The sequence below is a fragment of the Streptomyces sp. NPDC004752 genome (genome assembly GCF_053601275.1).
This window is the reverse complement of the sequence record NZ_JBSGBN010000065.1, coordinates 1-52287: the sequence shown is the minus strand read 5'-3', so window position 1 is coordinate 52287 and position 52287 is coordinate 1. Positions and strand designations below refer to the sequence as shown.

Here is a 52287-nt window from a genome sequence, read left to right as displayed (position 1 = left end):
CGAGGACCTGGCCGCCCGGCGGATTGCGGTGGGCCGGGGCGATCCGGCGCACCGGGCGCAGCGCGGCGGCGGGGACGGGCGAGCCGTAGGCCAGCCGGGGCAGGGTCGAACGGTGGGCGCGCAGCAGTTGCGCGGCCTCCAGCAGGTCGCCGCGTGACTGCCGGATCGCGCGCGCCGCGCGTTCCGGAGCCCACAGCCCCGCCTCGCCCATCACCCGGTCCACGGCCAGTCCCAGCCGTCCGGTGATCTGCTCCAGCTCCAGCCACCGGCTGGATCCGCCGAACCGGTCCCGCTGGATGAGGCGTTCGGCGGCGGCGATGGCCTCCTGGCCGCCGCGTACTCCGGCGTACCCCATGTCAGACCTCCTCGGGGTGCCGCACCCGGGTGGTGCGGGGCAGCCCGGCCACGGAGCCGTCGGCGGCGGCGAGGAAGAGGTCGATACCGCGGGGGAAGGCCGCGTTGGCCGCCGCGAGCGCCGTGGCTGCGGCCACTGTGAGCCCGCGCACCGCGAGACGCCGCTCCGTGCCGTCCGCAATGCCCGGCCCGGTCAGGAGGAGTTCCGTGTCGTGCGGGCCCTCGCCGCCGAGCGCGTCCACCTGGGCGAAGACCCGGGCGCCGGTCTCCGGGTCGAGTGGGGTGCCACGGTTCAGGGCGGCGATGTCCTCGGGGGTGAGCGGGCGCAGCGCGATCACGGTACGAGCGTCGGGCAGTTCCGCGCGCGGGGCGCCGGTCGCGGCGTACACTGCCTCCGCCCAGGCCGCCACGTCCGGGTCGGGGCCGGTCAGCACGTGCACCGGGACCTCGACGTCGATCAGTCCGCAGGCGGCGACGGCGGCGGCCGGCGCCGCGTCGGGGACGGTGAGCTGGCGGATACGGCCGGGCCGGGCGAGCACATCGAGCAGCGCGGTGAAGTCGCGCTGGGACTCCTGGGACGTGCGGCGCAGGGCGCGGACGCGCTGCGCGTCCGGGGCGCCGATGGGCGCGCGGTGGGCGGGGGCCGGGGCGGTGCCGGCCGCTCGGTCGGTCACGTCAGCTCCTCGAAGACGACGGTGGTGGTGGTGACGTCGGCCCACTCCGCGGCGTCCTGCGCGGCCCGCCGCTCATCAACGGCGGCGCACAGGGCGTCGATCTCGGCGGTGGCGGGGCCACCGGTCGCGGCGAGGGCGTCGAGGACCGCTCCGGCGAGCGCGGCGATCCGGTCGTCGCCGGGCCGCATGCACCATCCGGGCACCCCGGCGACATCGACCGAGCACTCGGTGACGAGCACTTCACCGAGGTAGAAGCGGGTCTCCTCGATGGGTTCGCGCACCTGGAGGACCGCCATGCCGGTCTCCGGGCCCTTCAGGACGGTGGGTTCGGGAATGCTGCCGTCGGCCAGGAGCCGTTCGGCGAGCGGGACGATCTCCTCGTGCGCGGCGGCTGCGAGCAGTTCGCAGCGCCGTTCACGAGTCGGTGTCGAAGACACGTGTTCTCCTTGATTTCCTTACGGGGTCGCCGTGGGTGTGAGGCGTTGCTCACGTCGCGGCCGTGGCGTGGCGGGATGCGGCCGGGCCGGCGGGCGGGTGGGTCCCCGGCCCGGGCAGGCGGTCAGCCGAGGTCGTCGAGTTCGACGACGATGCGCAGAGCGTCGGGGCGTGACCAGGACTCGCTGCACATCAGGGGCGCTCCGGTGCCGGAGTCCCGGCTCATGCTCTCCAGCAGCCAGACCGGGCCACTGCGCTCGGCCTCCAGTTCCGCTGCCACCTCCGGCGGGGGCAGCACGCTGCTGACCCGGCACCAGGCGCGCACCGGCACAACACCGCACATCTGCCGCAGAATCACATCGAGAGACTCCACAGCGCGCACCGCTGAGCCGAGATCGGGCAGCACGTCCACCGGAATCCACGCCTGGGTCCAACTGCTGACCATGCCGCTGAGGTAGGTCTGCGAGATGAGCAGGTGGGCGGGGCTGCCCTCGCTGCGCTGCAACCGGTCGGCGTGCTCCTCGCTGAGGCCGACCCGGCGTACGTCCCGCACCACGCGGCGATGCACGCCGCCCGCCTCCTCGATGGTTCGGCTTCCCGACGGCGGTTGGCGCCGCGACAGCAAGTAGTCGATGGGACGGTTGACGAATGTGCCGGCGCCGCGGACTCGCCGCACCAACAGTCGCCCCTCCAGTTCCTGGAGCGCGGCGCGGGCCGCCGCACGGCTGACGGCGAAGCGCGCGGCGATCTCGTGCTCGCTGGAGACGCGTGTACCGGCGGGCTGGTCGGCGATCTCGGCCGCGAGTACCGCGGCTATCTCTGCGTACCTGCTCTTCTTGGCCACGTCATCGACTCTGAACCCCGTCGTTGTCCGTACAAGTGTCCCCACACCATCGGTCGCCTGCGCGCAAGTGAACAACGGGAACACTTGTTGCGCCGTTCCGGCCGCGCTCCGACGGCGCTGCGACGGCGCGGCCCGGCGGCGCAGGTGGTGGGAGGCGGAGAACGACGAACGACCCGCTCTGTCCGGGACAGAGCGGGTCGTTCGTCGGCGCGGCCTCCACGGGCCTGCACGGAGGGCGTCAGGCATACACCTTCCGTACCCATACCGCGAGGCCCTCCACCAGGAGTACGACGGCGAGGACCATCAGCACCACGGTGGTCACCACGCCGAACTCCAGGACCCGGGCGGCGTTGAGCAGGTCGTAGCCGATGCCACCGGCGCCCACGATGCCGAGCAGGGTGGCCGAGCGGATGTTGACATCGAGCTGGTACAGGAGGTGGGCGACCAGGGCGGGCCAGGCGCGCGGCAGGATCGCGCCGAAGAAGACCTGGTGCCGCCGGGCGCCGGTGGCCAGCAGGGCCCGGACGGGTCCTGGCTCCACTTCCTCCAGGGAGTCGGCCACCAGCTTGCCGAGCAGCCCGATGGAGCCGATGCCCAGGGCCAGTGCTCCGGCGACCGGGCCGAGGCCGGTGACCACGACGAAGACGATCGCCACGATGAGTTCCGGAATGCCCCGCACGCCCAGGATCACGGCCCTGAAGAACCGTGCCACACGGGGCGAGCCCACCACGTTGCCCGCCGCCAGTACACCCAGCAGCACGGCGGGCACCAGGCCGATCAGCGTGCCGGCGAGCGAGATCTGCAACGTCACCCACAGGTCTTCGAAGAGTGTTCCGCCCATCCCGCCGGTGCCGGGCGGCAGGAAGTCGCCGAGGGTGGGCAGGAAGGAGCCGAGGGCGCTGGTCAGGGACTGCCAGGAGAAGCCGGACCGCACGGCGGAGGCCACGACGAGCGCCACCGTCAGGACCAGCCAGACCGTACGGCGCACGCGTGCGCCGCTCCACGGCGGGCTGGTCCGCGGTCCGGCGGCGGCCTCGCCCGCGTGCGGCGGCGTGGACCGGGGCGCACGGGACACGGCCGGCGAAACCACCGGGACGGTCACGGCCGGCGTCGGCGTCTTCGACCCGCGCCACCGCGGACGGCGGGAGCGGGTGGTCACCTCCGGCAGCAGGGTTCGCCGGATGGCCCCGGAGACCGCCTCGAAGGAGAGGCAGGCCAGCAGCACCACGAGGGCGAGTGCCATGGCGCGCTGGTAGTCGAGCCGGGCGACGGCGTTGGCGAGGCTGTAGCCGATGCCGCCGACGCCGACGAAACCGAGCACCACCGAGACACGCAGGTTGATGTCGAGGCGGTGCAGGGCGGTGGCGACCAGGGAGGGCAGCACCTGGGGAAGTACGGCACCGGTGATCTGCTGGAGCCGGCCGGCACCCACCGCCCTGAGCGCGGTGCGCGGACCCTCGTCGATCTGCTCGATGGCGTCCGCGGTGAGCTTTCCGACCATGCCGACGGAGTGCAGGCCGAGGGCCACCACGCCGGTCATGCCGCCCAGGCCGAACACCCGGAAGGCGGCGATGGCGATGACGACCTCGGGCACGGCGCGGCACAGCACGATGACCGCGCGCGCCAGCGCACGGCAGGGCGCGTTGAGCGTGGTGTTACGGGCGGCCAGGAGGGCCACCGGCACGCTCAGCACGACCGAGAGGACCGTGGCCGAGATGACGACGGCCAGGGTCTGCCAGAGCAGGCCGAACAGCTCCGGCGCGGGCGGGAAGTCCAGCGGGAGCATCCGGCTGGAGAAGTCGACGGCGTTGCCCGCGCTGTCGACGAAGGTGGCGATGTTCAGTCGCAGGCCGATGAAGGCCCAGACGCCGCCGCCCAGGCAGATCAGCAGGGCGAGCCCGGCGGCCAGTCCCGCGCCGCCCGGGCGGGCCAGGGTCCGCCGGGTGGCAGGGCCGCCGGGGGCGGCTGTGGAAGCGAGCGGGGGGCGCTGGTCGATGGCGGACACGCCTCACCTCGTTCCTGTGGAGGGTGCGACCGCGCCGGAGGGGGGTGCCGGATCCGCGCCGACCTCGGTGTACAGCCGCATCACGGCCGCGCGGTCGATATCGCGGGTGGTGACGTCCATCACCACCCGGCCCCGGCGCAGCCCGATGATCCGGTCGGCCCAGGACAGGGCCAGGTCCACCTGGTGCAGGCTGCACAGGACGGTGAGGCGGCCCTGGTCGGCGACGTCCCTGAGCAGCCGCATGATCTGGGCGGCGGACTCGGGGTCGAGCGAGGCCACGGGTTCGTCGGCGAGCAGCAGTTCGGGATGCTGCATCAGGGATCTGGCCACGGCGACGCGCTGCTGCTGACCGCCGGACAGGGTGTCAGCCCGCTGGAAGGCGTGCTCGGCGAGGCCGACCCGCTCCAGCCCGTCCAGCGCGCGCTCGCGGATCGCGCGCGGGTAGGTGAACAGGCCCAGCCGGGGACCGCGCAGCGAACCAAGCGCACCGGTGCAGACGTTCTCCAGGACCGTGAGCCGTCCCACCAGGTGGAACTGCTGGAAGACGAACCCGATACGCCGGCGCAGTTCCCGCAGTCCGGCGTCCCCGCTGCCGGCCAGGTCGGTGCCGAGTACGGTGCCGGTGCCGGAGGTGGGCCGCTGCAGCCCGTTGAGCTGGGCGAGCAGGGTCGACTTCCCGGAGCCGGACAGGCCCAGCAGGGCGACCACCTCGCCGCCCGCGACATCGAAGGAGACCTGGTCGAGGGCGAGTCGGGTCTCAGCGCCGGTACCGAACCGCTTGGTGAGACTGGTGAGCCGGATCACGGGCTGGGCATGACCGTCCCGCGCACCGGTCTCGGTGCCGAGGGCCGTCACGAACCCGCCTTGCACTGGGTGTCCCCGGTCGTGGTGCACACATCGCGCACGCTCTTGTAGTCGGAGTCCTTGACCGGGGCGTAACCCCAGTAGCCGTAGATGCGGCAGTCGTCGCCGTTGCAGTAGCCCTTGGACTTCAGATAGTCGGCGTTGGCCTTCTTGGTGAAGACATCGGTGAGCTGCCGACGGAGCTTGCTGTCGAGGTCGGTGGAGAGCGCGACCGGGGAGCCGGGGATGAGCGGCGACTTCCACACGTGCTTCAGCTCTCCCTTCTTCAGCTTGCCCTGCTTGATCAGCAGCTCCTCGATGGTGCTGTCCGAGAAGCCGACGTCGCAGTTCCCGCGAGCCACCGAGAGCGCGGACGCGTCATGGCCGCCCGCCATCACCTTGGTGTACGAGTCGTCCTTCACCCCCTCCTTGAGCAGCCCCGCGTGCGGGTACAGGTAGCCGGACGTGGAGTTCTCGTCGACGAAGCACACCTTGCGGCCCTTGAAGTCGGACAGACTCTTGACGTCCTTCGTCGTGCTGCGCGTGAAACCGTACGACCAGTAGCCGGGGGCGTCACCCTTGGCGAGGACGCTGGAAGCGACCGGTTCCAGACCCACGCCGCTGTTCTTGGCGATGATGTACGACAGGGGCCCGTAGACCGCGATCTGGGCCTTGTGCGCCCGCTGGGCCTCGATCACAGCGGCGTAGTTCGTCGCCTTCTGCAGCACGACCTTTTTACCGGTCTCGTCTTCGAGCAGCTTGATGAGCGGCTTGTAGTGCTGGGCCGTCGAGGTGGAATCCTCGGAGGGAACGATCGCGAGTGCCAGGGTGCCCGGGTTCCCTTTGTCGGACGACGAGGCGTCCCCTGCGGCGCTGCTGCCGCAGGCGGTCAGCACCAGGGGCAGCAGGGCGGCAGCGGCGAGCGCATGGGGGCGGAGGTGGCGTGACATAGGGGTGTTCCTTACGGGATCTGGGCGGCGGGGCACCGCCGGTCGCACCGCAAGAGTGCGGACCACGGATGAGTCCCCGCACCCCGCGAAGTTACGGGCCGCTGAACAGACCCCTAGGCAATGCGCGACTTGGTTGCACAAGCGGCGTCACACTCCGCATGCCCGCCTCCCTCCGGGGCGCTCCCGTGTGTGTGCGGTTGCGTGTTCTGCGGCTCACGCGGTCCAGTCGAGGATGACCTTGCCGCCCTTGCCGCCGGCCGCGTCCGCGAACGCCGCCTCGAAGTCGCGGTAGTCGTACCGGCCGGTGATCACCGGGGCGAGGTCGAGGCCGCCCTCCAGCAGCACCGACATCAGGTACCAGGTCTCGAACATCTCCCGGCCGTAGATGCCCTTGATCGTGATCATCGAGGTGACGATCCGGGCCCAGTCCACCGGGAACTCCTGGGACGGCAGACCGAGCATCGCGATCCGGCCGCCGTGCGTCAGGTTGGCGATCATGTCCCGCACGGCCTCCGGCTGCCCGGACATCTCCAGGCCGATGTCGAAGCCCTCGCGCAGCCCCAACTCCCGCTGCGCGTCGGCGATCGACGCGTGCGAGACGTTCAACGCGAGGCTCACCCCCAGCTTGCGGGCCAGCTCCAGACGCTCCTCGCTGACATCGGTGATGACGACGTTGCGGGCGCCCGCGTGCCGGGCCACCGCGGCGGCCATCAGACCGATCGGCCCGGCGCCGGTGATCAGCACGTCCTCGCCGACCAGCGGGAAGGACAGCGCGGTGTGCACCGCGTTGCCGAACGGATCGAAGATCGCCGCCACATCGAGATCGACGGGGAACCGGTGCACCCACACATTGGACTCGGGCAGGGCCACGTACTGCGCGAACGCCCCGTCGCGGCCGACGCCCAGGCCGACCGTGGCCCGGCACAACTGGCGGCGCCCGGCCAGGCAGTTGCGGCACCTGCCGCACACCAGGTGGCCCTCGCCGCTGACCCGGTCCCCTATGCGGATGTCGGTGACGTCCCGGCCGGTCGCCACGACCTGGCCGACGAACTCGTGCCCGAGGACGAGCGGCGTACGGATCGCCTGCCGCGCCCAGCCGTCCCAGGACCGGATGTGCAGGTCGGTGCCGCAGATCCCGGTCCGCTGGACCTCGATCAGTAGGTCACCGTGGCCGATCTCCGGCTCCGGAACGTCCCTCAGCCAGAGCCCCGGCTCCGCCCTCTCCTTGACCAACGCCTTCACAAATGCTGCTCCTGTGAGTGAGGTTCCGGCCCGCCGACATACCGCCGGGTTGGTCACCGATGCAGACGGAACGTGGTGTAACTGTCGTCGGTCCGGTAACCGAGCCGCGTGAACAGGCGGGCGGCCGAGGTGTTGCCGGAGGGGTGGATGAGCGTGCACACCCCTGCCTCGTCGATGGCCCGACGACTGAGCCAGGCGGTGACCGCCGCGCCGAGCCCGGTCCCGCGCCGTGGTGTCGCGGTGGCGATGGATCCGAGGTGCGGAAACCCGGTGAATTCGGTGCGCTGATGACTGCCGCAGGCGATCAGGTTTCCGTCGTCGTCCTCGATACCGGCCCAGCGGACGATGCTCGGCGTACCGGGAGCGATCTCGTACGTGGGATGGTGTTCGGTCAGGAATCCGGGCAGCCGGGAGTCGGTGAACCGCAGTTCCAGCACCTGGTCCTCGTCCGCCATGAGAGCGGGTGCGACGCTGAGCCAGCGGTAGGCCCAGTGCCGGGCCGTTTCGGGCCTGAGCGGGGCCGGCAGCAGAAGGTGTGCGTCGCGTGGCAGGGTCACCTCTTCGGGACCGTCGCCGAGTGTCGTCGGCCAGGCGTCCAGAAGACCGAGGAGCAGGTCGACGGCACCTTGGGGGTCTCCGAGGACCAACAGCCGCTCTCCTGTGAACGTGGATGCCGCCGCGTTCGACGTGGCCCACATGTGTCCCCCTTGAGGGGCTTTGACGCCTGGCGGTACCTGGTACCGGACGTACGCGCTGTGCGCGAGCCTGTCCCGCAGTTCGTCGGTTGACTCAAGCGCGGCAATGGGCCCTGGGTTCACCATGATTGTCGTCTTTCGGTCTCTTGCAGCGGAAGCCGGGGTCCGCTGCCGTTCGCTTGTGTCCACTCCGGGTCTTTCCTTGTGTGCAGCCGCCGGAGCGGGACGTGGTCGGCCGGGCACGGGCGGGTCAGAACTGGCTGAGCTGACCGGTCCTTGAGATGTGGCGCTCCGCGCGTGTGAAGGCGAGCACACCGAGGCCGAGCAGCCCCGCCGAGCACACGATCAGCAGGGGGTACTCCCAGCGGATGTCCAGCAGCGGACGGCTGCCGAGCGCGAAGTGCCGTACCAGGTCGATCGCGTACGTGCTGGGCAGGACATCGGAGACCAGCCGCAACGGGACGGGCAGCACGGTGACCGGGAAGATGTTCCCGGACAGCAGTCCCAGGAAGAAACCGAACCCGTCCAGGAGGGCCCGCGCCTGCCGCATGACCAGCAGCACGGCCATCACGAGATAGCAGATGCCGACCATGCCGACGACCCCGATCAGCACGGCGGGCAGTGCGTACACCGCGGTCCAGGCGACACGTACGTCGAACGCGACCACGCCGAGCAGCAGACAGGAGACCGCACCGATCGACGAAATGGCCAACGCGCTGACCGCGACCGGAACGGCGGCGGCGGCCCGGCTGCTCGGCGTAGTCCATGCCTGTTCGAGTGCGCCCGAACCGCGTTCGACACTCAACATGATCGAGGTGCCCGTGATCGCTCCGACCATGAGGATGTTCATGAACGCACCGACGAAGATGAAGCCCTGATACTCCACCGAGCCGGTGATGTCCGCAAGACCGAGGGCCTGCCCGTGGGTGAGGAAGGCACTGGCCAGCAGATAGCTGGGGAGAATGAGCCGGTAGAGCGGATTGAGTGCGGTCATGTTCAGAAATGCCAGCGGGCTGCCCATGACCATGCGGAAGTCCTTGCGGACATTGATGGCGAGGATACGGATCAGCACAGGTCACACTCCACCGAGGGTCCCGGCCCGGCGGCCGCGGTGCTCGCCGACGGCGAAGGCCGCCAGGGACAGCAGGGCCACCCCCAGGAACGTCCCGGACAGCAGCAGCACCAGCCGTGGCCAGTCGGGTTGCGAAGGTACGCCGAACACGGCGTTGCGCAGGGCGTCGACCGTCCACGTCGGCGGCAGCACACGACCGATCCGCTCGGCCCAGCCCGGCAGGATCGCCATGGGCGTGGTGAAACCGCAGAACGCCACCGACACCGCGCGGGCGATGTCCACCAACCCGCCCGAACGACGCATGAACAGCGTGGTGGTGCCCGCCACGGCCGCGATCGCCGCGAGCGCCGGTCCGGCCAGCAGGAGCACCGCGCCGCCCGCGAGCGCGGAGGACAGCGGGACATGCGCACCGAAGCCCCACACCAGGCTGAGCATCACCGCGAGGTACGACAGGAGACCGGTGACGATCAGTACCGGTGCGGGCCCGAACAGGAGGGTCAGCCTGGTGGCGGGAGAGAGCAGGGTGGTCTCCAGGGAGCCCTGCACCCGCTGTCCGGCCAGCGAGGCACTGGACTCGGTGAGCAACAGCCCGAACCAGGCGGCGACCAGCCAGCCGAGATAGAGGAACACGGCCAGCTGAGCGGTGCTCGCGGGCAGCAGCCCGCCCGCCCCGCTCCCGGCCTTGTCGCCGCTGAAGGCACGCGCCTGGAAGACGAAGACGATCGGGGTGACGGCCGGCCAGACGATGGCGCTGATCAGCACGTCCGGGTAGCGTCGTGCGACGCGCCACTCACGCTTGGCGGCGGCCACCAGCGCCCAGGCATGCAGGCCCAGGTCACCGAGCGGTCTCATCGGCCACCCCCGGCGCGTCCGTTGCCGGTGATGGAGAAGAAGACGTCCGTCAGGGAGACACGGGTCGCCTCGGCCCGCACCGGCTTCAGCCCCTCGGCGCGCAGCACCGTGGACACCTCTTCCATGAGGTCGGTCGTGGACTCGCAGTACAGCCGGGCACGCACGGTCCGCTCGTGCTGCTCCACCAGGCCCGCGTCGAAATACTCCGTGAGCCAGTCGGCCACCTTCGCCGCGTCCCGCGTCCCGCAGTCCACCTCCAGCGCCAGCACACTGGAACCGGGAACCAGGGTCAGCGCCTCGGGGACGTCACCCTGGAACGCGATGGTGCCGTGGTCCAGGATGGCGATCCGGTCGCAGAGGTCCTCCGCCTCGGCCAGGTCGTGGGTGGTGATCAGGACGGCCGCGCCGCGCTGGCGCAGGCCCCGTACGATCCGCCGGAACTCGACGGCGGAGACCGGGTCGAGCCCGGAGGTCGGCTCGTCGAGCAGCAGTACCTCGGGCTGGTGGATCAGAGCCCTGGCAAGGCACAGACGCTGCCGCATACCGGTCGAGTAGCGCTCCGCATAGTCGTCCGCGCTGTCGGTGAGCCGTACCTCCTCCAGCGCCTCCTCGACCCGGCGCCGGATCTGGTCCCGGGGCACGAAGTGCAGCGCGGCGAAATACTCCAGGTTCTCCCGGCCCGTCAGTTTCCAGTACACGCCCCGGTCACCGGCCAGCATCACCCCCAGGTGACGCCGGGCCTGCCGGGGCTGCGCCAGGACGTCGACCCCGCACAGGCGGACGGAGCCGCGGGTCGGCGTCAACAGGGTGGCGATGATCCGCACCAGCGTCGACTTGCCCGCCCCGTTCGGGCCGAGGATCCCCAGCACCTCGCCCCGGCCGACCGCCAGGCTGACCCCGTCCACGGCATGGACGGTTGTCCGCTGGTCCGGCGCCCGGCGCAGGCGCTGGGTGAGGGTGCGACGACCGCTGCTGTAGTCCTTGGCCACGTTCTCCACCATGAGCATCACCTCACGCTGGTGCGGCACGTTGTCGTGGCGGTCGACCGTGACGCCGGCCTCACTGAGTTCGGTCATGAGCTGGGAGCCTTCGGACGGGAGTCATGTGCCACGTCACGCACCAGGGTCAGCAACTGTTCCGTGGAGATCTGCGGCGTGGCCACGGCCTGCCGGAGCACTGTGTGGAACGTGGCGTTGAACTTGGCGACGGATTCGGCGTCGAGGATCGCCCTGGGGTACATCCAGGTGAGGTAGTACGTGCCGAACCATTCCTCGACGTGCAGAGTCATGTCGAGCGAGCAGGCGCTCAACCGCGTGGGCGGCGGCAGGCAGTAGTCCTCGTCGTCGACCACCAGGAGGTTGATGAGCGTCTGGAAGACCGGGGAGCGATCCTTCGGAGAGTCGGGTTCCAGCGCGGCGCTCAGGGCGGCTATCGGCATCTCGGAGTTGTCCGACGCGTCGTAGAGCGCACGTTGAGCGAATTCCAGCACATCCGTGAACCGGCTTTCTGCGGTGTCGGTCCAGCGCATGGGCGCGAAATTCCGGAAGAGGCCGATGACCTCGTCACTGCCCGGGGCGGAACGCCCCAACGTGGCGATGCCCGTGACCACATCGCGTTGGCCGCTCCAGCCGGCCAGCACGATCAGGTGGCACGCGACCATGACCGCGCCGGGAGAACGCCGGGATCGGGCCGCGAGCGCATGGACCCGCTTGCTGACCTCCGGATCGACCCGCTCGGTCAGCATGGCCCCGGCCGGAGACCAGGTGGCGGGCCGTGGCCGGTCCAGCGGGAAGGTCGTGACCGGTGGAGCGTCGCGGAGCACCTCTCGCCAGTGCTCCACCTCCCTGTCGTAGCCGCCGGTGGCCAGCATGGCCCGCTGCCGCTCGGCGTGTTCGAGAAACGTGTACCGCAACGGCCCCGAGCTGCCCAGCATGACGGCGTGGCCCACCACGGACATCGAGTAGCCGTCACTGATGAGGTGGTGCAGCGTCACCAGCAGAAAGAACTCGTTGGGATCGACCACGATCATGGCGACCCGGAACAGTGGTCCGTGGCGCAGATCGAAGGGTTCGTCGGCCAGTCGCCGCGCGGTCTCGACGGCCTCGGCCATCCGTGACTCGCTCGCACCGGAGGACGTCGGCAGCTGTACGACCTGGAAGGGCGGGGCCAGATCGGGGAGCACGATCTGCCACAACTCCCCGTCGGTCTCCTCGAAGACCGTACGGAGCGACGGCTGCTGCTCGATCAGCCGGACGATGTTGGCCTCTATCCGGTCCGGCTGCCAACCTGTCCCCACGAAGTGGAGCAACCCGCTCAGATGCAGGGCGAATTCGTCCGGGTTGGTGTGTTCCAGTGTCCAGAACCGACCCTGTGCGATACCGGCCGGCACCCGGATCGCGGTTCCCTCGGCGAGCGGCTGCCGGGAAGGACCCGGTGCGGCGTCGGAACCCGCCGCACCGGATGTCCCCCGGTCCTGGTCGCGCACTTCGGGCCGCTGTCCTGCCGCCGCCGCGTCGGTCGCGGTCCCCCGCTTTCTGGTCCAGTCCATTACATGCTTCCTGAAGAGGGGCGGGTAGGTGTCTCGATTGCGGATCCGGCGTGCGCGGTGCTCATGCCGTGCCGTTGACCGCGGCGTTCGCTGTGGAGTCGGCTCGGCCTTCCCTGTGCTTGAGTTCGCTCTCGACCGCCCCGGCCAGCAGTTCCACCGTCGGGTGGTCGAAGAGGACGACGATGGGCAGGCTGATCTCGAAGTGGGCCCGGATCCGCGCCCCGAGCTGTACCGCGACCAGCGAGTTTCCGCCGGACTCGAAGAAGTCGTCGTCGATACCGAGGGCGTAGTCGCCGAGGGTGTCCCGCCAGAAGTCGAGCAGGGTGGCGACCACGGATCCGCCCTCGTGCCCGTCGGCGTCGGCGTCCGGCTTCGGGGTTTCGGCGGTTCGGTCCTTGCGGGTCCCGTCGGCCCCGGAGGCCAGCGAGGTCTGCGTGCGCGTCAGGATCTCGCCGGTCAGGGCCTTGGTCCGCTCCAGCTTGGCACCCAGGTCCTCATTGAGGACGACGACCTGTGGCCCGAGGCGCTCGGCCAGGATCTGCCGGAGTGCCAGCAGCCCGGCTTCGGTCCGCAGGCCCGCATAGGCGTCGGTGTCGGCACGAGCCGCGGTGGCGGCGGACGCGGGCCCGGACGTGGCCCTCAGTTCCGCCTTCGGCTGGCTGTTTCCCTCGAAGGGCCGGTCGGCGTTGAGCATCCGGACCGCGAATCCGACGATCTCCACCAGCACCCGGCCGTCCGCGTCGACCAGGTCGATGTCGAAGCTCTGCATGGCGCTGCTCGGCTCGCTCTTGTGCCTGACCACGCTGAACACCCGGTCCGTCAGCGGCGCGTGCACGGTGAGCTTTCCGTAGGTGAAGGGAAGGAACGACATGCCCGGGGCCAGCAACTCGCGTAGATCGAGCACCAGGACGGTGGCGCAGTCCAGCAGTGACGGATGCAGGACGTAGGTACCGGTCTCGTCCGCGTGCTCCGCCGCGAGGGACAGTTCGGCCAGGGTGGTGTTCTCGGCGGTGCGCCGTTCCTTGATGACCCCCTCCCAGTGCTTGCCGAACCGTACCCACCAGTTCAGACCGGTCTCGGCCCCCGGCACGTAGTCCATGGTGACCGCGACCGGGTAGCGCTCCGCCGGAGCGCCCTCCGCCCAGCGCCGGCTGATGTCGACGGTACGGGCTTCGGCCTTTCCGAGGCAGATCCGGCCGCGCACATACACGGTCCAGCCCTCGGGCTGTCCCGGGGCGGCGCCGGCCGCCACGGTGAACTCGTATTCCTGGGTCGTCCGGTCGGCCGGGTCGAAGGTCACCTGTAGCTTCCTGGGTGCGGTGATCTCAAGAAGCCCCTGGAAGAGCACGTCGCAGATCTCCACCACACAGTCGTCGGGGACCGTGACGGCTTCCTGGTAGGCGGCCCGCACCAGTTCGAGGTAGGCCACGCCGGGCCAGACCTGGGTCTCTCCGATCAGGTGCTCACTGATCACCCAGTGGGATCCGGGCGCGACATCGGTGACGAAGACGATACGGCCGTCCTCCGCCGGCAGCCGTCGGGACACCAGCGGGTGGTCGATGGCGTGCTCGGCCGCGCCGGCCGCCGTGTCGGCGGGGGTCACGGCGTCGCCCTGGAGCATCCGGAACGCCTGGGGCGCGTTCGCCGCGGTGTCGACCGCCATGCCCACCTCCGACCACGGCCCCCAGTTGACCGAGACCACATGGGTGGAGTCGTCGGCCCGGGACTGGGCGTAGGTGTCGAGCATGGCGTTGGCGGATCCGTAGTCCGACAGACCGAAGTCGGTGGCGACGGAGGAGATCGAGGAGAACAGCACGAGGAAGTCCAGGCGGTCCTCGAAGATCCGGTCGAGCGTGAGGACGCCGCTCACCTTCGGTGCCATGATGCGTTCCGCTTCGGCGCGCGACTTGACCACCATCATGCCGCCGGCCGCCACACCGGCCGAGTGCAGCACTCCGTTGATCGGGCCGAAGACCGCCTCGGCGGACTCGACGGCAGTGCGCATCGCGGCCTCGTCTGCGACGTCGACCTGAAGGACCATCACCTCGCCGCCCAGCGCCTCGATACGGCGAAGTGCCGCGATCCGCTTCGCGAGGGGGTCTTCGGCCGGTGCCTCGGCCGTGATGGTGTCCCACTCCGACCGGTCGGGGAAGCTGCTGCGCGCGGTGAGCACGACGCGTGCCGCCGCGAGGCGGGCCAGGTCCTCGGCCACGGCCAGTCCGATTCCGCCGAGGCCGCCGGTGATCAGGTAGACGCCGCGTTCGCGCAGCAGGGCCGGAACCTCGTCGACCGAGTGCACATCGATGCGCTCGTAGTTCCAGACCCAGCGCTTGTGGCCGCGCAGCGCCACCTTGTCGTCGGTCGGCTCCGCCATGAGCTCATGGAGCAGGGTGTCGTCGCTGATCCGGACCGGATGGCCGGCGCTCGCCCGCAGGTCGATATGGCGGTAGGAGAGCCCGGAGATCTCCTGGGGGATCAGGTTGCCGAGGCCCTGAACGGTGGAGCGCTGCGGCTCCAACTCCTCGTCGCCCGTGACGTCGAAGGCGCCGCTGGAGATCACGTCGATGTGGACGGCCCGGCCCTCGGCGTGCCTGGCGAACGCCTGGGTCAGTCCGAGAAGGCTGTAGAAGCCGCGGTCCTGGGTGGCCGCCACGGCCTGGTCGCCGAGGCCGGTGGGCGAGTCCAGCAGCCAGCAGTGCAGTACCCGGTCCGGCAGCCGGTCCTCGTCGCGCAGTTGCTTGAGCAGCCGGTCGTAGTCGTCGCTCAGGCCCGGGTCCACCAGGAACCGCCCCGGTCCGGCCTCGGTGAACTCACGGCCGGCGGCTACGGTCATCACGGTCTCGCCCGCCCGCCGCAGTCGGCTGACCAGCCGGTCCACCAGTGGTTCACCGGTGACGAACAGCAGCCAGCGACGGCCTGTCCCCACACCTGCGGTGACCTCCGGACGCCGCTTCTCGACCCAGCGGGGCCTGAACAGTTGCAGCGGGTCGGTCGAGTACGCGCGGGAGGGGCCGTCTTCGCCGGCTTCCTTGCCGCCGGACCGCGCCGCCTGGGACTCCGCGTCCGACGGGCGCGGCAGCCAGTGTGTCTCGCGCTCGAAGGGGTAGGTCGGCATGGCGACCTTGCAGCGGATCTCGTGGCCGTAGTAGGCGTCCCAGTCCAGCTCGACGCCGCGGCACCACAGCTCCGCGACCGCGGAGGCGAGCACCCTGCCGTCGGGCACCGGGCGGCGTTCGTGGTGCAGCGACGGCAGCGCGCAGCCGCCGACGGCCGCCACGCGCGGCCGGATGAGCCCCGTGAGCGCCTGGCTGGGGCCGACCTCCAGGAACACGGTGTGCCCGTCCTCGATCAGCCGGGTGATCGATTCGGAGAACCTGACGGGCTTGCGCAGATGCTGCGCCCAGTAGTGGGGGTCGGTGATCTGCTCGTCGGTGAAGTAGTCCCCGCTCACATTGGACACGATGGGTATCGACGGAGCGTTGCGGGTGGTGTCGGCCACCAGCTTGAGGAGCGGGGCCTCCGCCGGCTCCATCATCGCGGAGTGGAAGGCGTGCGAGGTGTGCAGCGCCTGGTGGTTGAGGCCGCGTTCGTCCAGCTGCGCGGCGAAGAGGTCGATCGCCTCCTGCGGCCCGGAGACGACGGTCACCTCGGGCGCGTTGGTGGCCGCCACCGACACACCGTCCGGCATCGGGCCCAGTTGGTCCTCGGCGGCCAGCACGGCCAGCATCCCGCCGGGCTCCATCTCCTGCACCAGTCGACCGCGTTCGGCGACCAGGCGAGCGGCGTCCTCCAGCGAGAACACCCCCGCGAGCGTGGCGGCCACGAACTCGCCGACGCTGTGGCCGATCATCGCGGCCGGTCGGACGCCCCAGGAGAGCCACAGCCGGGCGAGCGCGTACTCGATGGCGAAGAGGAGCGGCTGCGCCACCCGGGTCTGGTCGACGTCGACGGTCGTCTCCGGGTCGCGCACCACGTCCCGCAGGTCGATGCCGATCTGCTCCTGGAGGAGTTCTGCCACCCGGTCGAGTTCCGCGGTGAAGATCGGCTCCGAGCCGTACAGGTCGGCGGCGACGCCCACATGCTGCGAGCCCTGGCCGGGGAAGACGAACACCGGCGCGATCTCGGCCTTGCCAGCCTTGGGGGCCTCGCCGGTGAACACCGTGGCGAGATTCTTGGCGTCACGTCCGGTCAGGACCCTGGCGGCGGCGCCCACATCGGAGGCCACGATCGCCCGGCGGTGCCGCATCTGCTGACGGCCCGTGGCCAGGGTGAAGGCCGCGTTGGCGAGGTCACGGCCGTTCCAACTGCCCACCGCCTGCGTGCAGGTTTCACCCAGATTGGTCGCCGCGGCCTCCAGGGCGCTCTCGGTCCGCGCCGACAGCGCAAGCACCTGCCACGGGCGGGTGCGGCCGCCGGGACGGGACTTCGGTGCCTCCTCCACGATGGCGAAGGCGTTGGTGCCGCCCACGCCGTACGAACTGACCGTCGCCCGGCGCTTGCCGGGGCGCTCCGGCCAGGCGGCGAGCTGGGTGTTGACCTGGAACGGCGTGCTCTCGAACTCGATCTTCGGGTTCGCCTTGGTGAAGTTGACCAGCGGGGGCACCACGCCCTCGCGCACCGCCATCACCGCCTTGATCAGACCGGCGATACCGGCGGCCGGCCCCATGTGGCCGATGTTGCCCTTCACCGAACCGATCAGGCAGCGCTGCTCATGGGTCTCCTCGGAGGCGGAGAACGTCTCGCTGAGCGCGGTGACCTCGATGGGGTCACCGACGAGGGTGCCGGTGCCGTGCGCCTCCACGTACCCGATCGTCGACGGATCGACACCCGCTGCGTCGAACGCCGACCGCATCAGTGCGCGCTGGCCGGTGATGCTGGGCGCCGTGAAACCCGACCGGTCCCCGCCGTCGTTGTTGGTGGACGAGCCCAGAATCACCGCGTAGATGTGGTTGCGGTCGCGTACGGCGTCCTCGTAGCGACGGAGCACCACGGCACCGACGCCCGTACCGAAGACCGTGCCGTCGGCCTCGTGGTCGAACGGCCGGGCGTGGCCCGACTTGGAGTAGATGCCTCCCTCGCTCCACCAGTAGCCCGACACGACCGGCAGCTCCACCTCGACACCGCCCGCCACCGCGGTCTCGCACTCACCGTTCAGCAGGGAACGACAGGCCAGATGGACCGCGACGAGGGAGGAGGAGCAGGCAGTCACCACGTTCACGCTCGGGCCGCCCAGTCCCAGCTTGAACGAGACCGTGGGGGCGAGGTAGTCGACGTCGTTGCCGATGGCGACCGCCATCTGCCCCACCGACTCGATGCGGTCGGGGTGATGGCTGACGTTCTGCGCCTGATAGGCGTTCGGGGCGCTGCCGGCGAACACCCCGACCCGCCCGGGGACGGAGAAGGGGTCGTATCCCGCGTCCTCCAGCGCGCTGTAGGAGACCTCCAGGAACAACCGGTGCTGCGGGTCCCTGATCTCGGCTTCCCGGGGCGTGAACCGGAAGAATCGCGCGTCGAACTTTTCCACGTCGGCGAAGGCCGGCCGCGCCTTCACATAACGTGGGTCATGGACTTTTTTCGGGTCTATGCCCGCGTCGAGCAGCTCCTCCGGCGACCAGGTGGCTATACTCTCCACACCTGCTTTAAGGTTGAACCAGTACTCCCCTACGTCGCGAGCGCCGGGCAGTCGGCAATTGAGTCCGACAACCGCGAACTTCTGGGCGTTGCTCATTTCTCTCCAGGTACCTATCGATTGGTGGGGTGGCGAGGGCCGACTCGCGGCGGAAAGAGTGAGGTCCAAGGAGGCTCGGGCGAGATTATCTACGCTTGCGGGCCATAGATGTTCGATATCGAATGGAGGCCATGACAGCCCCATACCACCAGGTCAGCACGGTGGACGGGGTGCCATGAGTGAACGGTTGCGATGCGCTTCTGCCCGGTCGGCAGCTGACTGTTCTGGGTATTCCGTACTGTCCGGATTCGCCAGGGCTGCCGACCGAATTGTCCAGGCACTCGACGGTACGACCGGAAAAACACGGGGTCGGGCCGATTCATCGCGCGCCATTGAGGAGAGGAGGGGGGGTTAATGTGTGAACCTTGCGGTCGCAACAGTATCCGCCGGGAAGGTGATCACGCCTCGTCCCCGTGAGCCAAACCAGGGCGGGCAACTTGTTTGATTCGACCAGTAGCCGCCTTACCCTTTGGCCGCCACAGCCGTATACGGGTACGGGCGCGCGCATAGCAGCTGGTCAGCGAGGTTAAATGCAGAATTCGGACAAGGCCGTGCCGGATGCGGCCATAGCAGGTTCTTTGCTCAATCATGGAGAACAGGCTGGCCGCGGCCTCCTGGAGCGCGGATCGAGCACGCACGAGCCAGCACGTCGGTACCCGCGGCATGTCCGGTGAGAGCCTTCACGGAGCCAGAGCAGGCACGGTCCCGTCGTGCCTGCATGCTGGCTCCCGGGCCGTCTGCCGCCTATATCGCCGATCGACCGGGACCGCGGCGCGCGGACATACCGCTCCCACCGTCAGCGGTATCGAAGGCCGCGGCGGACAGGTGTGCGTGAACACGCACGGCCAGCAGAAGCATGGCGGCCTGGTCGCCGCTGCTGGCGGTGAGATCGAGGAACGGTCGCAGTTCGCTGACTCGGTACTTGACCGTGTTCTGGTGCACCCCCAGCGCGGACGCGACCTCCTTCAGCCGGCCCCAGCGCGACAGATACGCGTCGATGGTGGGCAGCACCCACTCACGGTCCATCATCGGCGACAGCGGCTTCAGCACAGCGCCGGCAAATCGCTGAGCCCGCTCAGGCGCGGCGAGCATCGCGATGAGCGGAGCCAACTCATGGTAGTCATGCACGAGTTGGGCACCGCCGTGCGGCGCGGCATCCATGCCGGTCCGCAGCGCGTCGACCGCCTCGGCGTAACTCTGCCGCGTCTGGGCAGCGCCTTCCGCCGTGTGCCCCAGCCCAAAGCCCAGCACCTCGCCCGTGGCGAGTTGTCTCAGGCACCGTACGAGATGTGCCCTGCCCGCATGGTCGGGCAGTTCGAGCGCCGCGACCACGCTCCGGTGCCGTACGGTCCAGGACAACGCGCCCGCCTGGCCCACCATCGCCCGGCCGATGGCCTCCAGGTCGGCGAACGTCGCCGGCGCCCGCACCTGGGCGACGGCCACGCAGTGCGGGATGGCGAAGGCATCGGTCCGCCGGTGATGTTCGGCCCAGGTACCGGCGAGCACCGCGTCGAACAGCTGGGAACGGTGCTGCTGTTCCGGGGCGCGGCTCATGCGCGCGACCTCGTCGGAGTATGCCTCGGCGCACGCGGCACTGATCCGATCGGCGAACTCCAGCACCCAGGCCGCCATCGCCCCTATGTCACGTTCCGCGACGGTCCGGCCGACGGCGAGTGTGCCCACGATCTCCTCGCACAGCACCCGTGCCCCGATCCGGTAGGCACGGAGCACTGCCTCACGGTCTATGCCCTGCATGGCGCGACGCCGGGCACCCTCCGTCAGGGGCACCAACTCCTCATCCCGCAGCTGCCCGGTCCGCATCGCCGCGAGGCAGCAGCGCACCGTGTCCGCGGACACCTCGCGTACGTCGCTGAGCAGCGACTCATCGGTGATCTCCCCATAGGGGCTGATCTCCGCCTGGTATGCGCGCACCATGGCCGCCGCCATCAGGTCGATCCGCGCCTCCAGGAGTGCCACGGCATCACTGCGCCGTCGACTCGCCTGACGCATGGCCGCATCGTCGACGCCCGACGTCCGGCGCCTGCCCGTCGGTTCCTGGCCTCTGTCGTCGAGCAGGGAAATCCCGGCGGGCAGGAAGAGTGGTGGCGCCCCGGATGGGACGCGCTCATTGATGGATCTCACCTTGTTCCCCCAGGCGTATATCGGATGTGCTGGTCACAGCCACCCGTTCATGGCCGCTGCGAGGACGGTCACCTCACAGCAGAACAAGCACTTGTCATGCACGTGGCCAGAGTTCGGTGCCTTGAACGTGTACACCGCACTCGACCCCTTGATGAGCCTTGTAGTCTCCTCGGTCGAACTCTGACGGCATACCATCTTTCTAGCCGATCTTCATTCGGTTACGGGAGTGTACGGCTCTGCCTGGTTGGTGCAACGGTCCCTGTCCCGACGCGGGTGGGCGGCGGTTCTTGTGAGGACCGGGATATGACAAAACCGCCGCTTCCTGGGAAGCGGCGGTCACACTCGTGTCATTCCTGCCCGGGGCATGTTCCGTCGGAGGACGGGCCCGCGCCTCGTGGGGCGACCGGACAAAGACGAGCCCCGGTCCGGGGGTCAGGTCCCGGACCGGGGCGGATCGTGGAGACGCCCGGTCAGACGTCGACCGTCACGGTGACCCTGCGGTCCGCGCTCGAGCGGCCGACCTGGACCTCGTACACGCCCTTTACGAAGGACCAGGTGTGGTCCGCTTCGTCCCAGATCTCGAAGGCGCGGCGCGGCAGGTCGACGACCGCCTCCACGGTCTCGCCCGGCCCCGCCTCCACCGCGGCGAAACCGGCCAGCCACCGCGCGGGCCTGTCGGTGTGCTGGTCCGCCGAGGCCAGATAGACCTGTACGATCTCGCGGCCCGCCCGATCGCCGGTGTTGCGGACGCGGACCTTGACGAGGTTGCCGTGCACCTCGGCGTACTCGTATGTCCACTCGGTGTATCCCAGGCCGTGGCCGAACGCGTACGACGGCGTGCGGCCGGCCCTGTCCCAGGCGCGGTGGCCGATGAAGACCCCTTCGGAGTAAGAAAGTTGGCCGTGCTCCGGGACCACCTGGGTGACCGGGGCGTCGGCCAGGGAGCCCCAGGTGGTGGGCAGCCGTCCACCGGGCTCATGGGTTCCGGTGAGGACGTCGGCGAGGGCGGCGCCGCCTTCCTGGCCGGGGAACCAGCTGAGCAGGACCGCGGCGACGTCCTGGCGCCAGGGCAGTTCCACCGGGGAGCCGGAATTGACGATCACCACGGTGTTCGGGTTGGCGGCGGCGACGGCACGCACGAGGTCGTCCTGTCGGCCGGGGAGATCCAGGTCCTTGCGGTCGAACCCCTCCGACTCGACGCGGTCGGTGGTGGCGACCACGACGATCGCGGTGTCGGCGGCGCGGGCGGCCGCCACGGCCTCGGCGATCAGTTCGTCGGGGTCACGCTGCGGGCCTCGGTGGGCCAGGGTGAAGGTGAAGTCGTCCCTGACGGATCCTTCGGGGAACGCGACGAAGTAGGTGAGGGAAACGTCTATGGGTGTTCCCGCGGTGAGTTCGGCCTCCGCGCGGGGAATCGCGGCGCTGAAGATGCCGGCGAAGGGGTCGTCCGTGTCGAGGCCCTGGACGCCGTCGAAGTGGGTCGCTCCGTCGATCGTGAGCCGGTAGCCGCCCTTCCCCTTGATACCGAAGGTGTGCAGGCCGCTCTCGCGCGGGATGAACGTGCCCGTCAGTTCGACACTGTGCAGACGGTCGAGCGAGACACCTTGAGGGAGATCGGAAGGCGCCCAGTGGATCTGCCCGTTGGGGATGGTGCAGCTGCCGAGGACCGTGCCGTCGGCATCGCGGCAGACGGCATCGAGTCGGAAGCCGTGCCCGGCGGGGACGAGTTCGGTGTTGGGGTCGGCGCCGAGCGCGTAGCTGAGCGTCCCCTCGGGGAGCGCGGCGGTGAGGCCGTCGAGCACGGAGACGACATGCGCCGGGAAGACGGTGGCGGAGCCGCCGCCGAGGATGCGGGCCTCGCGGGCGGCGGCACCGATCAGGGCCACCGTGCCGTTCGCCTTCAGGGGCAGAGCGTCGTTCTCGTTGCGGACCAGGACGAAGGAACGCCGGGCGATCTCGCGGGCGATGGCGTCGCCGTCGACCGGGGCGGGCGGTTCGGCGACGACCGGATCGGCGCCTTCGAGGATGCCGACCCGCGCGGCAAGCCGCAGGACCCGGCGGACGGCCTCGTCGACGGTGGCCTCGGCAACCTTTCCGTCCCGGACCGCCTGGGCGAGGGCCTCGCCGTACACGGTCTGCGGGCCGGGCATGGCCACGTCCAGGCCGCCGTTGATCGCCCCCACCGTGTCCCGGGCGGCCGTCCAGTCGGAGACGTTGAAACCGTCGAAGCCCCATTCTCCGCGCAGCACTTCATTGACGAGGTAGTGGTGCTCGCTCATGGTCGTGCCGTTGACCGCGTTGTAGGCGGTCATGATGCCCCAGGGGTGGGCGTTCTCGACGATCGCCTCGAAGGGGGCCAGGTAGAGCTCGCGCAGGGTGCGTTCGGAGACCTGGTTGTCCACCGTGAAACGCTCGGTTTCGGCGTCGTTGGCGACAAAGTGCTTGACGGTGGTGCCCACCCCGCCGGACTGCACCCCGGTCACATAGCCGGAGCCGATCCGGCCGGTGAGCAGAGGGTCCTCGCTGTAGGCCTCGAAGTGACGGCCGCCGAGCGGCGAGCGCTGCAGGTTGACGGTGGGGGCGAGCAGCACATGGACGCCCTTGCGGCGGGCCTCCTGGGCGAGCAGCACGCCCGCGCGGTGGGCCAGTTCGGGGTCCCAGGTGGCGGCGAGCGCGGTCGGGGACGGCAGCGCGACGGAGGTTTCCTCGGCGGTCCAGCGCACACCCCGGACGCCGATCGGGCCGTCCGACATGACCAGGGACCGCAGCCCGATCTCGGGGACGGGTGGCAACGACCACCGGTCCTTCCCGGCCAGTAGCCGGGTCTTCGTGTCCAGGTCGAGCCTGGCGAGGGCCGCCTCGACGGCCGCCTCCCGTGCCTTGTCTGCCTGTGTCACGCGGTGTTCTCCTCGCTGGGCGCCGTTGAACATGTTCATTCCGAAGTCATTCGATGAGTGCGACAGGTTTCCTATGCGGCTGTGCCGGACAGGTTGCCTGTGTGGCTGAGACAGAAACGGATGCGTGCCGTCCGGCGGCTCCGTGGGGTCAAGGGCCGCGGACACCGGACGGCGCCGGCCTCGTGTCCGGTCCGGCCGGTGATCGCGTGAGTGCGGGGCTGCGGCAACAGCCCCTTTGGCCTCTCAGCCCTTCCAGACTCTCAGCCCTTGACCGCTCCGTTCAGCATGCCTCGGATGAACTGTCGCTGGCAGAACACATACAGGACCACCACGGGAACGGAGATCAGCACCGCGGCCGCCGCGAGCAGGTTGACGTGCACCAAGTAGCGGTTGGAGAACGCGCCAAGACCCAGCGTCATCGGCTGGTGGGCCGGATCGGAGACGAGGATCAGGGAGACGAAGTAGTCGTTCCAGGTCCACATGAAGCTGAGCAGCACGAACGTGGAGATCGCGGGCCGGACGAGGGGCATGTAGATGCGCCACAGCGTGGTCCAGGTGCTGGCCCCGTCCATCTGGGCCGACTCTCCGATGCTCAACGGCACGGCGCGGAAAGCCGCCCGCATCCAGAACGCACCGAAGCTCACTCCCATGCCCACGTGGGCGAGGATGACACCCTGGTAGGTGTCGATCAGTCCCCCGGACTGGAAGTCGTAGTAGAGGGGGACGATGATCGCTTCCGTCGGGATCATGATCCCGAGGAGCAGCACCGGGAAGAGCACCTTCTCCCCCACCACCCCCAGCACACCGAAGGCGTAGCCGCTGAGGATCGCCAGCACGGTCGAGATGGTCACCGCTGTACCGGTGATGATCAGGCTCGACTTCAGGAACTGGGTGAAGCCGGCCTGCCGCCATGCCTCGGTGAAGTTGGACCACTGCAGATGGCCGAGGTCCAGCGTGCCGGAGATCTCGGGGCTCACCGCGACACCCAGGATCCAGGCCACCGGGAAGAGCACCGCGGCGGCCAGCAGGGTCAGGAAGGCGTAGTTGAACGCCTTTTCCCACTTGGAGATCATCAGTCGTCACCTTCGGAGATCTTGACCACGACCAGCGACACGATCATCGAGACCACCGCCAGCACCACGCCGATGGCACAGGCCGCGCCGACGTCCGGATTGGTGAAGGCTCGCTGGTAGAGCACCACGGTCGGGGTGATCGTGGATGTTCCCGGGCCACCTTTCGTGGTGAGCCAGACGATGTCGAAGACCCGGATCGCGGCGAGCAGGGTGAGCGTCAGCACCACGGCGAGTTGTCCGCGCAGGCCGGGGAGGGTCACCGTGAAGAACTCCCGGACGGGTCCCGCGCCGTCCATCCGCGCGGCGTCGTAGAGCTCACTCGGGATGTTCTGCGCTCCGGCCGCGAACAGCACCATGCACAGCCCGAACGCCCCCCATGTCCCGGCCAGTCCGAGAGCGGGCAGGGCCCAGGTGAAGTCGCCCAGCCAGCCCCGGGTCAGACCGCCCATGCCGAAGGCGGAGAGCACGGAGTTGAGGGGGCCGTCCGGAGCGTAGAGCCGCTTCCACACCACGGCGGCGACGGCAGGGGTGAGCACCTGGGGAAGGAAGATGATCCAGCGGTAGACACCGGCGCCGCGCACGTCCTTGCGTGCGGTCAGTGCCGCGCTCGTCAACCCCAGCACGATCGGCAGGAAGGAGAAGAAGACGATGAAGTACAGGGTGTGGGTGATGGCCTGCCGCAGCGTCGGGTCGCGGAAGAAGCCGGTGTAGTTCTCGAACCCGGCCCAGGTGGCCCCGGTGACCCCGTTCCAGTGGTAGAAGGACAGTTGCAGTCCCTGCCCGGCGGGTGCCAGCACCACACACGCGTAGATCACCAACGCGGGAGCCAGATAGGCCAGACCGAGCCAGCGTCGCCGGTTCCGGTGCGAGGACGTCCGGGCACCGCGTGCACGCTTCGGTGTACGGGACGCTCTCGCACCGGGGGGTGCGGCGCTTGCGGCGGGGCTTTCGTTGAGCGTGGCCACGGCTACCTCTTCAGTGTCTTCACAAAGCCGGCGTCGTCCTTCTGGGCAGCGGCGACCACCGCGCTCGGCGCGGATTTGCCGGCCAGCATGTTCTGCATGGCCGTGTTGATGGTGTCGTAGAACGTCGGCGTCGCCCAGTCCAGGTAGGGCACCGACGTGTCATGCTCCGAGATCTGCTGGGAGATGGCCACGTCGTCGGAGAACAGCGGATTCCCGGCGGGGGCCTTCACCGAGTGCAGCAGCGGCATCGTTTCTTCCTTGACGGCGAGCTCGGCCGCCTTCTCACTGGCCACGAAGTCGAGGAAGGCCGCGGCGGCGTCGGCGTGCTTGGACTTCGCGGCGATGGAGAAGTTGGCCGCCGCGGAGGCCGTGGCCACCGGATTGCCGCTGTCGGAGCGGGGCAGCACGAACGAGCCGAACGTCTTGGACTGTCCCGGCTTGAGCGGCAGCGAGCCGGAGTAGTTGAAGTGGAAGAGCCCCTTGCCGTTGACGAAGGCCTGGGATGCGTCCGCCGAGGCGACGCCGGCGTAGTCCTTGGTCAGATAGTCCTTGTCGGACCACTCCTTCAGCGTGGAGACCGCTTTGGGGAAGCCGGTCTCGGAGATCTTCGTGTCGCCCTTCGAGTAGATGAAGTCGGAGATCTTGCTCTGCTCACCGAAGGCGTTCATCAGCGAGAACAGCGGTTGGGTGATGCCGTTCCGGTCGGAGTTGCCCAGCGTGACCCCGGTGAGGCCGGCCGACTTGGCCTTGGCGAGCAGGTCCTCGAACTCGGCGAAGGTCTGCGGGACCTTACCCCCGATCTTCTTGAGCAGATCCCGGTTGTAGTAGACCTCGATCACCGAGGCCCGGGCGACCGGGGTGCCGAACAGTGAGCCGGTGCCCATCTGCTTGCCGTCGGTGGTGAACTCGTGCTCGCTCAGGATCGACTGCGGGAAGGACCCCTTCCAGCCATATGCCTTGGCGTAGTTGTCCAGGTTGAGCAGCAGCCCACCCTGGACCAGGGTTCCCATCGACTGCCAGCCGTTGTTGGGCGGAACGATGTCCGGCGGGTTGGCGGACTTCAGCTTGAGCGGCAGGGCGGCCATCACATCGCCCCAGGCCAGCGAGGTCCGCTGGATCGTGATGTTGGGGTACTTCTCCTCGAATGCCTTGACCACGCCCGACATCCAGGCGTTGTCGCTGCCGCCGGAGAAGGAGTCCAGCATGCGCAGCGTGACCTTGCCCATTTTGGCCGGGTCGGTCGCGACCGCGCCCGACCCGGCATCGTTGGCGACGCCGTTTCCGCTGGTGCCGGGCACACAGCCGGCAAGCAGTCCTGCCGCCATGAGAGGGACGCATACGCTGATGATCCGTCGGTTTCTGCTGCGCGAGACCACGGTGTCTCCTGTCCTCGAAGGGGTGCCCTGGAGCTCGGGTACGGTGAGCCTAAATCCAGTCATACCACTTAGTCCAGATGTTGTTAGCTGGTTTGTTTGTTCGTCTCGGCAGACCAGTTTTGGTACTCTGGGCGTTATGACGAGCGTGGAGGACACCAAGACGGGGGCCGCCGTCGAGCAGACGTATCGCCGACTCAGCGACGCGCTGCGTCGCGGGGTCTACCCGGCCGGAAGCCGGTTGCCCGGCGAGCGGGACCTCGCCGTGACACTCGGGGTCAGTCGTTCCACTCTGCGCCTGGCCCTGGGCCAGCTCGCTGAGGAGAACGTACTGGAACGTTCTTCGCAACGCGGATGGTTCGTCCATCGCGATGTCGTCGGTGAACCGCCGAGCACCTTGCAGAGCTTCTCCGAGATGGCCCGCGCCCGCGGGCTGCGACCCCAGTCGAAGGTACTGCACCAGCGCATCCGGTCGGCGGTCTTCGAGGAGGCCGAACAGCTGGCCATCGCGCCCGCCTCCCCTGTTCTGGACCTGCGCCGGGTGCGCAGCCTGGACGGGGTGCCGGTGTGCGTGGACTCCAGCCTCGTGGTGCTGGCGCTCGCGCCCCAGCTGGCCGAGACCGACCTCACCGACCGCTCACTGTACGAGACCCTGGAGCAGGAGTGCGGGGTGCGTATCGCCCGCAGCTCCTACTCGGTCCGGGCGGCGGCCGCCGACCAGGCCATAGCGGATCTGCTCGGCGTCCAGCCCGGCGACCCGGTGCTGATCGGCGAGGAGCTGACCTACGCCGTCGACGGCTCCCCCGTACTGGCCGGCAAGATGGTCTACCGCAGCGACGCCTACCGCTTCCAGGCCGACCTGTTCCGGCCGATCGCGTCCGACTGACGCCGCCCCGGCCCGCAGGACGGGGCGGCCGCGTCTCGGGTGACGCTCAGGTAGTTCTCAGGTAGTAGCTCTCAGGTGGCGAGGAATTCCCGGGGCGGCAGGCTCTTGGTCACGTCCGCCACCACGGCATCGGCCGTCGCCGGGTCCGCCAGTGCCGTCCCCCCATCGGCGAGGGCGTCCAGCAGCGCGCCCGCCACCGGCGGCAACGAGCTGCGGTGCAGCACCGCGCCGGGAAGATGCGCGGGCAGTTCCGCGAGCAGCGCCTCGGCGACCGGGGAGTCCGGTGCCATCAGCACCGAGCCCGACAGTACGACGCTCACCGGCCGGCCGGCCCGCATCAGGCCGGTGCGCCGCGCGGCCACCTCGGCATACTGGGCAAAGTGGCTTCCCTGGGCGTGGACGATGGCCGCGGCCACCGGATCGCCTGCCGTGGCCACCGCGGTGACCACGCGTGCGCAACTGGTCCGCTCCCGGTGACTGGCCGGCTCATGCCGGCGAGTGAGCCAGTGGTTGAGGGCCTCCGCCGTGGGCTTGCCGTAGTGCGCGAGCAGGGCCTCGGTGAGGGCAGTCTGCGGCCCGAGTCCCAGCTCGGCCAGGAAGATCGCCCGGAACGCCTCGTTCGCCAGACCGGTGGCGCCCATCCCGTGCTGACCCCACCAGCCCATGTCCCACAGCTCGCCCTCGGGCCCGCGAGCGGCGATCGCCGCTGCCGTGCCTCCGGTCACCGAGATACCGATGCCACTGGGGTCGCCGCACCGGATGGCGGCGTAGCCGTCGTTGAGGATGCTGCGGCCGGCCAGCGCACCGGGGCACTGGCGCGTCAGAGCCTGGTCCCAGTAGGTCCGGTCCTCGGGCCAGTCGACTCCCGCCAGCCGGAAGGCCGCGCTGGCGACGTCCTGGATGTCCGCCCCGGCCTGGGCCAGAGCCTCCCGTACGGCTGCGAGCACCTCGGCCACGGCGGCCTCGGGGGTCGGCGCCCCGTAGATGTCCCCGCAGCCCGAACGCCCGGCGCCCACCACCTCACCGGAGGCGGTGGACACCAGGGCGGCGGTCTTGCTGTTACCCGCGTCCACTCCCAGGAAGAGAGCGGACGCGGAACCTGCCGTCTGCGCCTGGATCACGGCAGCAGACGCTCCGGCAGCCAGGCGCGCTGGGCGTGGGCCATCTCGGCGTACAGCGCCTCGGCCACGGACAGCGACGGCACGAGCGGGTTGGACATCATGGCGCGGACGGCGTCCGCCACATTGCCTTCCCAGCCGGCCTTGGCGGTGAGGATCTGGTACTCGGCCAGCTGCTGGGTGATGCCGAGCACGGAGTGCGGCAGCGGCTTCTGCTTCTCGGGGTGGAAGCCCTTGCCGTCCACCGTGCCCCACAGCTCGACGACGGTCGACTCCTCGAAGCCGGGCAGCCAGCCCTCGGTGTTGGTGATGTTGAAGGGCTGACGGATCGGGGCGTCGTTGTAGTACGCGCTGATCGCGTCGATGGCCAGCTCCAGCTCGTGGATACCGCCACGAGAACGCTCCTGCTCCAGCTGCGGGGCGTCGGAGTTCGCCTGCTCGCGGTAGTGCTCCCAGTAGCCGGGCAGCGCGTCCATGATGATCTCGGAGCGGGTCTTCTCGGCCAGCTGCCGCTCGCGCAGGATGTCGTCCCGGAAGTAGTAGTAGTTGAAGTAGTCCGAGGGGATGGACTCCATCGCCACCGCCAGGTGCAGCGCCCGCAGACCGTTGATGTCGTCGGTGGGCTTGCCCTTCAGCGCCTCGTAACGCTCGCGCAGGATGGGGAACGCGTCCTGCCCGTCGTAGGTGGCCTCGTTGGACCAGCAGTTGTGGTTGATGCCGACCAGGTTGGCCTTGAGCTTGTCCGGGTCGAGACCGGCGGCCTTGGCGACCACCGGCGGAAAGACGATCGGGCCCTCACAGAAGGAGGCGATCGGGATGTCGGTGTAGTCGGACACCGCCTGGGAGACGATGTTGACCGGGTTGGTGTAGTTGAAGATCCGGGCGCGGGGAGCGACGTCGTTGAGGTCGGCGCAGAGGCTCTTGATGATCTGGATCGAGCGCAGCGCCATCATCATGCCGCCCGGCCCCTGCGTCTCCTGGCCGATGACGCCGTACTTGAGCGGGATCCGCTCGTCCAGCGCGCGGGCCTCGAAGCCGCCCGGACGGAAGCTGCTGAGCACGGCGTCGACATCGCGCAGGGCCTCGCGCTGGTTCGTCGACGTGGTGATGGTGATGTCGAGACCCTGGTTGCGGGCCATGTTCTGGGTGAGCTTCTGGACCACGTCGAGCCGGTCCTGCTCCAGGTCGATCAGCACGAACTCGGAGCCGTTGAACTCCTCGCCATGGTGCATGAAGGAAGCCATGGTCCCTGCCGCGCGCGAGGAACCACCGCCGAGATAGGCGATCTTTACGCGAGCCATCGATCCTCCAGGATCTGTTGGTGATGCACTACTGATTCCGATGGGAAATGCGACGTCAGAGCGAGGCAAGCGCCGCGGACGCGGTGACCGCCGCCTGATCGAGATAGAGCCTCGGCTGCGTGCAGTCGACGAAGATGGTGGCCGGCCAGTCGGCCTCATACCCCTCGGCGTGGGTGAGACGGTGAACGGCCCTGCCCTTGTCGCGACCGTGCGCCACCATCACCACCCTCTTGGACTGTACGCGGATGGTGCCGATGCCGACCGTGACGCCGTACCGGGGAACATCGTCCAGCCCGCCGAAGGTCGGGAAGGTCGCCAGATTGTCGGTTCTGGTCTGTTCGCCCAGCTCGACCAGTCTGGTCGGCGAGTCCACCGCGCTACCCACCGGGTTGAACGCGATGTGCCCGTCCCCGGCTCCCGAGGCCAGCAGGAACAGATCGATCCCGCCGGCCTCCGCGATCTGCCGGTCATAGGCTCCGGGATCGGCCGGGTCGGGCAGCCACAGCCGCTCGGGGGTGATTCCCCGCCCCGCTCCCGCCGCCGCGTTCAACCGCCCGACTATCTCCACCCGCCCGAACCGAAGGCAGCTGTGCGGCAGCTCGGGATCGACCGTCCGGTACTCCCGGCCGTGCGCACCCGACGCCGTGGCCTCGACATACTCGTCCATCATCACGATCACGACATGCCCGAGGTCCAGCCCTCGCGCGGCCACCTCATCCGCGAGAGCGCGGTAGGTACTGGCGGCACTGCGCCCACCCGGACAGCCGAGCAGATACTTCCGCCCTGCTCTCGCGGCCTCCTCGATCTCGACCGCGATCTCCGCTGCAAGCCTGCGGCCCAGCGCCTCTGGGTCCGGGAAGACGATCGGCGACACCCGCACTGAATGAACTCCTTCTCGACCAGCCAACGCTTTGGCGGACCAGTTACTCCACAAACCATACCCTGGTCTGATTGGTCTGGGCAATGGCTCCAGGCGTGGCGTCTCACGGCGTGGTGCAGCGGGAGTCCGGCGGCGGCTTTGGCCCCCTTCTGCCGGGGAAGAGCCATCGCCTCTGCCAGGGAACGGCCATCGCCATCATCGGCGCAGGACAAAACATCGAGACAGACGGTGCGTGTCCCGGACGAGGAGCGGACGAGGAGCGGGCGACGACGCTCTACGGCCCGCCGTCGGCATCTATACGGCCGAGCCGTCCGATGATCCGCAGACCAGGTGAACCAGAGTCCCGTCAACTCGGGTGTGAAGACGGCTGGACGGGTACGTGGCCGAGGCAGGCAGCGCGGCCGCGGAGTGTGAAGCAACCCCCAGAAGGGGTGCGCCGCGAAGTCGGCCCTCGGCGCGGGGCGAGAAGCCGGATCGATCGCCCGTCACCGCGCTGCGAGCAGTCGCTGCCCGGCGGACACACCCGGGGCCAAGGTCGGCAGAGGCCCAGGTCCTCTCGTCAGGACGTGGCGCCTCGCGACCGGGCCAGGGCGCTGATGCGCAGGTCCCTGGTGCGGCTCTGGTGGGCGATCATGCGCTCGCGGGCCGCGGCCGCATCACGGCGACGCACCGCGTCCAGGATCGCGGCGTGCTCTTCGAGGATCAGGCTGAGGTTGTCGGGGAGGTCCGTGGCAGGGGCGGTGCGCGCGTCGTACACCCTCAACTGGGCGTCCAGCCGGTCCATCAGTTCGGCGATCGAGGCGTTGTGCCCGGCCTCGCGCAGCGCCACGTGCCACAGCATGTTGAGTTCCCGCAGTTCGGCGGGGTCCCTGGCCGCCACGGTGCTCTCGTGGACATGGACCAGCCGGGCCAGGTCGAGTTCGGTCCGCCGCAGGGCGGCGGCCTGCGCGGCCGACGACTCCAGGGCGATACGGGCCTCGCAGATCTCCAGGATCTCCTCCGGCGTGCGGGTACGGACCACATAGCCGCGGGTTGCCTGCTCCACCAGGCCGTCCTGTTCGAGCCTGATCAGAGCCTCCCGCACCGGGGTGCGCGAGACGTTGTACTGCGCGCTGAGGGTCGTGGGGATCAGGACGGTGCCGGGCCCTGCCTGCCCGCTGAGGATGCTCTGCCGGATGCGGGTGTAGTGACTGCCCGTACGTCCGTCTTCCTCTGAAGTGGCCACGTCCTCTTCCCCTGCCCTCTCTGTCCTCGCCCCTCGGGGGCTGCACTGAGGACATCTGTATACACTAGCTTGCACTTGAATGCAGGTGTCGTTAGGGTCTGTTCCACGTTCGAAGCAGCTCCGGACGCCGGGCCGATCGGCCGGCGATCACATCCACGGGAGTTCCGGCATGTACCGCGAAACGCAGTCACGGCGGGGTCAGGCCCCCCTGGCCGTCGTCGCGGTCGTACTCCTGCGAGCGGGCGAGCTGACCTGCCGTCGGCACATCGATCTCATGCGGGTCTCCAGCGCCAGCTGTCGCTGATGATCCAGTCTTCGTAGCGGCACACCTCGACTGCGCAGTCCGCACGCGGCTGCCGTCCCGCTTCGCTTGTCATGCCCTGCGGCCCCTGGCCCGGCGATCGAGCCCGCGAGCACCCCTCGCTCCGCACACGCCGGAGTTTCTCCTCCGCCCGACGTAGGTCCCCGCCCGTGCGCGGGCCGTAGCCGTGGGCGGCCGGGGCCCGAACAACCACTCCTGAAAGGGAGACCCATGCCCGAGCAGCCACTGCTCACCAAGGACGGGGATCCGCCCTCCGGGCCGACCGACGCCACCGTCTCCGCCCAGGGTCGTGCCGCCCCGCCACGTCCGACCGGACCCCCCGCCCCACGCCGGAGCGCCCGTCTGCTGCCGCGCACCGGCCGGACGCTCGGCCCCTGGGCCGTTCCGCTGCTGGCCCTGGTGGTGTGGCAGGTGACCGCCCGGACCGGGGTCCTCTCCGCATCGGTCCTGCCCGCTCCGGAGGCGGTCCTACGGGCAGGCACCGACCTTGCCGCCACCGGTGACCTCCAGCGGTACATTCTCACCAGCCTGCGCCGTATCGCGCAGGGCTTCGCCCTCGGCACGGCCACCGGCCTCGTCCTCGGTTTCGCCGTGGGGATGTCGAAACCGGCCGAGGTGCTCCTGGACCGCTCGCTGCAGATGGTCCGCACCATCCCGCACCTGGCCCTGGTCCCCCTCATGATCGCCTGGTTCGGCATCGGCGAGGAGCCCAAGATCCTGCTGGTGGCGCTGGGCACCTTCTTCCCCGTCTATCTGAACACCGTCACCGGCATCCGCGAAGTCGACCCCAAACTGCTCCAACTCGGCCGTTCCTACGGTCTGGGGCGCTGGGCCCTCGTACGTGACATCGCCGTTCCCGGTGCGCTGCCGACCATCCTGGCGGGCATCCGCTACTCCCTCGGCGTCGCCTGGATGACCCTGGTGGTCGCCGAGACCATCTCCGCCAGCGACGGAATCGGCTACCTCGCCCAGGACGCCCGGCAAATGCTGCGCACCGACCAGATCGTGCTCGCCATCGTGCTGTACGCACTGGCCGGTCTGCTCGCCGACTTCCTCACCAAGCTCATCGAAAGAAGGGTCCTGCGGTGGCATCCCCACTACCGTCGTCCGTCCCCGTGACGCCCCCCGAGTCCGGTGCCCGCCTCCTCCTCGGCGGTGTGGGCAAACGGTACGGCGACCGGTGGGTCCTCAAGGGCCTCGACCTGGAGGTCGAACCCGGCTCCTTCGTCTCCTTCCTCGGCCCCAGCGGCGCGGGCAAGAGCACCTTGCTGCAGATCATCGCCGGGCTGGAGGAACCCAGCACGGGAAGCGTCACCTTCCACGGAGCGGGGCCGGAACCGGCCACGGCACGCATGATGTTCCAGGAGGACCGGCTGCTGCCCTGGCGCACCGTCGAGGACAATGTGCTGCTGGGTGTCAAGGGCCGCAGGGACGAGGCCCGTGCCCTGTTGGAGGCCGTGGGACTGGCCGGTCGTGAGGGAGCCTGGCCGGCCGAGCTGTCCGGCGGCCAGAAGCAGCGTGTCGCCCTGGCCCGTGCCCTCCTGCACCGTCCCGAAGTACTGCTGCTTGACGAGCCGTTCGGTGCTCTGGACGCCCTGACCAGGATCGCCATGCAGCAACTCGTGGAACGCCTCTGGCTGGCACAGCCACGCACCGTGCTGCTGGTCACCCATGACGTGGAGGAGGCCCTTGTGCTGTCCGACCGCGTTCTGGTGCTGACCGGCGGCTCGATCGGACGCGATCTGCGGATCGATCTGCCGCGCGGGGACCGGCGCGGCCACCCACGCCTCGTCGCCTGGAAGGAAGAGATCCTCCAGGGGCTGCTCGCAGCCGATGCCATCACCCCGGACGTCGCCTGAACTCGCCCGAACTCGCCCGAAGCCGCCTGAAGTCGCCTGAGCAGGCCGGTCCTCCCGTCGCCTCACCCGACCGCTCCCATCCATGCCTCCCCTCGCTGAACGCGAAGGAATTCACCATGACCAGATACCGCATCACCACCTCCCGTCCCTCCGCCGACGAGCCGGCCGGGCTCTCGCGCCGTCGTCTCCTCACCCTGGGCGGCATCGCCGCGCTCGCGCCCGCCCTTGCCGCCTGCGGCCAGGGCAGCTCCACACCCAAGACCGAAAAACTCGCCGCGGGAGTGCCCGCCAAGCTCCGCTTCGCGGTCATCGGAAACGGCAGGACCGGCATTCCGGCGGCACTGCGCCACAAGTTCGACGGCCTGGACATCGGCAAGGAACTCGGTGGCACGGCGGTCTCCTGGCCGTCGGGTTTCACCGCCTCCCTGCCCGTCATGGAGGCGTTCAAGGCCGGCAGTGTCGACTTCTCGTTCGCCACCGCCACCGCCGTGGCCTACGCGATCGGCGGCGGCGTCCCCATCGTGCCGCTCGCCGCCTACCCCCTGCCCGGCACGGAGGTCGAGATCCTCGTACCGAAGGACTCCGCCATCCGCGGTGCGGCGGATCTCAAGGGCAAACGGATCGCCGACCAGAAGGGCACGACGAGCACCTACAGCCTCATCAAGTACCTGGAGAGCGCCGGGCTGCGGCTGGACGACATCGAGTATGTCGATCTGCCCGCCGCCGACGCGGAGTCGGCCTTCGCCAACGGCAAGGTGGACGCCTGGATCAGCTGGCAGCCCGCCATCGGCCTGGCCAAAGCCCGGCATCGGGCCCGCAGTCTGCCGAACGTCAAGACGTACGACTACAGCTTCTACGTGGCGAGTGAGTCGTTCGCGAAGGAGTTCCCCGAGGCCGTGGCGAAGGTCGTGCGCACCGTCCGCGACGCCCAGCGGAGCATCAACGGCTCACCGGAGAAGAGCGTCGACTTCTTCGACCGCATCGGCGGATTCGGCTCCGCGAAACTGGAGCGCGAGGTCTACCTGGAGCTGACCCGGAAGAAGCTGCTGTCCGACTCCAACGCCGACACTCTCGCGGCGGTGGACACCCGGGCGATCGACAGCACCCAGGACCTCGCCGACAACTTCCACGCTCTGGGTGTCTACCCGTCGAAGATCGATGTGGCCGGGTTTCTGCGGGACTCCCGGTTCGACTCGATCAGGAAGACGGTCGCCACCGAACTCGCGAAGTGAACCGGCGCCGGACACCCGGGCCGCGCGGCGCGCCGGCCCGGCATCCCGGCCGCCGCGATGACCGCACCAGCACCCGGAGAAGCCCCCACGCCCACCCGCCACGGCAGAAAGCCCCTCGATGAGCACCTCCCAGAATCAGATGCACCTCGCCGCCTTCGTCACCGCAGGGCCCGGCCGGCCCGGAGGCTGGCGTTACCCGGGCGCCGAGCCGAACTGGCTGTCCGCCTCCTACTACCAGCACATCGGACGGATCCTCGAACAGGGCAGATTCGACCTGATGTTCTTCGCCGACATCCTGTCCGTACCCGACCGGTTCGACAACAGTACGGACAGCCAACTGCGCTACGGCGCGCTCGGCTCCCTGCGACTCGACCCGACACCCATCCTCGCCTCGGTCGCGGCCGTCACCGAGCACCTCGGTGTGGCCGCCACGGTTTCCACCAGCTATCTGGAACCCTTCCCGGTGGCACGGTCGTTCGCCACGACCGACCACCTCAGCCACGGCCGCGCGGCCTGGAACGTGGTCACCTCCTTCCAGGACTCCGAGGCCCGCAACTTCGGCAACGACCGGCACATCGACCGTGACAAGCGGTACGACCGGGCCGACGAGTTCCTCGAAGTGGCCTGCAAGCTGTGGGACAGCTGGGAGGACGACGCGCTCGTGCTGGACCCGGCCGCGCCCCTCTTCGCCGACCCCGCACGGGTCCACCGCATCGACCACGAGGGCGAGTGGTTCAGTGTCCGCGGCCCGCTCAACGTCTCCCGCCCGCCCCAGGGTTACCCGGTGATCATCCAGGCCGGCGCCTCTCCCAAGGGACGGGACTTCGCCGCTCGCTGGTCGGACGTCATCTTCTGCAGCCACGCCTCGCTGGAATCGGCCCGGGATTTCTACCAGGACATCAAGGCGCGCGCCGTGCGCCACGGCAGGCGCCCCGACGACATCAAGATCCTCCCCATGGCGACTCCCGTCATCGGCCCGACCACCGAGGCTGCGCACGAGGCCCGGCAGCGGCTGGAGGACCTGGTACCGCCGCTGGCCGGCCTGTCCACCCTCGCCTATCACCTGGACGTCGACCTCTCCGGTCTCCCCCTCGACGAGCCGCTGCCCGACATGGACGCACCGGGCGTCCAGGGCCACTACAAGGAGGTCGTCGAGATGACTCGGCGCGACGGACTGACCCTGCGTGAGCTGGGGAAGCGCTATGGCGGCCGCATCGAGGGAGCCTTTGTCGGCACTGCCGCGGAGGTGGCGGACGGCATGGAGCGGTGGTACTCGGAGGGTGCCTGCGACGGATTCACCGTGGGCGCCGTCCACACTCCGGGAGCGTTCGAGGACTTTGTCCGCCAGGTGGTTCCGGAGTTGCAGCGTCGCGGTGTCCTCCGCACCGAGTACGAGGGCAGCACCCTGCGCGACAACCTGGGCCTGGAACGCCCCGAGGCCGGTTCCTGGCGCAGCCGCCGCCACGGTGCCTGAGCATCCACCGACCCGGTGGGCACACCGCCGTGCCCGTTCCGTCCGCCGCCACGGCCGACAACCACGACAGCTACGACAGCTACGAGAAACACAAGAAACACGAGGACAGCAAGGACGATGACGACCGCAGTCGATACCGTGAGCATCACCGGCCGGACCACGGACACCCTGGGCCGTCTCCTGGTGACCGCCAGAAGCAACCACTTCGTCTCCGACGCCCGTACCGGACCGGCCGAGGCCGTCCAGGCCGGAGAGCTGCTGCTGTCCTCCCTGGCCTCCTGTTCCCTGAGCAACATCCAGCTCCACGCCGCGGAGCGTGGGTCCGGCCTGACCGACGCGCAGGCCCACGTCAGCTATGAACGAGACCCGCAGGACCCCACCCGCTACGCGGCCATCCGCCTCGACCTGCGGCTGAGCGGAGTGACCCAGCAGGAGGCCGAGACTCTGGCCGGGCTCTTCACCGACAGCTGCCCCATCTACAACACCCTGCGCCGAGGCGGTGACGTCACGATCTCCGTGCACGCGGGAACCGCCGTCCCTCCCGCCCTCTGAGGGACGAGCGTCGTCGGCCGGCCCGGCACCTGGGCCGGTCCTTCGCCCTTCCGGCCGGCCGGCAGGCGCATAGATCGTCGCCCGCCCAGTCGACACCTCATCAGCACACCGCCTTCGGAGGTCCCTCATGGCCGCAATCCTGTCCGTGTCCGGAAGCCCCTCTGCCTCCTCCCGCACGGCACGGCTCCTACGCCACCTCGACCACCGGCTGCGGGACCAGGGCCACGACGTGACCGTGCTGGATGTACGCAGCCTGCCCGCCGACGCGCTCCTCGACGCCGACCTGCGGCACCCGGCCATCGCCAGTGCCGCCGCCCAGTTCGAGCAGGCCGCTGGGATAGTGATCGGCACCCCTGTGTACAAAGCCGCCTACTCAGGTCTGCTCAAGACACTGCTCGACCTGCTCCCCCAGCACGCGTTGGCCGGGAAAACCGTGCTCCCGCTGGCCACCGGCGGGAGCACGGCCCATGTGCTGGCCCTCGACTATGCGCTGCGTCCTGTGCTGAGTTCCATGGGGGCGGCACACATCGTGCCGGGGTGGTTCACGCTCGACCGTGACATCACCGTCGACGACGACGGCACGCTCACCATCTCACCTGCCGCTGCCGGGGCACTGGCACGGGTCACGGACTTCTTCTCCGCCGCGGTGAACGGACGGACAGCCCAGTTGGTGCCGACCGGCTGAGAACGATCCGAGCTGCCCGCGCGCCGTCGCCATGACGACGGCACGCGGGCAGCTCGACACCTCACTGTGGCTACGGCAGGACGGCCACCGGTCGTCAGAGGGCTCGGCTGTCGTACAGCACGGGGTTCAGCGGAGTGTGCGGAACGTGGCCCACCTTCGTTTCCGGCATCCAGTCGAGGTCACGGATCTGATGCTCGTTGGTGGGCTCGGTGACCCGGATGTCGGCGTCCATGTAGATGACGGTCATCACACGGCGCGGCACCGTGCCCTGGTTCGGGCCCGCGTGGTGGAAGGTCCAGCCGCGGTGGAAGCTGGCGTCACCGAGGGCGAAGGGCTCGACGACGTCCTCGAAGTCCTGCTCGGCCAGGGCCTGCTTGAGCCGTGCCTCGGACTCGTCGGAGATCGGGAGGTCGCGGCCGTAGGAGAAGTTGTGGCTGCCCCGGGCGAAGGACAGCGGGCCCATCTCCAGCGGGGTCTCCTGCAACGGCAGCCAGATCGTCAGGCAACGGTCGGAGGACAGTGGCCAGTAGTACTGGTCCGCGTGCCAGGGGGTGATACCGCCGCTGGGCTCCTTGTACAGCGCCTGGTCGTGGTACAGGCGTACGGCGTGCACGCCCAGCAGCCGGGCGGCGATCTCCGCCAGTCGGCGCGAGAACACCAACTGCCTGACCTTCTCGTTCTCTTGCCACATGTTCGACACCTGCAAGAACGCCTTGCCGTAGGTGTCCCGTTCGGCGAGCGGCAGATCCTGGGTGTTCAACCGGATCACCTCGGCGGTGATCGTCGGCTCATACTCCGCGATCGTCTCCGGCGACAGCACTCCGGAGAGGCGGACGAAGCCGTCGCGGTTGAAGTCGGCGGTCGCGGACGGGGCCAGTCCCTCGTACGGGACGTCCAGTTCGGAGGCGGATGCCTGCACAGCCGTGGTCATGTCGCCTTGCTCCTCATGCGTAAGGGTGGGAAAGGGCCGGGTCCTGGGCTCCACCGTCGCAGGGTGAGCGGGGCATCGCCACGCCTCTGTTGCCCACTTCTGGTACTCAGTTGACCCGCACGCACAGGGCCGACCGGGGGCTAGCATTCCCGTGTGAAGCCGCGTTACGAGCAACCGGGTATTTCCGATGGGACCACGTTCACTTGCTTCGTCCGCAGCGAGAGGTCCTTCGACTTCGCCTGGCACCATCACCAGGAGTATGAACTCACACTGATCACCGCCGGTACCGGCACCCGTTATGTGGGTACCACCGTGGAGCGTTATCAGCCCGGCGCGATGGTGCTGCTCGGCCCGGATCTGCCGCACACCTTCGCCTCCGAGGCGTCCGAGGCGAACGCCGAAGCGGTGGTCACGCAGTTCCGGCACGACTTCCTCGGCCCGGAGTTCTTCGCCCTGCCCCCGTTCCGCGTCCTGAGCGGCCTGCTGGCGCGCTCGGCCCACGGGCTGTGCTTCGATCATGCCTCGGAGGGGGTGCGAGCGCTGGTGACCCGGCTCCCTCACTTGGAGGCCGCGGCCCGGACCGTGGCGCTGCTCGAGGTGCTGCGCCGTCTCGCCGAGGACGCCACGGCCGCACCGATCACCGGGCCCGGATACGCCACCGCCCCGGGCACTGCCGTGCGTGACCGTATCGACGCCGTGTGCCGCTACCTCCAGCAGGCCCACACCGAGCCGGTGGAGCAGGCGGAGGTGGCGGCACTGGTCCATATGTCGCCGACGTCCTTCAGCCGTTTCTTCCGCCGGGTTATGGGACGTACGCTCACCGACTACATCAATCAGCTCCGGGTGGAGACGGCCTGCTCACTGCTGACCGCCACCTGTCTGCCGGTCACGGAGGTCGCCGCCCGCAGCGGCTACCGGAACCTCGCCAACTTCAACCGCCGCTTCCGCGAGCTGAAGGGCCTGCGGCCGACGGAGTACCGGGCCGCGCATCCACAGAAACGGAAAACGGCCGACCCGTTGGGCTGAGTCGCACAACAGCCGACTCGGCAGTGCCTGCCGGCATGTCCGACTGTGTCTGCCGGACATCCCGACTGTGCATGTCGGCCGCCCACGGTTTCGCGCCCGATCAGCCCCGGCGTATCCCCTACGCCTGCTTCGCCAGCTTGGTGTAGCGGCCGCCCAGCAGCCATTCCGCGACATACAGGTTGCCGTCCGGGTCGGATGCCAGACCGTGCGGCGAGTTGAACTTTCCAGGCTGCAGTCGGTTCGTGGGCACGGGCAGGTTCTCGGCGTCGAGCGCGTTCGGCCAGCCGGGTTCCGCCGTGACCGCGCCGTTGTCCCCGATGTATCCGACCAGTTGGTCCTGACCGTCGAGCACCGCAAGGCGTGAGAAGAGCTCACCGACGACGAGGCGTTCGCCGTCGAAGGCGAAGACGCTCGGCGAGTTCAGGACGCCCTTTCCGATGATCCGGCCGAACGTGCCGTCCGTCCCGTACACCTGGATCTGTGCGTTGCCGCGATCGGCGACATACACCTCCGGCGCGCCCCGACGGGTGTCGATCGCGATCGAGTGCGGGCAGTCGAAGCGCTGCCCGCCCTCCGCTCCGTTCACGCTGAGGACGTACCGGCCGTCGCCGTCGAACTTGTGGACGAGGCTGGAGCCGTATCCGTCAGTCACCCAGACGTCCCCGGTGGACGGGTCGACCGCGACATCCGTCGGCGCGTAGTGTCCCCCGTCCTCGTACACATCGGCCGGCGGGCGCTCGATCCGCACGAGTTCCTCGCCGTCCAGCGAGTACTTCGCCACAGCGGGGCCGGTCCCCTCGTGGCTCAGAGTGCCGTCCGGCCGCAGAAAGCTCTTCCCTCCCGGATCCGCGATCCACACCGCGTCTTCGTCGATCTGCATGCCGTGGCCCTCGTTCAGCCGGACGGGAACCTCGCGGAGCAGCGAGCCGTCCTGTCGCAGGATCAACAGCCGGGGCTTACGGGGGTGGAAGGTCACGACCTCGCCCGCGTCGGTGACCTGGATGCCGGGGTGAGCCCAGCCCGTCCTTGCCAACTCCGGATCAGGCACCGCCGCCCAGGCATCGATCCACTCGTACACCATCGGGCCGCACTCGATCTTCATAGGAAGCTCCTCGTTTCTGGTGGGGCAAGGCCATCCAACCGGACGCGTGGTTCTGCGGCGGTGGTTCTGCGGAGGGCAACCCACCCTGATGGAGAGCGCCGTGGACGAGCGGTGGCAACGCGCCGTCCGGCGGGGTGTCACGCCTCCTCGTGGCCGGCCCACCAGCCCAGCACATGGCCGATGTGCCTGACCATCAGCCGCTCACACTCCTCGGCCGACCCCGCCTCCAGTAGGTCCAGCAGGTCCAGGTGTTCGCGAGCGGACGCCTGGAGCTCCTCCGTCGCCACCAGATCTGCCAGGCCCGTCAGGCGCGTCCGGGCACGCAGGTCGGCCACGATGTCATGCAGCCTCGGGTTGCCGGCCAGCTTCAGCAGGGTGAGGTGGAAGGTCGTGTCGGCCTGTAGGTAGTGGGCCAGGTCGGCATCGCGGGCACCCCGCACGATCTCCTCGGCCAGGTCTCGCAGGTGGGTCAGGTCGGCCTCGGAGAGTTGGCCCGCGAGCCGCCGGACCGCCGGCGCTTCCAGCAGTTGGCGTACGTCGACGATCGCGCGCAGTTCGTCCTCGCTCACCGCGGTGACACGGAAGCCCTTGTTGCGGACGATGTCGACCATGCCGCGCTTGGCCAGGTTGAGCATCGCCTCACGGACGGGCGTGGCCGAGACACCGAAGCGAGCGGCCAGAGTGGGGGCGGAGAACACCTCACCGGCGGGCATCTGACCTGAGACGATGGCCGCGGCGATCGCTTCCTCGACCCGTTCCCGCAGACTGCTGCCGGGTGTGAGCGGAGCCAGAGAATCACTGTCCGCGGTCGCCATGAATATCCCCATCACCCATCAACGGCCGTTCCCCGTCTTTCCCAGTGCTCAGTGCAATGGCACATCTTAACTATCCGGCCACTCCCTGCGTCTGGCCTGGCCGCCCTCGCCTGCGGTACCGGTTCGCCGGCCGCGGCCGTCGGCTCGTCCGCGATCGGATGGCGCGGACCTGCCCGCTCAGCAGGCAAGGTCCGGTCATGTCCAGATGTCCTCCTCAGAACTCGAAGCCGGCCGGGTACGGGTCGGACGGGTCCACCATGTACTGCCCCAGCCCGGTGATCCAGGCGCGGCCGGTGATGGTCGGCACGACTGCGGCGTGCGGGCCGACCGTGGTCCGGCCGACCAGCCGCCCGGTGAACCGGCTGCCGATGAACGACTCGTTGACGAAGTCGGCACCGATCTCCAACTCGCCGCGGGCCCATAGCTCGGCCATGCGCGCGGACGTTCCCGTGCCGCACGGTGATCGGTCGAACCAGCCGGGGAAGATCGCCATCGCATGCCGGGAATGCCGGGCCGTCGAGCCGGGTGCGATGAACTCGACGTGGTGGCAGTGGTCGAGGCCGGCGATGTCCGGATGCTTCGGCGGCGCCTGGGTGTTGATCGCCTCCATGACGGCCAGCCCCGCGTTGACGATCTCGGTCTTGCGGGCCCGGTCGTACGGCAGCCCGACCGCGTCCAGGTCGACCATCGCATAGAAGTTGCCGCCGAAGGCCAGGCTGTACGGCACCCGTCCGAACCCCGGCACCTCGATCGTCGCGTCCAGCCGGTCGCTGTAGGCCGGCACGTTCTCCAGCGTCACCGAGTCGGCGTGCCCGTCACTGACCTGGACGCTCGCCACCACCAGACCGGCCGGGGTGTCCAGCCGGACGGTGGTGACCGGCTCGCTGACCGCGACCATGCCGGTCTCGACCAGCACCGTGGCCACCCCGATCGTCCCGTGCCCGCACATCGGCAGACAGCCGGACACCTCGATGAACAGCACGCCGACATCGGCGTCCGGCCGGGTCGGCGGCTGGAGGATCGCCCCGCTCATCGCGGCGTGCCCGCGTGGCTCGTTCATCAACAGTCGGCGCACATCGTCCAGATGCTGCATGAAGTACAGTCGGCGTTCGTTCATCGTCGCGCCGGGGATGACGCCCATCCCGCCGGTGACCACCCGGGTGGGCATTCCCTCGGTGTGCGAGTCGACGGCCGAGAACAGCCGCTTCGCCCGCATGTCAGAGCGCTTCCGCGGACAGCGCGGCGAGCCCGGAGATCGCGCGCTCCATGTCGGCGCGCACCTGCTTCTTGTGCGCCGGGGCGAGCGGCCCGCGCGGCGGGCGGCACGGGCCGCCGTATCGGCCGACCATGTCCATGCCCAGCTTGATGGCCTGTACGAACTCCGTCCGCGAGTCCCACCGGAACACGGCAACCAGTTTCTTGTAGAGCGAGCGGGCCTGCTCGTACCGGCCGGCCGCCATGTGCTCGTAGATCGCGACCGACTCCGCCGGGAAGGTGTTGGGGAAACCGGCGAACCAGCCGACCGCGCCGTCGACCATCAGCTCGAACAGCACGTCGTCGGCGCCCGCGATGACGTCGATGTCGCACAGCTCGCGGATCTCGAAGGCCCGCCGGACGTCCCCGCTGAACTCCTTGATCGCCACCACCTCGTCGATCTCGGCAAGCTCCGCGACCAGCCGCGGCACGAGGTCGACCTTGGTGTCGAACGGGTTGTTGTAGATCATCATCGGCAGGCCGGCCTCGGCGATGTGCCTGTAGTGGTCGACCACCTGCTCGTCGCTGGCCCGGTAGAGGGTCGGCGGCAGGGCGAGCACCCCGTCGGCGCCGTCCGCCCTGGCCAACTCGGCCCAGTGCTTGGCCTGGTGCCAGCCCGCGCCGTGTACCCCGGCCACCACGAGGCCGCGCCCGCCCACCGCCTCGACGGCCACCTGCACCACACGGCGCCGCTCCTCGTCGGTCAGCGACGAGTACTCGCCGAGCGAGCCGTTCGGCCCGACGCCACGGCAGCCGTTGCCGATCAGCCAGTCGCAGTGCTCGGCATAGCGGTCGTAGTCGACGGCGAGCCCTGCGGGGGCGGAGCCGTCGGCCTTGTAGGGCAGCGCCGTCGCGACGATGACGCCGCCGAGGTCAAATCGATTGCCGGCCATGGACTACCTCTCATTCAGCTCATTCAACGGGAGGGGTGGCGATGTCACCGAGCCGGACCGGGGCGACGATCGGGCGATGGGCCATGCGTCCCGGATCCAGCGGAGTGTCAGGGAGCAGGTCTTCGACGTTCCGGCCGCAGATGCGGCCCTGGCAGATACCGAGACCGGCGCGTGAACTGAGCTTGAGGGAGCGCAGACCGCAGGTCTCGGTCGCGGCGAGTACGGCGCGCAGTTGCCCAGCGGTCACCTCCTCGCAGCGACAGATGATCGTGCTGTCGTCGACCCAGGACTTCCAGCCGGGCCGAATGCCGTGCGCGCGGTGCATCCGGTCGGCGAATGCGCGATGGCGGGTCACCTCGGCGCTGCCACCGGCACGGCCCGCCGCGGCCCGCCCCGCTGCCGCTCCCTCGGCCAGGGCCAGGTCGGCGCCGCCGATACCGGTGATCTCGCCGGCCGCGTAGACACCCGGTACCGAGGTGCGCTGCTCCGCGTCGACGCGCACGCTCCCGTCGGCGGCGAGCGCGCAGCCCGCGGAGATGGCGATCTCCGTGCGCGGCACGAATCCGTGGCCGACGCACACCGCGTCGACGTCGACTCGCCACCCGGTGCCCTGCCGCGGCGTCCAGTCGTCGGCGATCCGGGCGACGGTGACCGCGCGCACCCGGTTGTCGCCGTGCGCGGCCAGTACGGCAGCGCCGGTGCGACAGGGAACCCGGTGCGCGGCCAACGCACGTACATATCCGCCGAGTTCGGCCGACTTGGCCATCAGGTCCCGCGGCCCCATCCGGTGCGGGCGCGGCAGCCAGCCGCGGGCGATCCGCCGCCAGTCGCTCGCCTCGACGACGCCGACCACCCGCGCGCCCACATGGATGAGGCCGGCGGCAACCGGGAGCAGGAACGGACCGGTGCCCGCGACCAGCACCCGCTTGCCGACGGCGACACCCTCGCCCTTGGCCATCGCCTGCGCCGCGCCCGCCGTATGGACACCCGGCAGGTCCCAGCCCGGGAACGGCAGTGTGCGCTCGTGCGCACCGGTGGCAAGCACCAGAGCGCGTGGCTCGAAGACGCGACGCCGACGATCACCGCCGTCGGCCGGGCCGACCAGCGTGTGGACGACCAGCGGCATGGTGTCACGGCGGTCCACCGCCCAGACCTGGGCGCCGGTGACGATCTCGCAGTCAGGGTCTTCGGTCAGTGCCCGTCGCAGCGCCGTGAATGTGGCCCACCTGTGCTGTAGCGCGCGGCTGTCCACAGCGGAACTCCCGGCCGGCGGATGGCGCCAGAACTGACCGCCCAGCACGCCCGACGCGTCGAGCAGCACCACCCGGGCATGGGCCCGCCGGGCGGCCAGGGCCGCGGCCAGGCCGGCAGGACCGGCTCCGATCACCAGCACGTCAACACCCGTCATCGGCCGCCCCCGTCTCGACCACATCGCCGTCGGCCACCAGGCGCTGACAGGCACGCACATCGCTGAGCCCGTTCACCGTCACCAGACAGTCGAAGCAGACGCCGATACCGCAGAACAGTCCGCGCGGCCGGCCGGCCTTGGCGGTCGTACGCCAGGAGACCCGGCCACGCGATATCAGCACACCGGCAACGGTCTGCCCCTGCGTGGCGCGCAGCCGTTCACCGTCCACGGTCACGCAGATCTTCATCCGGTCGTTTCCTCCTTCAGGGTTGGGCGGGTCACCGCGTAGGGGGCGGCCGGGATCTCGGGCTCCGCCCCGGTCATGAGCGCACCGATCAGGTCCGCCGTACCGGGCGCGAGCCCGATGCCCGCACCCTCGTGCCCGGTCGCATGCCACAGGCCGGGCAGGCGAGGGTCGGGCCCGATGACCGGGAGGTGATCGGGTACGTACGGCCGGAACCCGCCGTAGGCCCGCATGACCGGAACACCGGCCAGGAAAGGGAAGAGAAGGATGGCCTTGGCGGCCAGTTCGCCGACCACCGCGACCTCGATCCGCTCGTCGAAGCCACGTCGTTCTCGCGACGAGCCGATCAGCACGGTGCCGGCCGCCGTCGACTCGACGACGCCGGACGTCTGCAGGTCGGCCGAGCCCGACTCGACGGCACCGACATAGTCGGCGTCGTACACCTTGTGCCGGATGCGGCGCGGCATCCGGGTGGTGACCAGCACGGTCCCTCGTCTGGGCAGCACCGGAAGACGAACACCGAGACTTCCGGCGGCCTCGGCCGACCAGGGCCCGGCGGCCAGGACCGTATGCTCGGCGCCGAAGCGTCCGGCAGTGGTGTCGACGCCGACGAGCCGTCCTGCGGACACGATGCCGCTGAGAACGGTGACACCCTGCCGTACCCGCGCGCCGTGCCGACGAGCCGAAGCAAGCAGTGCCTCCGTCGCGACGGTCGGCTGCACCTGGGCATCACCGGGATACAAGACGGCCGCGGCGACGTGTGGCGTGAGGTCGGGCTCCAGTTCGGCGGCCTCCGCGGCGGTCACCGGACGGGCGTCGACACCCACATGTCGTTGTGCGGACGCGAATGCGAGCAGCGCGTCCGCCCCCGTCGTGGTCGTCGCGACCACCAGGCCACCCTTCGCCTCGAACTCGAGGTCGGGGAAACCGGGGCCCAGCTCTTCGGGAAGCTCGGCGGCGAGTTCGGTCCAGCGGCGGCCGGACAGCACCGCGAGATCGAGTTCAGCGCCAGGGCCTTTGTCGGAGACAAGGATGTTGCCCTCACCGCTGGACGACGTTCCTCCGGCGGAAGCGCCGCGATCCAGCACGGTGACCCGAAACCCGCCCAGGGCCAACCGCCTGGCCACGGCGGCCCCGACGATACCTGCCCCCACGATGACGACGTCCGAGCTGCGCATTTCAGTACCATGTCACATGCCACGCTCCCTCGGTAGACGTCTCGCAGGAATCTGACTGCCCGCCCGCGACCATGACTCGCGCCCCGGCTCGCGATCGGCACGGCCCGGCCGACCCGCCCGCTGGACCCGCCCGCTGGACCCACACCGGATGAACATGTGTGAAATGCCACATAGGCACACAGCTGCTTCACTGGATAGATCCCAGGAGCGGCTTGAGTCCTGTGCGATCACCGGTCCGGAGGAGGGTGCGATGACGGACATGGCGAGCAGGCGGGGCAGGGACGACGGCCCTGCGATCACCGAGCGGGTCGTGACACTCACCGTGAACGGGCGCCCGCACACCCTGCGGCTGGACACCCGGGTCACGTTGTTGGACGCGCTGCGTGACCGGCTGGGCCTTGTGGGTACGAAGAAGGGCTGTGACCAGGGAGCCTGCGGCGCATGCACGGTCCATCTGGACGGCAGGCGAGTGCTGGCCTGCCTGACCCTGGCCGCTCAGGCCGAGGGCCGGGCGATCACCACCATCGAGGGCGTCTCCGGCGCCGATGGGCCGCATCCGGTGCAGCAGGCGTTCATGGAGCACGACGGATTTCAGTGCGGCTTCTGTACACCGGGGCAGATCATGTCCGCGGTCGCGCTCATGGCCGAGGGCCGGGCCGGCTCCGACGAGGAGATCCGGGAGTTCATGAGCGGAAATCTGTGCCGGTGCGGTGCCTACCCGGGCATCGTGGCGGCGATACGCGAGGCGGCGTCCCGGGGAGGTCACGATGCGGTCCTTTGACTACGTCCGGGCCACCGACACCCGTGAGGCGGTGCGGTTGCTGGCAACGGACCCGGCGGCGGCCTGCCTGGCGGGCGGCACGACCCAGCTGGACCTGATGAAGGACGGGGTCCTGGAGCCACCGCGGCTGATCGACATCACCCGCCTCCCACTGCACGGCATCGAACGCCGCGGTGCGGCCCTCCATGTGGGGGCCCTGGCCACCATGGAGGAGCTGGCCGCCGACGCCACGGTGGCCGCGCGGCTGCCCATGGTGCGCGAGGCCCTGCTGCGGGGCGCCTCGGTGCAGCTGCGGAACATGGCCACCATCGGGGGCAATCTGCTGCAACGCACCCGCTGCCGTTACTTCCGCGACCCCACGGTCGTCGAGTGCAACAAACGCGCACCGGGTTCCGGCTGCGCCGCCGTGCGAGGTGCGGCGCGGATGCACGCGGTGCTCGGCGCGAGCGAGCGGTGCATCGCACTGCACGCATCCGACCTCGCCGTCGCCCTGGTGGCGCTCGACGCCATCGTGCACATCCAGGGACCGCCGGGAGTCCGCACCGTACCGCTGACGGAGTTCTATCTGACCGCCGACGAAAGCCCGCAGCGCGAGAACGTCCTGGAGCACGCCGAACTGATCACCTCGGTGGAGATCCCGCTGCCGCCGTCGGCCGCCCGGTCGGGCTACCTGAAGGTCCGCGACCGGGCGTCGTACGAGTTCGCGCTCGCCTCGGCCGCGGTGCTGCTCGTCGTGGCGGACGGGCGGATCCGTCGAGCCCGGGTCGGCCTCGGGGGTGTGGGAACGAAACCGTGGCGGGCCCACCCGGCCGAGCAGGTGCTGACCGGCGCATCCGCCACGACGGCCACGTTCCGGGACGCCGCCGAGGCGGCTCTGCGCGATGCCTGGACCGTCCCGGGCACGGCGTTCAAGGTGCCGCTCGCCCGGCGCACCCTGGTCCGCGCGTTGCAGACAGTGTCAGGAGTGACCGCATGAGTACGGTCGAGAGCAGGAGGCGGCCGCTGGTCGGCGCGGGCGTCAACCGGGTCGACGGCCCGCGCAAGGTCACCGGCACCGCCCCGTACCCGATGGACTTCAGCATGCCCGGCCAGGCGTACGGCGCCCTGGTGCAGAGCACCGTCGCCGCGGGTCGGATCGTCCGCATGCACACCAAGGCCGCCGAGGGTGCCCCGGGAGTGATCGGCGTGCTCACCCATGAGAACGCGCCGCGGGTGCGGACGGGACCGGTGACGGTGCTCGGGGCGTCGCCGCCCGCCCCGCTGCGCAGCGACCGGATCGTCCACCACGGGCAGCACATCGCCTTCGTGGTGGCCGAGACCCCGGAGCAGGCCGGCGCCGCGGCCCGCCTGGTGCGGGCCGACTACGAGACCACGGAGCCGCTGCTGGATCTCCAGGACCCGCGGGCCGAACAGCTCGTCGACCCATGGGGGATGGACACCTCGCGTGGCGATACCGCCGCGGCACTGGAGTCCGCCGAGGTGACCCTGCAAGCCACTTACACCACGGCGGACAACACCCACAACCCACTGGGGCTGTTCGCCACCCTGGCCGCGTGGGACGGCGACGCTCTCACCGTGCACGACACCAGCCAGTGGCCGTCGATGGTGCGCACCAGCCTGGCCATGACCTTCGGCATCCCCGAGAGCTCCGTGCGGGTTCTGGTGCCCTATGTGGGCGGGGGCTTCGGCGCCGGACTGCGTGCGTGGCCGCACGTGATCCTGACCGCCATGGCGGCCCGGGTGCTCAACCGACCGGTCAAGCTGGTCCTGACCAGGCCGCAGATGTTCACCTCGGTCGGACACCGGCCCAGCGGGGTGCAGTGGCTGAGTGTCGGGGCCACGCGCGGCGGCGAACTGCTCGCCCTCGACCACCGCAGCCTCAGCTCCCTGAGCATGGAGGACCACGACTACGAGCCCTTCGCCGCGGCGACCGCCTTCGCCTACCGCTGCCCCAACGTGATCACCCGGGACCGGCAGGCCCGGATCAACATCGCCGTTCCGACCTCCATGCGCGCCCCGGCCGAGGCACAGGGCAACTTCGCGCTGGAGTCGGCCCTCGACGAACTGGCCTACAGGCTGGGCATGGATCCCCTGGAACTGCGGCTGCGCAACCACACCGACGTCGATCCGCGCAGCGGGCTGCCCTGGTCCGGCAAGGCACTCCTGGAGTGCTATGAGGTCGGCGCGCGGCGCTTCGGCTGGTCCGAGCGAAACCCCAGGCCGCGCTCCATGCGCGACGGCAACTGGCTGGTCGGCTACGGCATGGCCGGTGCCCTCTTCCCCTACTTCGCCTCGCCCTGCACGGTGCAGGCCACCGTCCGCGGCGACGGCAGCGCCCTGGTGCGCAGCGCGGCGACCGACATCGGCACCGGTACCTATACCGTGATGGCCCAACTGGCCGCCGAGGAACTGGGCTTGCCCCTCGACCGGGTCCGCTTCGACCTGGGCGACTCGGACCTGCCCGACTCGGCGATGGCGGGCGGCTCCGGGCTGACCGGCGCACTGGGCAACGCCGTGCACCACGCCTGCCGACGGCTGGCGCGCTCGTTCACCGAACTCGCGTGCGTCGACGCCGAATCCCCTTTGCGGGCCGTCTCCCCGGACGACGTGGAGTGCACCGGTGGGTGCATCCATCCCGCGGGGCGCCCCGACCTCGGGGAGTCGTACGTCGATGTCCTCGCCCGGCACGGGCTGTCCGAGCTCACGGCGAGCGGAGACAGCACTCCGCCGGTCGCCGATGAGCTGGGCATGTCCCCCGCCGGTGCGTACGGCGCGAAGTTCGTGGAGGTCCGGGTCGACGCGGACCTCGGTCTCCTCCGGGTCGCGCGGGTGGTCTCGGTGATCGACGGTGGCCGGATCCTCAACGAGAAGACGGCGCGAAGCCAGATCATCGGCGGGACGGTCGGCGGCATCGGCATGGCCCTGTTCGAGGACACGGTCACCGACCCCCGTACCGGGCGTATCGCCAACGGCACGCTGGGCGACTACCTGATCGCGGTGAACGCCGATGTCCCGGACATGGACGTCGTCTTCGTCGGCGAGCCCGACCGCGCCACCGCCATCGGCACCAAAGGCGTCGGCGAGGTCGGTCTGGTCGGCGTCGCGCCCGCGATCGCCAACGCCGTGCATCACGCCACGGGAAAGCGCATCCGCGAGCTCCCGATCACCCTGGACGCCCTTCTGTGACTCCCTCGGTACGGCTCCGTTCCGTGTCCGGGTATGTCCGCCGGCCGCGCACCACTGGCCGAAGCAAGTCGGCCCCACCGGTGAACCGGCGCTCACCTCGTCAGAAAGGCGGGCCCTGCAAGTCGACACCGACCGATGGTTCGGGCAAGCCGGCCAGGTCGTATGACATGGCGGTCAGTGGGCAGGGCCGGGTGTCGTCGGACTGCCCGAAGGTGACCGGCACGCGAGGCCGTCGCCATCCCAACTGGGCGTAGAAGGGGACCATGTCCGGGCGGCAGAGCAGCATCATCGTCTCGGCACCGGCCGCCCGGGCGTGTTCGACCGCGACGCTGATCATGGTCCGGGCGATACCCCGACCCCGCTGGGCCGGGTGCACCAGCACCCTGCCCAGCCCGGCGACACGCCGCGATGTCCCGTCGAACGTCATGTCCCGCAGCAGCCATCCCACACAGGCCACCGGCCGGCCGTCACGGACCGCCGTGAGCGTGTGTTCCTTGTCCGCCCAGACCATGTCATCCGGGTCACCGGGGCCAGACGCGTACTCCAGCCGGAGACCGGCATCGACGTCATCCACCGCATGCCCCGCGGTGGCCGGGGTGGCGGCGGGGGCGAACCGGTACCGCAGACAGTGCAGGCCACTGGACTGCACGGCCCCGTCCGCCTGGGCGCCCAGGCGCGACAGTACGGCGATCGAGGCCGCGTTGCCCGGCAGAACGAACGCGAAGACGACCGGCAGCGCGAGCCGGCCGAACGCCAGGTCCAGGCACGCCCGGCCGGCCTCGCCCGCGATCCCGCGGCCCTGTGCCCTCGGATGCACGGCGAAGCCGAGGTCGACCCCGTACCGGGCCCGGTTGCGCAGTCCCACCCGTCCGAGGAACGCATGCGTTGCCGCATCCCGGACCGCGAAGTCGCCGTAACCGTGCCGGGCCCAGTGCGCGACGTGATCGTCACACATGGCCTCGGCTGCAGACCGGCTGTCCGCCCGACCGGTGGCCAGCCACCTCATGACGCTGTCCTGACCGACCACGGCAGCAAAGAGATCGTCACTGTCCTCGCGACGGATCGGCTCCATCACAAGCCTCGCGGTGCGCAGAACAGGTCCAGATAACCGAGCCATTCGGCAGGTCCTCTCAGCCAACGACGCGAGAAGGCTCATCAACTTCATTAAGTATCCCTAGTGTTGTGCATGTATATTTGCGTGCATGGAGTTGCTGCGCATGTCCAAGGCTGCGAAGCGTCTCGG

Annotated in this window: 43 protein-coding genes; 11 read left to right on the top strand and 32 right to left on the bottom strand. The window is 69.7% G+C overall.

Going from position 1 to position 52287, the window contains the following annotated elements; all coding sequences use genetic code 11:
- The 19 genes from ACWEKM_RS25740 to ACWEKM_RS25650 all read right to left on the bottom strand — a co-directional run.
- On the bottom strand, positions 1-355 hold a 355-nt coding region (locus ACWEKM_RS25740; RefSeq protein ID WP_451623588.1), incomplete at its 3' end, for a carbon-phosphorus lyase complex subunit PhnI.
- A 1-nt stretch (position 356) separates the two neighbouring features.
- Complete coding sequence (gene phnH, locus ACWEKM_RS25735; RefSeq protein WP_451623587.1) at positions 357-1028, bottom strand: phosphonate C-P lyase system protein PhnH; 672 nt, start codon at positions 1026-1028, stop codon at positions 357-359.
- Positions 1025-1465, bottom strand: a complete 441-nt coding sequence (gene phnG, locus ACWEKM_RS25730; RefSeq protein WP_451623586.1) for a phosphonate C-P lyase system protein PhnG — start codon at positions 1463-1465, stop codon at positions 1025-1027. Before phnG ends, phnH begins: the two co-directional genes overlap by 4 nt.
- 122 nt (positions 1466-1587) lie before the next feature.
- Positions 1588-2307 carry a GntR family transcriptional regulator gene (locus tag ACWEKM_RS25725; protein WP_451623585.1) on the bottom strand — a complete coding sequence of 240 codons (720 nt, stop codon included), beginning with the start codon at positions 2305-2307 and terminating at the stop codon, positions 1588-1590.
- Between the two features lie 238 nt (positions 2308-2545).
- Positions 2546-4312 (bottom strand): phosphonate ABC transporter, permease protein PhnE, encoded by a 1767-nt coding sequence (gene phnE, locus ACWEKM_RS25720; RefSeq protein ID WP_451623584.1) that lies wholly within the window; start codon positions 4310-4312, stop codon positions 2546-2548.
- Positions 4313-4315: 3 nt separating this feature from the next.
- On the bottom strand, positions 4316-5167 hold the full coding sequence (phnC, locus tag ACWEKM_RS25715) for a phosphonate ABC transporter ATP-binding protein (protein WP_451623583.1): 852 nt from the start codon (positions 5165-5167) through the stop codon (positions 4316-4318).
- The gene (locus ACWEKM_RS25710; protein WP_451623582.1) at positions 5164-6105 is read right to left on the bottom strand and encodes a phosphate/phosphite/phosphonate ABC transporter substrate-binding protein; all 942 of its coding nucleotides are present in this window, start codon (positions 6103-6105) and stop codon (positions 5164-5166) included. The genes phnC and ACWEKM_RS25710 overlap by 4 nt, the downstream gene beginning before the upstream one ends.
- Before the next feature lie 213 nt (positions 6106-6318).
- Positions 6319-7347 carry an L-threonine 3-dehydrogenase gene (gene tdh / locus ACWEKM_RS25705; RefSeq protein ID WP_451623581.1) on the bottom strand — a complete coding sequence of 343 codons (1029 nt, stop codon included), beginning with the start codon at positions 7345-7347 and terminating at the stop codon, positions 6319-6321.
- A gap of 53 nt (positions 7348-7400) precedes the next feature.
- Positions 7401-8045, bottom strand: coding sequence for a GNAT family N-acetyltransferase (locus ACWEKM_RS25700; protein WP_451623580.1), 645 nt, complete (start codon positions 8043-8045; stop codon positions 7401-7403).
- Between the two features lie 247 nt (positions 8046-8292).
- Entirely contained in the window at positions 8293-9114 is an 822-nt protein-coding gene (locus tag ACWEKM_RS25695; RefSeq protein WP_451623579.1) for an ABC transporter permease, read from the bottom strand.
- A gap of 3 nt (positions 9115-9117) precedes the next feature.
- A complete protein-coding gene (locus tag ACWEKM_RS25690) occupies positions 9118-9966 on the bottom strand; it encodes an ABC transporter permease (protein ID WP_451623578.1) in 849 nt (282 codons plus the stop codon).
- Positions 9963-11042 carry an ABC transporter ATP-binding protein gene (locus tag ACWEKM_RS25685; RefSeq protein WP_451623577.1) on the bottom strand — a complete coding sequence of 360 codons (1080 nt, stop codon included), beginning with the start codon at positions 11040-11042 and terminating at the stop codon, positions 9963-9965. Before ACWEKM_RS25685 ends, ACWEKM_RS25690 begins: the two co-directional genes overlap by 4 nt.
- Complete coding sequence (locus tag ACWEKM_RS25680; RefSeq protein WP_451623576.1) at positions 11039-12514, bottom strand: condensation domain-containing protein; 1476 nt, start codon at positions 12512-12514, stop codon at positions 11039-11041. Before ACWEKM_RS25680 ends, ACWEKM_RS25685 begins: the two co-directional genes overlap by 4 nt.
- A 61-nt stretch (positions 12515-12575) precedes the next feature.
- A complete protein-coding gene (locus ACWEKM_RS25675; protein WP_451623575.1) occupies positions 12576-18242 on the bottom strand; it encodes a type I polyketide synthase in 5667 nt (1888 codons plus the stop codon).
- Positions 18243-18986: 744 nt separating this feature from the next.
- Positions 18987-20252 carry a PucR family transcriptional regulator gene (locus ACWEKM_RS25670; RefSeq protein ID WP_451623574.1) on the bottom strand — a complete coding sequence of 422 codons (1266 nt, stop codon included), beginning with the start codon at positions 20250-20252 and terminating at the stop codon, positions 18987-18989.
- A 602-nt stretch (positions 20253-20854) separates the two neighbouring features.
- Positions 20855-23281, bottom strand: coding sequence for a glycoside hydrolase family 3 protein (locus tag ACWEKM_RS25665; RefSeq protein WP_451623573.1), 2427 nt, complete (start codon positions 23279-23281; stop codon positions 20855-20857).
- Between the two features lie 260 nt (positions 23282-23541).
- The gene (locus tag ACWEKM_RS25660; protein WP_451623572.1) at positions 23542-24354 is read right to left on the bottom strand and encodes a carbohydrate ABC transporter permease; all 813 of its coding nucleotides are present in this window, start codon (positions 24352-24354) and stop codon (positions 23542-23544) included.
- The gene (locus ACWEKM_RS25655) at positions 24354-25169 is read right to left on the bottom strand and encodes a carbohydrate ABC transporter permease (protein WP_451623590.1); all 816 of its coding nucleotides are present in this window, start codon (positions 25167-25169) and stop codon (positions 24354-24356) included. The genes ACWEKM_RS25660 and ACWEKM_RS25655 overlap by 1 nt, the downstream gene beginning before the upstream one ends.
- Before the next feature lie 152 nt (positions 25170-25321).
- Positions 25322-26644: an ABC transporter substrate-binding protein gene (locus tag ACWEKM_RS25650; RefSeq protein WP_451623571.1), complete on the bottom strand. Its 1323-nt coding sequence runs from the start codon at positions 26642-26644 to the stop codon at positions 25322-25324.
- 187 nt (positions 26645-26831) lie between these two features.
- Between ACWEKM_RS25650 and ACWEKM_RS25645 the strand changes: the two genes are divergently transcribed.
- Entirely contained in the window at positions 26832-27578 is a 747-nt protein-coding gene (locus ACWEKM_RS25645; RefSeq protein ID WP_451623570.1) for a GntR family transcriptional regulator, read from the top strand.
- Between the two features lie 71 nt (positions 27579-27649).
- On the opposite strand, the gene ACWEKM_RS25640 is transcribed toward ACWEKM_RS25645, so the two are convergent.
- The 4 genes from ACWEKM_RS25640 to ACWEKM_RS25625 all read right to left on the bottom strand — a co-directional run bounded on the left by ACWEKM_RS25640 (position 27650) and on the right by ACWEKM_RS25625 (position 32102).
- Positions 27650-28699: a BadF/BadG/BcrA/BcrD ATPase family protein gene (locus ACWEKM_RS25640; RefSeq protein WP_451623569.1), complete on the bottom strand. Its 1050-nt coding sequence runs from the start codon at positions 28697-28699 to the stop codon at positions 27650-27652.
- The gene (locus ACWEKM_RS25635; protein ID WP_451623568.1) at positions 28696-29997 is read right to left on the bottom strand and encodes a family 4 glycosyl hydrolase; all 1302 of its coding nucleotides are present in this window, start codon (positions 29995-29997) and stop codon (positions 28696-28698) included. The genes ACWEKM_RS25640 and ACWEKM_RS25635 overlap by 4 nt, the downstream gene beginning before the upstream one ends.
- Before the next feature lie 55 nt (positions 29998-30052).
- Positions 30053-30877, bottom strand: a complete 825-nt coding sequence (locus ACWEKM_RS25630; RefSeq protein ID WP_451623567.1) for a 6-phosphogluconolactonase — start codon at positions 30875-30877, stop codon at positions 30053-30055.
- Positions 30878-31436: 559 nt separating this feature from the next.
- A complete protein-coding gene (locus tag ACWEKM_RS25625) occupies positions 31437-32102 on the bottom strand; it encodes a GntR family transcriptional regulator (RefSeq protein WP_451623566.1) in 666 nt (221 codons plus the stop codon).
- A gap of 532 nt (positions 32103-32634) precedes the next feature.
- Between ACWEKM_RS25625 and ACWEKM_RS25620 the strand changes: the two genes are divergently transcribed.
- The 6 genes from ACWEKM_RS25620 to ssuE all read left to right on the top strand — a co-directional run bounded on the left by ACWEKM_RS25620 (position 32635) and on the right by ssuE (position 38226).
- Positions 32635-33543 carry an ABC transporter permease gene (locus ACWEKM_RS25620; RefSeq protein ID WP_451623565.1) on the top strand — a complete coding sequence of 303 codons (909 nt, stop codon included), beginning with the start codon at positions 32635-32637 and terminating at the stop codon, positions 33541-33543.
- Positions 33540-34283: an ABC transporter ATP-binding protein gene (locus ACWEKM_RS25615; protein WP_451623564.1), complete on the top strand. Its 744-nt coding sequence runs from the start codon at positions 33540-33542 to the stop codon at positions 34281-34283. Before ACWEKM_RS25620 ends, ACWEKM_RS25615 begins: the two co-directional genes overlap by 4 nt.
- Positions 34284-34399: 116 nt before the next feature.
- Positions 34400-35515, top strand: a complete 1116-nt coding sequence (locus ACWEKM_RS25610) for an ABC transporter substrate-binding protein (RefSeq protein WP_451623563.1) — start codon at positions 34400-34402, stop codon at positions 35513-35515.
- A gap of 118 nt (positions 35516-35633) precedes the next feature.
- Positions 35634-36989, top strand: coding sequence for an LLM class flavin-dependent oxidoreductase (locus tag ACWEKM_RS25605; protein ID WP_451623562.1), 1356 nt, complete (start codon positions 35634-35636; stop codon positions 36987-36989).
- 117 nt (positions 36990-37106) lie between these two features.
- Positions 37107-37541, top strand: coding sequence for an OsmC family protein (locus tag ACWEKM_RS25600; protein WP_451623561.1), 435 nt, complete (start codon positions 37107-37109; stop codon positions 37539-37541).
- Between the two features lie 127 nt (positions 37542-37668).
- Entirely contained in the window at positions 37669-38226 is a 558-nt protein-coding gene (ssuE, locus tag ACWEKM_RS25595; protein ID WP_451623560.1) for an NADPH-dependent FMN reductase, read from the top strand.
- A gap of 94 nt (positions 38227-38320) precedes the next feature.
- Here ssuE and ACWEKM_RS25590 read toward each other — a convergent pair whose 3' ends face one another.
- The gene (locus tag ACWEKM_RS25590) at positions 38321-39157 is read right to left on the bottom strand and encodes a phytanoyl-CoA dioxygenase family protein (protein ID WP_451623559.1); all 837 of its coding nucleotides are present in this window, start codon (positions 39155-39157) and stop codon (positions 38321-38323) included.
- 153 nt (positions 39158-39310) lie between these two features.
- Here ACWEKM_RS25590 and ACWEKM_RS25585 point away from each other — a divergent pair, with 153 nt between their 5' ends.
- On the top strand, positions 39311-40183 hold the full coding sequence (locus ACWEKM_RS25585) for an AraC family transcriptional regulator (protein WP_451623558.1): 873 nt from the start codon (positions 39311-39313) through the stop codon (positions 40181-40183).
- 118 nt (positions 40184-40301) lie between these two features.
- Here the strand turns inward: ACWEKM_RS25585 and ACWEKM_RS25580 are convergent, their stop codons facing one another.
- From ACWEKM_RS25580 to ACWEKM_RS25550, 7 genes are all read right to left on the bottom strand, one after another.
- Positions 40302-41285 carry a hypothetical protein gene (locus ACWEKM_RS25580; protein ID WP_451623557.1) on the bottom strand — a complete coding sequence of 328 codons (984 nt, stop codon included), beginning with the start codon at positions 41283-41285 and terminating at the stop codon, positions 40302-40304.
- Positions 41286-41422: 137 nt separating this feature from the next.
- The gene (locus tag ACWEKM_RS25575) at positions 41423-42100 is read right to left on the bottom strand and encodes a GntR family transcriptional regulator (protein WP_451623556.1); all 678 of its coding nucleotides are present in this window, start codon (positions 42098-42100) and stop codon (positions 41423-41425) included.
- 214 nt (positions 42101-42314) lie between these two features.
- Positions 42315-43316, bottom strand: a complete 1002-nt coding sequence (locus ACWEKM_RS25570) for a proline racemase family protein (protein ID WP_451623555.1) — start codon at positions 43314-43316, stop codon at positions 42315-42317.
- Between the two features lies 1 nt (position 43317).
- Positions 43318-44247, bottom strand: coding sequence for a dihydrodipicolinate synthase family protein (locus tag ACWEKM_RS25565; protein WP_451623554.1), 930 nt, complete (start codon positions 44245-44247; stop codon positions 43318-43320).
- Between the two features lie 19 nt (positions 44248-44266).
- Positions 44267-45655 (bottom strand): FAD-dependent oxidoreductase, encoded by a 1389-nt coding sequence (locus ACWEKM_RS25560; RefSeq protein WP_451623553.1) that lies wholly within the window; start codon positions 45653-45655, stop codon positions 44267-44269.
- Entirely contained in the window at positions 45642-45902 is a 261-nt protein-coding gene (locus ACWEKM_RS25555; protein ID WP_451623552.1) for a (2Fe-2S)-binding protein, read from the bottom strand. Before ACWEKM_RS25555 ends, ACWEKM_RS25560 begins: the two co-directional genes overlap by 14 nt.
- Positions 45899-47077 carry an NAD(P)/FAD-dependent oxidoreductase gene (locus ACWEKM_RS25550; RefSeq protein ID WP_451623551.1) on the bottom strand — a complete coding sequence of 393 codons (1179 nt, stop codon included), beginning with the start codon at positions 47075-47077 and terminating at the stop codon, positions 45899-45901. Before ACWEKM_RS25550 ends, ACWEKM_RS25555 begins: the two co-directional genes overlap by 4 nt.
- A gap of 250 nt (positions 47078-47327) precedes the next feature.
- Here ACWEKM_RS25550 and ACWEKM_RS25545 point away from each other — a divergent pair, with 250 nt between their 5' ends.
- Genes ACWEKM_RS25545 through ACWEKM_RS25535 form a run of 3 tightly spaced genes read left to right on the top strand, consistent with a single transcriptional unit; the run spans position 47328 to position 51044 of the window.
- Positions 47328-47858, top strand: a complete 531-nt coding sequence (locus ACWEKM_RS25545) for a (2Fe-2S)-binding protein (RefSeq protein WP_451623550.1) — start codon at positions 47328-47330, stop codon at positions 47856-47858.
- The gene (locus ACWEKM_RS25540; RefSeq protein WP_451623549.1) at positions 47845-48834 is read left to right on the top strand and encodes an FAD binding domain-containing protein; all 990 of its coding nucleotides are present in this window, start codon (positions 47845-47847) and stop codon (positions 48832-48834) included. The genes ACWEKM_RS25545 and ACWEKM_RS25540 overlap by 14 nt, the downstream gene beginning before the upstream one ends.
- On the top strand, positions 48831-51044 hold the full coding sequence (locus ACWEKM_RS25535; protein WP_451623548.1) for a xanthine dehydrogenase family protein molybdopterin-binding subunit: 2214 nt from the start codon (positions 48831-48833) through the stop codon (positions 51042-51044). Before ACWEKM_RS25540 ends, ACWEKM_RS25535 begins: the two co-directional genes overlap by 4 nt.
- Before the next feature lie 100 nt (positions 51045-51144).
- On the opposite strand, the gene ACWEKM_RS25530 is transcribed toward ACWEKM_RS25535, so the two are convergent.
- Positions 51145-52116 (bottom strand): GNAT family N-acetyltransferase, encoded by a 972-nt coding sequence (locus ACWEKM_RS25530; protein ID WP_451623589.1) that lies wholly within the window; start codon positions 52114-52116, stop codon positions 51145-51147.
- Positions 52117-52287 lie beyond the last annotated feature (171 nt).

Bases quoted from the DNA above. Each gene is read 5' to 3' on its own strand.
- ACWEKM_RS25710 (WP_451623582.1), bottom strand. From the start codon at position 6,105: ATGTCACGCCACCTCCGCCCCCATGCGCTCGCCGCTGCCGCCCTGCTG.
- ACWEKM_RS25700 (WP_451623580.1), bottom strand. From the start codon at position 8,045: ATGTGGGCCACGTCGAACGCGGCGGCATCCACGTTCACAGGAGAGCGG.
- ACWEKM_RS25535 (WP_451623548.1), top strand. From the start codon at position 48,831: ATGAGTACGGTCGAGAGCAGGAGGCGGCCGCTGGTCGGCGCGGGCGTC.
- ACWEKM_RS25670 (WP_451623574.1), bottom strand. From the start codon at position 20,252: ATGCGTCAGGCGAGTCGACGGCGCAGTGATGCCGTGGCACTCCTGGAG.
- ACWEKM_RS25680 (WP_451623576.1), bottom strand. From the start codon at position 12,514: ATGGACTGGACCAGAAAGCGGGGGACCGCGACCGACGCGGCGGCGGCA.
- ACWEKM_RS25570 (WP_451623555.1), bottom strand. From the start codon at position 43,316: ATGCGGGCGAAGCGGCTGTTCTCGGCCGTCGACTCGCACACCGAGGGA.
- ACWEKM_RS25690 (WP_451623578.1), bottom strand. From the start codon at position 9,966: ATGAGACCGCTCGGTGACCTGGGCCTGCATGCCTGGGCGCTGGTGGCC.
- ACWEKM_RS25645 (WP_451623570.1), top strand. From the start codon at position 26,832: ATGACGAGCGTGGAGGACACCAAGACGGGGGCCGCCGTCGAGCAGACG.
- ACWEKM_RS25605 (WP_451623562.1), top strand. From the start codon at position 35,634: ATGAGCACCTCCCAGAATCAGATGCACCTCGCCGCCTTCGTCACCGCA.
- ACWEKM_RS25575 (WP_451623556.1), bottom strand. From the start codon at position 42,100: ATGGCGACCGCGGACAGTGATTCTCTGGCTCCGCTCACACCCGGCAGC.
- ACWEKM_RS25600 (WP_451623561.1), top strand. From the start codon at position 37,107: ATGACGACCGCAGTCGATACCGTGAGCATCACCGGCCGGACCACGGAC.
- ACWEKM_RS25560 (WP_451623553.1), bottom strand. From the start codon at position 45,655: ATGACGGGTGTTGACGTGCTGGTGATCGGAGCCGGTCCTGCCGGCCTG.
- ACWEKM_RS25620 (WP_451623565.1), top strand. From the start codon at position 32,635: ATGCCCGAGCAGCCACTGCTCACCAAGGACGGGGATCCGCCCTCCGGG.
- ACWEKM_RS25545 (WP_451623550.1), top strand. From the start codon at position 47,328: ATGACGGACATGGCGAGCAGGCGGGGCAGGGACGACGGCCCTGCGATC.
- ACWEKM_RS25590 (WP_451623559.1), bottom strand. From the start codon at position 39,157: ATGACCACGGCTGTGCAGGCATCCGCCTCCGAACTGGACGTCCCGTAC.
- ACWEKM_RS25540 (WP_451623549.1), top strand. From the start codon at position 47,845: ATGCGGTCCTTTGACTACGTCCGGGCCACCGACACCCGTGAGGCGGTG.
- ACWEKM_RS25660 (WP_451623572.1), bottom strand. From the start codon at position 24,354: ATGATCTCCAAGTGGGAAAAGGCGTTCAACTACGCCTTCCTGACCCTG.
- ACWEKM_RS25650 (WP_451623571.1), bottom strand. From the start codon at position 26,644: ATGGCGGCAGGACTGCTTGCCGGCTGTGTGCCCGGCACCAGCGGAAAC.
- ACWEKM_RS25635 (WP_451623568.1), bottom strand. From the start codon at position 29,997: ATGGCTCGCGTAAAGATCGCCTATCTCGGCGGTGGTTCCTCGCGCGCG.
- ACWEKM_RS25555 (WP_451623552.1), bottom strand. From the start codon at position 45,902: ATGAAGATCTGCGTGACCGTGGACGGTGAACGGCTGCGCGCCACGCAG.
- ssuE (WP_451623560.1), top strand. From the start codon at position 37,669: ATGGCCGCAATCCTGTCCGTGTCCGGAAGCCCCTCTGCCTCCTCCCGC.
- ACWEKM_RS25565 (WP_451623554.1), bottom strand. From the start codon at position 44,247: ATGGCCGGCAATCGATTTGACCTCGGCGGCGTCATCGTCGCGACGGCG.
- ACWEKM_RS25685 (WP_451623577.1), bottom strand. From the start codon at position 11,042: ATGACCGAACTCAGTGAGGCCGGCGTCACGGTCGACCGCCACGACAAC.
- ACWEKM_RS25580 (WP_451623557.1), bottom strand. From the start codon at position 41,285: ATGAAGATCGAGTGCGGCCCGATGGTGTACGAGTGGATCGATGCCTGG.
- ACWEKM_RS25675 (WP_451623575.1), bottom strand. From the start codon at position 18,242: ATGAGCAACGCCCAGAAGTTCGCGGTTGTCGGACTCAATTGCCGACTG.
- ACWEKM_RS25610 (WP_451623563.1), top strand. From the start codon at position 34,400: ATGACCAGATACCGCATCACCACCTCCCGTCCCTCCGCCGACGAGCCG.
- ACWEKM_RS25530 (WP_451623589.1), bottom strand. From the start codon at position 52,116: ATGGAGCCGATCCGTCGCGAGGACAGTGACGATCTCTTTGCTGCCGTG.
- ACWEKM_RS25550 (WP_451623551.1), bottom strand. From the start codon at position 47,077: ATGCGCAGCTCGGACGTCGTCATCGTGGGGGCAGGTATCGTCGGGGCC.